The 56,768-nt window shown below is 69.3% G+C and carries 55 protein-coding genes and 2 tRNA genes (1 of these 57 running past the window's edge); 32 read left to right on the top strand and 25 right to left on the bottom strand.

The window, feature by feature from the left end; translation table 11 throughout:
* Positions 1-247, top strand: the 3' portion of a protein-coding gene (locus tag AB0H54_RS28810) for a thioesterase family protein (protein WP_355283519.1). 146 nt of this gene lie to the left of the window's left edge; 247 of the gene's 393 nt are visible here — the last part of the coding sequence; its start codon lies beyond the left edge, outside the window; its stop codon occupies positions 245-247.
* A gap of 6 nt (positions 248-253) precedes the next feature.
* Here the strand turns inward: AB0H54_RS28810 and AB0H54_RS28805 are convergent, their stop codons facing one another.
* The 7 genes from AB0H54_RS28805 to pdhA form a co-directional block, all read right to left on the bottom strand.
* The gene (locus tag AB0H54_RS28805; protein WP_355283449.1) at positions 254-472 is read right to left on the bottom strand and encodes a hypothetical protein; all 219 of its coding nucleotides are present in this window, start codon (positions 470-472) and stop codon (positions 254-256) included.
* Between the two features lie 124 nt (positions 473-596).
* Positions 597-1,400 carry an SDR family oxidoreductase gene (locus AB0H54_RS28800; RefSeq protein ID WP_357349541.1) on the bottom strand — a complete coding sequence of 268 codons (804 nt, stop codon included), beginning with the start codon at positions 1,398-1,400 and terminating at the stop codon, positions 597-599.
* Positions 1,401-1,423: 23 nt separating this feature from the next.
* Entirely contained in the window at positions 1,424-1,990 is a 567-nt protein-coding gene (locus AB0H54_RS28795) for an antibiotic biosynthesis monooxygenase (protein WP_357349539.1), read from the bottom strand.
* A gap of 84 nt (positions 1,991-2,074) precedes the next feature.
* Positions 2,075-3,439, bottom strand: a complete 1,365-nt coding sequence (locus AB0H54_RS28790; RefSeq protein ID WP_357349537.1) for a nucleobase:cation symporter-2 family protein — start codon at positions 3,437-3,439, stop codon at positions 2,075-2,077.
* Between the two features lie 76 nt (positions 3,440-3,515).
* Positions 3,516-4,847, bottom strand: a complete 1,332-nt coding sequence (locus tag AB0H54_RS28785; protein ID WP_357349536.1) for a dihydrolipoamide acetyltransferase family protein — start codon at positions 4,845-4,847, stop codon at positions 3,516-3,518.
* A gap of 15 nt (positions 4,848-4,862) precedes the next feature.
* Positions 4,863-5,837 (bottom strand): alpha-ketoacid dehydrogenase subunit beta, encoded by a 975-nt coding sequence (locus AB0H54_RS28780; protein WP_357349534.1) that lies wholly within the window; start codon positions 5,835-5,837, stop codon positions 4,863-4,865.
* Entirely contained in the window at positions 5,834-6,916 is a 1,083-nt protein-coding gene (pdhA, locus tag AB0H54_RS28775) for a pyruvate dehydrogenase (acetyl-transferring) E1 component subunit alpha (RefSeq protein ID WP_357349532.1), read from the bottom strand. The genes AB0H54_RS28780 and pdhA overlap by 4 nt, the downstream gene beginning before the upstream one ends.
* Positions 6,917-7,086: 170 nt before the next feature.
* Here pdhA and AB0H54_RS28770 point away from each other — a divergent pair, with 170 nt between their 5' ends.
* Positions 7,087-7,581 carry an Lrp/AsnC family transcriptional regulator gene (locus tag AB0H54_RS28770; RefSeq protein ID WP_357349531.1) on the top strand — a complete coding sequence of 165 codons (495 nt, stop codon included), beginning with the start codon at positions 7,087-7,089 and terminating at the stop codon, positions 7,579-7,581.
* Positions 7,582-7,665: 84 nt separating this feature from the next.
* Positions 7,666-7,959, top strand: coding sequence for a HigA family addiction module antitoxin (locus AB0H54_RS28765; RefSeq protein WP_357349529.1), 294 nt, complete (start codon positions 7,666-7,668; stop codon positions 7,957-7,959).
* Here the strand turns inward: AB0H54_RS28765 and AB0H54_RS28760 are convergent, their stop codons facing one another.
* Positions 7,960-9,165 carry a benzoate/H(+) symporter BenE family transporter gene (locus AB0H54_RS28760; protein WP_357349527.1) on the bottom strand — a complete coding sequence of 402 codons (1,206 nt, stop codon included), beginning with the start codon at positions 9,163-9,165 and terminating at the stop codon, positions 7,960-7,962.
* Positions 9,166-9,505: 340 nt separating this feature from the next.
* Between AB0H54_RS28760 and AB0H54_RS28755 the strand changes: the two genes are divergently transcribed.
* On the top strand, positions 9,506-10,312 hold the full coding sequence (locus AB0H54_RS28755; protein WP_357349734.1) for a sulfurtransferase: 807 nt from the start codon (positions 9,506-9,508) through the stop codon (positions 10,310-10,312).
* Positions 10,313-10,448: 136 nt separating this feature from the next.
* Here AB0H54_RS28755 and AB0H54_RS28750 read toward each other — a convergent pair whose 3' ends face one another.
* From AB0H54_RS28750 to AB0H54_RS28735, 4 genes are all read right to left on the bottom strand, one after another.
* On the bottom strand, positions 10,449-11,135 hold the full coding sequence (locus AB0H54_RS28750; RefSeq protein ID WP_357349525.1) for an HNH endonuclease family protein: 687 nt from the start codon (positions 11,133-11,135) through the stop codon (positions 10,449-10,451).
* 296 nt (positions 11,136-11,431) lie between these two features.
* Positions 11,432-11,797: a hypothetical protein gene (locus AB0H54_RS28745; protein ID WP_357349522.1), complete on the bottom strand. Its 366-nt coding sequence runs from the start codon at positions 11,795-11,797 to the stop codon at positions 11,432-11,434.
* Positions 11,790-12,140 (bottom strand): hypothetical protein, encoded by a 351-nt coding sequence (locus AB0H54_RS28740; RefSeq protein ID WP_357349520.1) that lies wholly within the window; start codon positions 12,138-12,140, stop codon positions 11,790-11,792. The genes AB0H54_RS28745 and AB0H54_RS28740 overlap by 8 nt, the downstream gene beginning before the upstream one ends.
* A 342-nt stretch (positions 12,141-12,482) precedes the next feature.
* Positions 12,483-12,845, bottom strand: coding sequence for a hypothetical protein (locus AB0H54_RS28735; protein WP_355283490.1), 363 nt, complete (start codon positions 12,843-12,845; stop codon positions 12,483-12,485).
* Positions 12,846-13,046: 201 nt separating this feature from the next.
* Here AB0H54_RS28735 and AB0H54_RS28730 point away from each other — a divergent pair, with 201 nt between their 5' ends.
* Positions 13,047-15,860, top strand: a complete 2,814-nt coding sequence (locus AB0H54_RS28730) for a DEAD/DEAH box helicase (RefSeq protein ID WP_357349518.1) — start codon at positions 13,047-13,049, stop codon at positions 15,858-15,860.
* Positions 15,860-16,609: an SWIM zinc finger family protein gene (locus AB0H54_RS28725; protein ID WP_357349517.1), complete on the top strand. Its 750-nt coding sequence runs from the start codon at positions 15,860-15,862 to the stop codon at positions 16,607-16,609. Before AB0H54_RS28730 ends, AB0H54_RS28725 begins: the two co-directional genes overlap by 1 nt.
* Position 16,610: 1 nt before the next feature.
* Here the strand turns inward: AB0H54_RS28725 and AB0H54_RS28720 are convergent, their stop codons facing one another.
* The 3 genes from AB0H54_RS28720 to icmF all read right to left on the bottom strand — a co-directional run bounded on the left by AB0H54_RS28720 (position 16,611) and on the right by icmF (position 21,443).
* Complete coding sequence (locus AB0H54_RS28720) at positions 16,611-17,018, bottom strand: DUF3224 domain-containing protein (RefSeq protein WP_357349515.1); 408 nt, start codon at positions 17,016-17,018, stop codon at positions 16,611-16,613.
* Positions 17,019-17,052: 34 nt separating this feature from the next.
* Positions 17,053-18,141, bottom strand: coding sequence for an amidohydrolase family protein (locus AB0H54_RS28715; protein ID WP_357349513.1), 1,089 nt, complete (start codon positions 18,139-18,141; stop codon positions 17,053-17,055).
* Between the two features lie 80 nt (positions 18,142-18,221).
* A complete protein-coding gene (gene icmF, locus AB0H54_RS28710) occupies positions 18,222-21,443 on the bottom strand; it encodes a fused isobutyryl-CoA mutase/GTPase IcmF (RefSeq protein ID WP_357349511.1) in 3,222 nt (1,073 codons plus the stop codon).
* A 135-nt stretch (positions 21,444-21,578) separates the two neighbouring features.
* Between icmF and AB0H54_RS28705 the strand changes: the two genes are divergently transcribed.
* A complete protein-coding gene (locus AB0H54_RS28705) occupies positions 21,579-22,535 on the top strand; it encodes a DUF2157 domain-containing protein (RefSeq protein WP_357349509.1) in 957 nt (318 codons plus the stop codon).
* Here AB0H54_RS28705 and AB0H54_RS28700 read toward each other — a convergent pair whose 3' ends face one another.
* Positions 22,536-23,087, bottom strand: a complete 552-nt coding sequence (locus AB0H54_RS28700) for a hypothetical protein (protein WP_357349507.1) — start codon at positions 23,085-23,087, stop codon at positions 22,536-22,538. It abuts the gene before it with no gap.
* 140 nt (positions 23,088-23,227) lie between these two features.
* Between AB0H54_RS28700 and AB0H54_RS28695 the strand changes: the two genes are divergently transcribed.
* Entirely contained in the window at positions 23,228-24,022 is a 795-nt protein-coding gene (locus AB0H54_RS28695; RefSeq protein ID WP_355283512.1) for an enoyl-CoA hydratase, read from the top strand.
* Here AB0H54_RS28695 and AB0H54_RS28690 read toward each other — a convergent pair.
* Positions 24,019-25,083, bottom strand: a complete 1,065-nt coding sequence (locus AB0H54_RS28690; protein ID WP_357349505.1) for a hypothetical protein — start codon at positions 25,081-25,083, stop codon at positions 24,019-24,021. The two genes, AB0H54_RS28695 and AB0H54_RS28690, sit on opposite strands and share 4 nt — an antisense overlap.
* 25 nt (positions 25,084-25,108) lie before the next feature.
* Complete coding sequence (locus AB0H54_RS28685) at positions 25,109-25,696, bottom strand: MarR family transcriptional regulator (RefSeq protein ID WP_355284606.1); 588 nt, start codon at positions 25,694-25,696, stop codon at positions 25,109-25,111.
* Between the two features lie 117 nt (positions 25,697-25,813).
* Between AB0H54_RS28685 and AB0H54_RS28680 the strand changes: the two genes are divergently transcribed.
* Positions 25,814-25,885, top strand: a tRNA-Cys gene (locus AB0H54_RS28680).
* A 39-nt stretch (positions 25,886-25,924) separates the two neighbouring features.
* Here AB0H54_RS28680 and AB0H54_RS28675 read toward each other — a convergent pair.
* The 7 genes from AB0H54_RS28675 to AB0H54_RS28645 all read right to left on the bottom strand — a co-directional run bounded on the left by AB0H54_RS28675 (position 25,925) and on the right by AB0H54_RS28645 (position 32,260).
* On the bottom strand, positions 25,925-26,983 hold the full coding sequence (locus AB0H54_RS28675) for an ABC transporter ATP-binding protein (RefSeq protein ID WP_357349503.1): 1,059 nt from the start codon (positions 26,981-26,983) through the stop codon (positions 25,925-25,927).
* Between the two features lie 58 nt (positions 26,984-27,041).
* The gene (locus tag AB0H54_RS28670; protein WP_357349732.1) at positions 27,042-28,547 is read right to left on the bottom strand and encodes an iron ABC transporter permease; all 1,506 of its coding nucleotides are present in this window, start codon (positions 28,545-28,547) and stop codon (positions 27,042-27,044) included.
* Between the two features lie 51 nt (positions 28,548-28,598).
* Positions 28,599-29,621: an iron ABC transporter substrate-binding protein gene (locus AB0H54_RS28665; protein ID WP_357349501.1), complete on the bottom strand. Its 1,023-nt coding sequence runs from the start codon at positions 29,619-29,621 to the stop codon at positions 28,599-28,601.
* Between the two features lie 92 nt (positions 29,622-29,713).
* Positions 29,714-30,328, bottom strand: coding sequence for a hypothetical protein (locus AB0H54_RS28660; RefSeq protein ID WP_357349500.1), 615 nt, complete (start codon positions 30,326-30,328; stop codon positions 29,714-29,716).
* Positions 30,329-30,438: 110 nt separating this feature from the next.
* Positions 30,439-30,511 (bottom strand) — tRNA-Arg (locus AB0H54_RS28655).
* A 112-nt stretch (positions 30,512-30,623) separates the two neighbouring features.
* Positions 30,624-31,361 (bottom strand): DUF305 domain-containing protein, encoded by a 738-nt coding sequence (locus AB0H54_RS28650; RefSeq protein WP_357349498.1) that lies wholly within the window; start codon positions 31,359-31,361, stop codon positions 30,624-30,626.
* Entirely contained in the window at positions 31,361-32,260 is a 900-nt protein-coding gene (locus AB0H54_RS28645; RefSeq protein ID WP_357349496.1) for a DUF3105 domain-containing protein, read from the bottom strand. The genes AB0H54_RS28650 and AB0H54_RS28645 overlap by 1 nt, the downstream gene beginning before the upstream one ends.
* Positions 32,261-32,349: 89 nt before the next feature.
* Here AB0H54_RS28645 and argS point away from each other — a divergent pair, with 89 nt between their 5' ends.
* From argS to murA, 23 genes are all read left to right on the top strand, one after another.
* Positions 32,350-34,011, top strand: coding sequence for an arginine--tRNA ligase (gene argS, locus AB0H54_RS28640; RefSeq protein ID WP_357349494.1), 1,662 nt, complete (start codon positions 32,350-32,352; stop codon positions 34,009-34,011).
* Between the two features lie 34 nt (positions 34,012-34,045).
* Entirely contained in the window at positions 34,046-35,467 is a 1,422-nt protein-coding gene (gene lysA, locus AB0H54_RS28635) for a diaminopimelate decarboxylase (RefSeq protein ID WP_355284627.1), read from the top strand.
* Positions 35,464-36,819: a homoserine dehydrogenase gene (locus AB0H54_RS28630; RefSeq protein ID WP_357349492.1), complete on the top strand. Its 1,356-nt coding sequence runs from the start codon at positions 35,464-35,466 to the stop codon at positions 36,817-36,819. Before lysA ends, AB0H54_RS28630 begins: the two co-directional genes overlap by 4 nt.
* Positions 36,816-37,910 (top strand): threonine synthase, encoded by a 1,095-nt coding sequence (thrC, locus tag AB0H54_RS28625; protein ID WP_357349490.1) that lies wholly within the window; start codon positions 36,816-36,818, stop codon positions 37,908-37,910. The genes AB0H54_RS28630 and thrC overlap by 4 nt, the downstream gene beginning before the upstream one ends.
* Positions 37,911-37,935: 25 nt before the next feature.
* Positions 37,936-38,862, top strand: a complete 927-nt coding sequence (gene thrB / locus AB0H54_RS28620) for a homoserine kinase (RefSeq protein WP_357349731.1) — start codon at positions 37,936-37,938, stop codon at positions 38,860-38,862.
* A 340-nt stretch (positions 38,863-39,202) separates the two neighbouring features.
* Positions 39,203-41,254 carry a transcription termination factor Rho gene (gene rho / locus AB0H54_RS28615; RefSeq protein WP_357349488.1) on the top strand — a complete coding sequence of 684 codons (2,052 nt, stop codon included), beginning with the start codon at positions 39,203-39,205 and terminating at the stop codon, positions 41,252-41,254.
* A 215-nt stretch (positions 41,255-41,469) separates the two neighbouring features.
* A complete protein-coding gene (gene rpmE, locus AB0H54_RS28610; protein WP_022567395.1) occupies positions 41,470-41,700 on the top strand; it encodes a 50S ribosomal protein L31 in 231 nt (76 codons plus the stop codon).
* A gap of 97 nt (positions 41,701-41,797) precedes the next feature.
* Positions 41,798-42,868, top strand: coding sequence for a peptide chain release factor 1 (prfA, locus tag AB0H54_RS28605; RefSeq protein ID WP_357349486.1), 1,071 nt, complete (start codon positions 41,798-41,800; stop codon positions 42,866-42,868).
* A gap of 61 nt (positions 42,869-42,929) precedes the next feature.
* A complete protein-coding gene (prmC, locus tag AB0H54_RS28600) occupies positions 42,930-43,826 on the top strand; it encodes a peptide chain release factor N(5)-glutamine methyltransferase (protein ID WP_357349484.1) in 897 nt (298 codons plus the stop codon).
* Positions 43,827-44,129: 303 nt separating this feature from the next.
* Positions 44,130-44,795 carry an L-threonylcarbamoyladenylate synthase gene (locus AB0H54_RS28595; protein ID WP_355284646.1) on the top strand — a complete coding sequence of 222 codons (666 nt, stop codon included), beginning with the start codon at positions 44,130-44,132 and terminating at the stop codon, positions 44,793-44,795.
* A 13-nt stretch (positions 44,796-44,808) separates the two neighbouring features.
* Entirely contained in the window at positions 44,809-45,939 is a 1,131-nt protein-coding gene (locus AB0H54_RS28590) for an MraY family glycosyltransferase (protein WP_355284649.1), read from the top strand.
* Positions 45,940-45,966: 27 nt separating this feature from the next.
* Positions 45,967-46,425, top strand: coding sequence for a hypothetical protein (locus AB0H54_RS28585; RefSeq protein ID WP_355284651.1), 459 nt, complete (start codon positions 45,967-45,969; stop codon positions 46,423-46,425).
* Positions 46,426-46,733: 308 nt separating this feature from the next.
* On the top strand, positions 46,734-47,567 hold the full coding sequence (gene atpB / locus AB0H54_RS28580) for a F0F1 ATP synthase subunit A (protein ID WP_218721212.1): 834 nt from the start codon (positions 46,734-46,736) through the stop codon (positions 47,565-47,567).
* A 78-nt stretch (positions 47,568-47,645) separates the two neighbouring features.
* The gene (locus tag AB0H54_RS28575) at positions 47,646-47,894 is read left to right on the top strand and encodes an ATP synthase F0 subunit C (RefSeq protein ID WP_019045404.1); all 249 of its coding nucleotides are present in this window, start codon (positions 47,646-47,648) and stop codon (positions 47,892-47,894) included.
* 5 nt (positions 47,895-47,899) lie between these two features.
* Positions 47,900-48,457, top strand: coding sequence for a F0F1 ATP synthase subunit B (locus AB0H54_RS28570; RefSeq protein WP_355284656.1), 558 nt, complete (start codon positions 47,900-47,902; stop codon positions 48,455-48,457).
* Positions 48,458-48,476: 19 nt separating this feature from the next.
* Positions 48,477-49,289 carry a F0F1 ATP synthase subunit delta gene (locus AB0H54_RS28565; RefSeq protein WP_355284659.1) on the top strand — a complete coding sequence of 271 codons (813 nt, stop codon included), beginning with the start codon at positions 48,477-48,479 and terminating at the stop codon, positions 49,287-49,289.
* A 67-nt stretch (positions 49,290-49,356) separates the two neighbouring features.
* Positions 49,357-50,997: a F0F1 ATP synthase subunit alpha gene (gene atpA / locus AB0H54_RS28560; RefSeq protein ID WP_110041744.1), complete on the top strand. Its 1,641-nt coding sequence runs from the start codon at positions 49,357-49,359 to the stop codon at positions 50,995-50,997.
* A gap of 61 nt (positions 50,998-51,058) precedes the next feature.
* Positions 51,059-52,030, top strand: a complete 972-nt coding sequence (locus tag AB0H54_RS28555) for a F0F1 ATP synthase subunit gamma (protein WP_355284662.1) — start codon at positions 51,059-51,061, stop codon at positions 52,028-52,030.
* A 24-nt stretch (positions 52,031-52,054) separates the two neighbouring features.
* Positions 52,055-53,503 (top strand): F0F1 ATP synthase subunit beta, encoded by a 1,449-nt coding sequence (atpD, locus tag AB0H54_RS28550; RefSeq protein ID WP_355284665.1) that lies wholly within the window; start codon positions 52,055-52,057, stop codon positions 53,501-53,503.
* 6 nt (positions 53,504-53,509) lie between these two features.
* On the top strand, positions 53,510-53,887 hold the full coding sequence (locus tag AB0H54_RS28545; protein ID WP_218721182.1) for a F0F1 ATP synthase subunit epsilon: 378 nt from the start codon (positions 53,510-53,512) through the stop codon (positions 53,885-53,887).
* Positions 53,888-54,060: 173 nt separating this feature from the next.
* Positions 54,061-54,489 carry a DUF2550 domain-containing protein gene (locus tag AB0H54_RS28540; RefSeq protein WP_355284668.1) on the top strand — a complete coding sequence of 143 codons (429 nt, stop codon included), beginning with the start codon at positions 54,061-54,063 and terminating at the stop codon, positions 54,487-54,489.
* Entirely contained in the window at positions 54,486-55,064 is a 579-nt protein-coding gene (locus AB0H54_RS28535) for a cob(I)yrinic acid a,c-diamide adenosyltransferase (protein WP_355284671.1), read from the top strand. Before AB0H54_RS28540 ends, AB0H54_RS28535 begins: the two co-directional genes overlap by 4 nt.
* Before the next feature lie 79 nt (positions 55,065-55,143).
* Entirely contained in the window at positions 55,144-56,424 is a 1,281-nt protein-coding gene (gene murA / locus AB0H54_RS28530; RefSeq protein WP_355284674.1) for a UDP-N-acetylglucosamine 1-carboxyvinyltransferase, read from the top strand.
* Positions 56,425-56,768 lie beyond the last annotated feature (344 nt).

Genomic DNA, 56,768 nt, shown 5'->3' with positions numbered 1-56,768 from the left:
CCAGACCGGATGCCGGTTCCACGGCTCGGTGAGCTTTCCCGACCAGCTCAAGGTCGGGCTGCGCATCGCCCGCCTCGGCACCTCGAGCATCACCTACGACCTGGCGATCTTCAAGGAGACCGAGGCCGGGCTCGAGCTCGCCGCGACGGGCGATTTCGTGCACGTCTACGTCGACGCCGACACCCGCAAACCGGTGGCGATCCCCGAGGTCGTGCGGACCGCCGCGGCCGAACTCGTCACCGAGTAGCGGCGCTCAGGAGGCGATGACGCCGACTTCGGGCCATTCGCTGGCCCGGCGGGCGCGCAGGATGATCTGGCCCGCCGGACTGTAGCCGGGCGGGCCGGGTAGCGCCGAGAAGGTGGTCTTATCGATCACGAGCGAGGAATCGAGCTGGTCGCGGCTGGGGCCGAAATGGTACTCGACCTGCGTGGTTTCGTCGCGAACCTTCTTGAAGTACACCAGTGTTGCCATCGCCGGATCTCCGCGTAGATCTGCGCCGGTCAACGGATCGTGACCGGCGGCTACCGACCATCGTGGCAGGGATCGAGCGATCGCGCGGCTACCTCGGGTGAATTGTTCCGACCGATCTCGGAACTCACCCGCGCAGCATCGCCTGGAACCGGCGCATGCCGGAAATCCACCGGTCGTAGTCGGAGCCCTTGTTGCGGTACATCTGCAGCACCTCCTGGTGCGGCAGGATCAGGAAGTGCTCGGCGGCCATCGCCTCGACGACGGTCTCGGCGACCTCCTCGGTCGAGAGCACCGCGCCCGCCATCGTCACGGCCTTGATCGCCAGCGCGGCCGCCTCCGGCGCGTCGGGGATCAGGTCGCCGCTGAGCAGCCGGGTGTCCACGCCCATCGGGCACAGGCAGCTCACCCGGACACCCTGGTCGCCGTAGGTGACCGAGAGCCATTCCGCGAAGCCGACGGCCGCGTGCTTGGTCACCGAGTAGGGCGCCGAGCCGATCTGGGTGAGCAGCCCGGCCGCCGACGCGGTGGAGACGAAGTACCCGCCGCCGCGTTCGACCCAGCCGGGGACCAGCAGCCGCGCGGCGCGCACATGCGCCAGCACGTTCACCTCCAGCGCCGCGGCCCACTGCTCCTCGGTGCTCTCCAGGCCGGGTCCGCCGCCGATGCCCGCGTTCGCGAAGTAGAGATCGACCGGGCCGAACGCGCGTTCCGCGGTCGCGATGAGCTCGGCGATCACCTGCTCGTCGGCCACGTCACCGCCGACCGCTACCGCGTTCGCGCCCAGCTCACCCGCGACCTTCGCCGCGGTATCCGCGTCGATGTCGGCGACGACGACCCGCGCGCCACCCGCGACGAGCCGATGCGCGAGCGCGGCGCCGATGCCGCCGCCCGCGCCGGTGACGATGCCGACCTTGCCTGCGATCTCCATGTCCGCACCCTAGCGGGCGCCCGTCACCGTCCGGCGGGAAATTCCGCCACCACGGTGTACAGCGCGGGATGGGCGACGGCGTAGCCGGGCGCGGTCGACAACCGCTGCTGGAACTCGGGGTTCGCGCCCGCGGCGTGCCAGGCCTGCTCGCCGTCCCAGTGCGCGATATTGATCAATGGGAAGCGGACATCGGGGTCGATGGCCCGGTGCAGGCGGTTGTCCCGGAATCCGGGCGCGCGCGACATCAGCCCGGCGCGGGTGTGCCAGTGCCCGATGAACTCGTCGATCCGGGCCACGGGCAGGTCGAAGGCGTTGACGAAGACGATGCCCGGATCGGTCGCCTCCGTCTCGGCGGTGTACTGGGCGGCCACCCCGTAGCTGCCGGTCGCGGCCGTGACCGGCGCCGTGAACAGGGGAGTGGTGTTGTCCACGCCGACGACGCCGACCGAGACGAGCTGATACGCGGTCCCCTTCGCGATCGCCCGCAGCAGCACGGCCGTGGCGACGCCAGGCACCAGATCGGGCCGCCACGCGGGGCGCAGCGCATCGGCTCGCGCGGCCGAGGTCTCGACGATGCTGATCTCGATCATGGTGCCCACCTGACGAATTCGGCCCGTTCCCGACGCGATGCCGCTGCGTCGAGAATAGGCCGAGTCGTGGTGTCGCGCCCGGTGTCAGCCGGTGACCACGGCAGGCTGCGGTGGCACCGGTGCGGCCGGGGCGATCGCAGCGCGGGCCATGGTGCCCAGGCGGGTGTGATTGAAGATCAGGTTCAGCAGGAACGCGGCACCCGCGCCCAGCGTGACCCCGCTGTCGAGCAGGATCTGCGCCGAGGTCGGGAACTTGGTGAACATGCCGCTGGTCAGCTCGGGCAGCAGGCCGATGCCGATCGCGGTGGCGGCGATGGTCGCGTTCACCCGGTCGAGCAGATCGGCCTGACGCAGCGTATTGACCCCGACCACCGCGACCGTCGCGAACAGCACCAGCCCGACCCCGCCGACCACCGGCTTCGGGATCGCCGCGACGACCTCACCGATCCGCGGCACCAGCCCGAGCACCACCAGGATCGCGCCGCTCACCGCGGTCACGTACCGGCTGTAGATCCGCGTCGCCGCCACCGCGCCGACGTTCTGGTTGAAGATCGTGTCGACGAACGCGGTGAAGACGCCGCCGAGCACGCCCGAGAGGCCGTCGCCGACCAGGCCGCGGGCCAGATCGCCCTTGCTGATCGGCTTGCCGGTGATCTCGCTGATCGCGAGCATGCTGGCGGTGGACTCGGCGAACACCACGGCCATCACGATGCTCATCGCCACCACGGCGGTCACCGGGAACTGCGGCGCGCCGAAGTGGAACGGCTGCGGGATGCCGATCCAGTCGGCGGTACCGATACCCTTCGTCGTCACCAGGCCCATCGGGATCGCGATCGCGATCCCGGCGACCAGCGCGATGAGCACGCCGAGCTGCGACCACACCCCGCGCCCGAGGCAGACGAAGCCGACCGCGATCAGCACGACGACCGCGGCCAGCCCGATGTTCAAGGGCGCGGCGAAACTCGGCGACTTCGGGTCGGTGCCGATGATCAGGCCCCCGGCGACCCCGATCAGCGACACGCCGACCACCGTCAGCACGGTCCCGGTGACCAGCGGCGGGAAGAACCGCACCACCCGGGCGAACGGCCAGGCCAGCGCGACGCCGACGACACCACCGATCAGCATCGACCCGTACACGGCCTCGAGGCCGTACTCCTTGGCGATGAGGATCATCGGGTTCAGGCCGACGAAGGTCGCGCCGCACACGATCGGCAGGCGCGCGCCCGCCAGCTTGCCGACACCGAGGCTCTGCACCAGCGTGATGATCCCGGCGACCAGCAGGTCGGCGCTGATCAGCAGTCCGATGGTCGACCGGTCGAGGCCCGCCGCCGCGCCGAACACCAGCGGCACGGTGATACATCCCGTGTACATGATCAAGACGTGCTGGATGCCGAACACCAGCTGCCGCGCGAACGGCAGCCGGGTGTCGACGGGATGTAACTCGCTCATGCCCCCGTTTGTAGCCCGCCATTTTTACCGCCGATGGGCGTCGTGTTTCGGCGGTGTGACGGGTCGGATATATCGCTCAGACGCGGCTGAGCAGCGTCAACGGGTCCTCGAGGAAGCCGGCGGTGGTCGCGAGGAAGCGGGCGCCGAGCTCGCCGTCGACCATCCGGTGATCGAAGCTCAGGCCCAGTGTGGTGACCCAGCGCACGGCCAGTTCGTCGCGGAACACCCACGGCCGCTTGCGGATCGAACCGAGGCACAGGATCGCGGCCTCACCCGGATTCACCAGCGGCACGCCGCTGTCGACACCGAACACCCCGACATTGGTGATGGTGAAGGTGCCGCCGCGCAGATCGGCGGGCGTGGCGTTGCCCGACCTGGCGGTCTCGGCCGACCAGCCGATCTCCCGGCACAGCTCGCGCAGGCTCAGCGACTGCGCCTCCTTGAGATTGGGCACCAGCAGGCCGCGCTCGGCCGCCACCGCGATGCCCAGGTTCACGTAGTGCTTGGTGACGATCTCCTGGTTCTGCTCGTCCCAGGCGGCGTTGATCCCCGGATATTCCGCGATCGCCGCCAGCACCGCCTTGGCCACCAGGGCCAGCGGGGTGAGGGTGAGGCCCTCGAAGGATTTGGTCGTGCGCAGGTGGTCGAGCAGTTCCATCGAGGCGGTGCAGTCGACGGTGACGAAGGTGCTGGCCTGCGGGATGGTGCGGGAGCTGGCCTGCATCGCGGCGGCGGTGCGCTTGCGGACGCCGGTGATCGGGGTGCGCTCCTCGCGCGCGGTCGGCGCGATCAGCCCGCCGTCGGCGTCGCCGGAGTGTCCGTCGAGCGGCGCCGGCGTTGCCGCGCCGACGCGCGCGGGGGTGCGCGGCGCCGTCACCGGAACGGCCGAGCGCACGTCCTCCACGGTGACCGCGCCCTCCGGCCCCGAGCCCGCGACGAACCACAGATCGATGCCGAGTTCCTTGGCCAGCTTGCGGGCCGCGGGCGTGGCCGCCGCGCGGTGGGTGCTCGGCGTGCTCGCCGCCATCGCCGCCGCCGGGGTGGCGGCGCGTCTGCGCGAGGTGGCTTCGGCCTCGGGGCCGTAGCCGACCAGGACGTCGTTGCGGGTGACCTGCTCCGCCGTCGGCGGCGCGGCGACCTCGAGGTCGTTGCGCACCCGGATCAGCGGCGCGCCGACCGGCACGGTGTCGCCCGGCTGCGCCAGCAGCTCCACCACCACCCCGGAGAACGGCGACGGCAGTGCGACGACCGCCTTGGCCGTCTCCACCTCCGCGATGGTCTGGTTCAGTTCCACCGTGTCGCCGACGGCGACGGCCCACGACACCAGGTCACCGTCGGCGAGACCCTCGCCCAGATCGGGGAGGCGGAATTCGAGAACATGACCGTCGTCGGCGGCTTGTTCGGGCACTCCAGGCACCTTTCATCACGCGGCTAGACAGCGATCGACCGCCGCCAGAATGCGGTCGGGGTCGGGCAGGTGGTGCTTTTCGAGCTTAGCCGGGGGGTAGGGGATGTCGTAGCCTCCGACGCGCAGCACCGGCGCCTCGAGGTGATAGAAGCAGCGCTCGGTGATCCTGGCCGCGATCTCGGCGCCGAGCCCGGCGAAGACCGGCGCCTCGTGCACGATGACCAGCCTGCCGGTCTTCTCGACCGATTCGGCGATCGTGTCGACGTCGATCGGTGAAAGGCTGCGCAGATCGATCACCTCCAGCGAATGTCCTTCCTCGGCCGCGATCTTCGCCGCCGTCAGCGCGGTGGCGACGGTGCCGCCGTAGGCGACGACGGTCGCGTCCGCGCCCCGCGTGCACACCCTGGCCCGGTGCAGCGGCAGATCCGGTTCGCCGTCGAAATCTACGTCGGATTTGTCCCAATAGCGACGCTTCGGTTCGAAGAACACCACCGGATCGTCCAGCGCGATGGCCTGGCGGATCATCGAATACGCGTCGGCCGGGGTGCTCGGCGAGACCACCCGCAGACCCGCCGTGTGCGCGAAATACACCTCCGGCGATTCCGAATGATGCTCCACCGCGCCGATGCCGCCGCCGAAGGGAATGCGAATCGTCAACGGCGCCTTCACCTTGCCGCCGGTGCGGTAGTGGATCTTGGCGACCTGGGAGACGATCTGGTCGAAGGCGGGATAGACGAAGCCGTCGAACTGGATCTCCACCACCGGCCGGTAGCCGCGCAGCGCCATCCCGAAAGCCGTTCCGACGATGCCGGATTCGGCCAGCGGGGTATCGATGACGCGGTTGTCGCCGAAGTCCTTCTGCAAGGTGTCGGTCACCCGGAACACGCCGCCGAGCCTGCCGATGTCCTCGCCGAGCAGCACCACCTTGGCGTCGTCCTCCATGGCGCGGCGCAGGCCGGTGTTCAGGGCGGCGGCGAAGGTGGTGATCATGACTGCGCTCCTTCGGCGAGGTAGGCCGAGAACTGCTGTGCCTCTTCGGTGATCAGGGGGTGCTCGGTCGCGTAGACGTTGTCGAACATGCGTGCCGGGTCGGGGTCGGGCATGGCCAGCGTCGCGGTGCGCACGCGGCGGGCGACGTCGTCGGCGGTGTCGGCGACCCGGCGCTCGAACTCCGGGTCGAGCCGGCCCTCGCGGTCGAGCAGCAGGCGGATGCGCTCGATCGGGTCGCGGTGTTCCCAGTACTCGGTGTCGGCGGCGGTGCGGTAGCGCGACGGGTCGTCGGCGGTGGTGTGCGGGCCCATCCGGTAGGTCATCGCCTCGATGAAGGTCGGGCCGCCGCCGGTGCGGGCCCGCTCCACCGCCTGGCGGGTGACGGCCAGCACGGCCAGCACGTCGTTGCCGTCGACCTGCACGCCCGGGATGCCGTAGCCGTCGGCCCGGCGCACCAGCGGCACATGGCTCTGCACCGCGACCGGTTCGCTGATCGCCCACTGGTTGTTCTGGCAGAAGAAGACCACCGGCGCGCTCCAGGTGGCGGCGAAGCCGAGCGCTTCGGCGATGTCGCCCTGGCTGGTCGCGCCGTCGCCGAAATAGGTGATGGTGGCGATGTCGGCGCCGTCGAGATGGGCGGCGTAGGCGTAGCCGGTGGCGTGCAGGCCCTGCGAGCCGACGACGATGTTGGCGTTGGTCATGTTGACCGCGTCGGGGTCCCAGCAGTGGTGGGCGGCGCCCCGCCACAGGGTGGTCAGCTGCTCGGGCGGGACGCCGCGGACGTAGGCCACCGCGGTCTCGCGGTAGGAGCAGAACACGTAGTCGTCGGGGTGCAGGGCGTGTGCCGAGCCCACCTGGGCGGCCTCCTGGCCGAGCAGCGGTGGCCACAGGCCGAGCTGTCCCTGCCGTTGCAGGGCGGTGGCCTCGACGTCGATCCGGCGGGTCACGACCAGGTCCTGATAGAGCTGTCGCAACCGCTCGGCATCGATGTCGGCGACCAGTGCGGCGTGTTCGCGATCGAACACCCGTCTGCCGTCCGGCTGTACCAACTGGACCGGGTAGGTCTGTTTCTCCGACATCGAGATCGCCTCCTCACCATCGCGCCTTGTGGGCCGATGCAAGTACGACAATCGCTGAGTGCGATGTGTATCACTCAGCATCCACGATAAAGCCGACTGCGCAAGCGACCGACACGGCAGTGCGCAGAATGCACGGTCTGGGCCCGTCGCGCGCTGTCATACTGCGTTGTATGACCAGTCGCGAACCCGACGCTGTGACTCTCGACGCCACCGACGCCCGGCTGCTGCGCGAGCTGGTCGCCAATCCCCGGGCCACCGGCGTCGAACTGGCCGCCCGCCTCGGCCTGTCCCGCAACACCGTCCAGGCGCGGCTGGCCCGCTGGGACAGCGGCGGCGTCCTCGGCAGCTTCGAACGGCGCGTCGAACCCCGCGCCCTCGGCTACCCGCTGGCGGCCTTCGTCGCGGTGGTCGTCGACCAGCACCAGCTCGACGCCGTCGTCGACGAATTGGCCGACGTCCCCGAGGTCACCGAGGTCTGCGGCATGACCGGCTCCACCGACCTCACCGTCCGCATCGTCGCCCGCGACGCCGACGACCTCTACCGCATCGCGGGCCAGATCCTCAAGATCCCCGGCGTGGAACGCACCAACATGGCCCTCGTCATGCGCGAACTCGTCGGCCCCCGCACCATCCCCCTCCTCGACCGCCTCGCCGGCCCGAACTGATCACGCCGCGTGCACTGGGAGGAAGATAACGCATGTCGTTATTAACGCCATGCGTTATGGGCTACCACTGAAGGAGGTGACGAGATGGGCAAGCTGGCGCCGGTACATCCGGGCGAGGTCCTGATGGAGGACTTCATCGAGCCGCTCGGAATCACCCAGCACCGGGTCGCTGTGGCGATCGGTGTGCCGCCGCGCAGGATCAACGAGATCGTGCACGGGAAACGACGGATCACGGCCGACACCGCTCTGCGACTCGGCCGGTACTTCGGCACGAGCGATATCTTCTGGTTGAACCTGCAGAATCGCCACGACCTCGAGATCGAGCGCGATGCGATCGGCGAGGCATTGGCGGCGATTCAGCCGTTGCGGGTCGCGTAGCTACTTGCCGGCCGGGAGGAAGCGGCGGATGAGGAGGCCGGCTAGGAGGGCCCAGAAGGCGCCGCCGATGCCGAATAGGGTGGTGCCGGAGGCGGCTACCAGGAAGGTGACCAGGCCGGGCATGCGGTGGTCGGGGTCGGACAGTGCGCCGGTGAGGGCGGCGGCGAGGGTGGCCAGCAGGGCCAGGCCCGCGACGGTTTCGAGGGTGCCCGCCGGGGCGGCGGCGATCAGGGTGACCAGGGCGGCCGAGGCGAGGCCGAGGATCAGGTAGGACCCACCCGCGGTGGCGGCGGCGATCCAGCGTCGTTTCGGGTCGGGGCTCGCGCTGGGGGCGGCCGACAGGGCGGCGCTGATGGCGGCGAGGTTGATCGCGTGCCCGCCCGCCGCGGCGCCGGCGATGGTGCCGATCCCGGTGACGAGCATCGACGCGCGCCACGGCACCTGGTAGTCGAACGAACGCATCACCGCGACGCCGGGAATGTTCTGCGAGGCCATCGTGACGATGTAGAGCGGCACCGCGATGCCGACGATCGCCTGCCAATGCCAGTGCGGCGCCGTCCATTCCAGCGTCGGCACCATGGCGGCGAGGTCGAGCTGACGGTCGCGGACCGCGATGTCGATCCCGGTGCCGACCGCCGCGGTGACGAAGGCGACCAGCACCGCCCACTTCGGCGCGTACCGCTGCAGCACCAGCCACACCAGGATGACCGGGACCACGACCGCGGGGGAGGTGCGCAACGCCTGCACCGGCGCCAGGCACAGCGGGACGAGCACACCGGCGAGCATCGCCTGCGCGATCGGCACCGGGATCGCCGCCACCAGCGACCCGAGCCGCTGCCACAACCCGGTGATGACGACGAGCACACCGGTCACCGCGAACGCCGCCACCGCGCCGGGCCAGCCGCCCGCCACCAGCCCGGTGCTCGCCAGCAGCGCCGCACCCGGTGTCGACCAGGCCAGCGTGATCGGGATCCGGTACCGGAAACTGAGCAGCAGGATGCCGATGCCCTGCGTGAAACACAGGATCATCAGCCCGGATGCCGCCTGCGCCGGACTCGCCCCGACCGCCCGCAAGCCACTGAGCACCACCGCGAACGAACTGGTGAACCCGACCAGCGCGGTGATCGCGCCCGCGCCGAGCGGCTGCGCGATCCCCGCTCTCGGCTCGCTGAGCTCGTCCGGCGTGGTGGTGGTGACCTGCGACATTGTGCCGATATTGCCTGTCCGGGCCGCCGCTGTCGCCTGCCAGTACCGGGAAAGTGGCCTGATCGGCAGGTCGGCCGCGTCGGTCCAGTTCGCGATCCGGTGGTCGGCAGATGTGGCCGACGGACCTGGCCGTCGCCGCCGGTGCCTCGCCGAACCGGCTGGGCACGCCGACGGCCTCGTCGACCGACCGGCGAGAAGGCAGGCGCCGACGCGAGACCCATCGGCGCCAAGCCGAGGTCGCGGGCAGGTTCGGCACCGGTGCACCGCCACACTGCGTAGGGTGGCGACTGCGGGGGCTTCAGCGGGTACGACGTGGTGAGGAGTGGCAGTGGGCGCGGTATTGATCTCCCCGGAAGAACTCCGGGAAGAACTGGCGGACAAGAAGATCCACCTGCTCGATGTGCGGTGGGCGCTCGGTGATCCGAACGGCCCGCAGCACTATCTCGACGGGCACATCCCGGGCGCGGTCTTCGTCGACCTGGAGACCGAGCTCGCCGCCGCGCCCGCGCCCGCGCGCGGCCGCCATCCGCTCCCCGATCCGGGCACCTTCGAGAAGTGCGCGCGCAGTTGGGGACTGGGCGAGGGCGAACCGGTGGTGGTCTACGACGCGACCGGCGGGATGGCCGCGGCCAGGGCCTGGTGGCTGTTGCGCTGGGCCGGCGTCGCGGACGTCCGCATCCTGGACGGCGGCCTGCCCGCCTGGACCGCCGCGGACGGCGCGCTCGCCACCGGCGCGGAGCCGGACCCCGAGACCGGTGACCTGGTGGTCCGCCCCGGCGGCCTGCCGGTGATCGACGCCGACGCCGCGGCGGGCTGGTCCGGCGTGCTCCTGGACGCCCGCGCGGGCGAACGCTATCGCGGCGAGGTGGAGCCGGTCGACCCGCAGGCCGGGCACATCCCCGGCGCGGTGAGCGCCCCGACCGCCGAGAACCTGGACGCCACCGGACGTTTCCACACCGCCGACGCCCTGCGCGCCCGCTTCGCCGCCTTCGGCGAGGGCCCGGTCGCGGTGTACTGCGGCTCCGGCGTCACCGCCGCCCACCAGGTCGCGGCCCTCGCCGTCGCGGGCATCCCGGCCACCCTGTACCCGGGCTCCTGGTCGCAGTGGTCCAACGACCCGAAGCGGCCGGTCGCCACGGGCGCCTGAGCCGGCGCTGACTGAGCCGGCGCTGACCCGGTACGCAGCGCTGACCCGGCGGGGCGATCGAACCGGGCGTCGCGGTCGGTGACGGCGTGCCGACTCGGCAGCGGATGCCGACTCGTCCGGCGCCGACCACTCGGTCCTAAGGGCACCCACGGGCGATGTCGTGGAGGGCGGCGTTGTCGGCGGCGGTGATCGGGAGGTCGTAATCGACGGCAACCGTGAGGTACTTGGCGGCGTAGAAGCAGTGGTTGGCGCGGGCCGGGGGCAGCCAGTCGGCCGGGGTGTCGTCACCCTTGGACTGGTTGGTGGCGGCGCCGGTGGCCAGCAGGTTCACCGACAGATCGTTGGCGAAGCGCAGGCGCCGCGCGGGCGGCCAGGCGGCGGCGCCCATGTCCCAGGCGGCGGCCAAGGGGTAGACGTGGTCGATCTGGACGCGCCCGCCGTCGGACTTGCGGAAGGCGATATCGGTGCCGGTGTAGGGATCACTGAGGACGCCCTCGACGACGACACAGCGACCGCGCAGCACCACCTCCCGCAGCTGGGCGGCGAGGACGTTATTGCGCGTATCGCAGCCGTCGTGGCCGCCGGGGGCCTCGGTGTCATCGGACCAAGCGGTGCCGAACACACACGCCTGACCCGCCTTGCAACCACGTTCGTAGCCGCCGGGCCGCGGGCGGGCCGCGATCACTCGCACCTGGTCGAGCAGGGCGGTCACCTCGGCACGCGTCGGACTGCCGGGTGCCGGGGTGACCGGTTCATCCGGGGCGAGAACGCCACAGCCCGCGACCGCGAGCACCATTACCAGCAGCCACACCCGAGTCCGCATACCTGCAGGTTGTAGTCGGAGGCACCGACAACAAACCCGCGCGGGGTCTGGTCCGGGCGGTGCCGCCCATCGGCTCGTACTGTAACGGCGTTCTCCTGAGGCGATGTCGTAGTTGTAGTGTTGTGTTGAAATATATTGTGGCCGAGTTGGATTCGTTGGTTACCGGGATTGGTTCTGCCGATCCAGAAGCTGCAAACCACACTGTCCGGCGACCATCAGAAGGACACCAGCGCCCTCAGCACGCTGGGTTCGGGTCTGGGGACCGCGGCCACTCTGACCCGGCTACTCCGGTCAGGTCAGTCGGGCGCGAATCCGTTGATCTCGAAAGAAATCACGACAGCGGCGACCGCGGCAGCGCCGAGGACGATCGTCACCGTGGCTGCCAGTGCGAAGACCCGGACGCGCCGCCACCGGGACAATGCCCACCCGGCGGGAATCGCAATGAGTACCGGTACCAGCCATGTCACCCAATACCACGGCGAAATCGGTTCCGTGTCGCCTCGGTATTTCTTGGGAGTCGCCGTGAGCTCGGGGACGTCGAAGGCATTCTGCAGCAGCGCGACCAGGGGGAAATAGGCGATCACCGCCAGCATGCCGCCGGCGATGACGCCGAAGGTTGCCGGCACCAGCGCATCATTCGTCCCGCTGTTCTTGTCAGTCATATCCCCACCTATTCGAACCCGACCAGGAGTGCACCGCGCCGGAACCGTAGACCAGGAACGACTTGGCAAGGCCGAGTTCCTCGCTCGGCGCCATGGTGTTCACGGCGGCCTGGGCCATGTTGCCGTAGTCGGCGGCGGTATGGAAATTGTAGATATCGCAGATAGGGGACTGCTGCTTCAGCTCGATCTGGTGTGATCCGGCCGCACCTGGCTGGTCGACCACCACGGTGGTCGAGGCGAGGCTGTACCGGCCGAGCGATTGGACATGATCGTTCGAGATTCCGGCGACGATGACCCAGTCGGTGGACAGGATGACCTTGACGGGATTCTGGGTCTTGTCCACTTCGGTGATCGCCCGGCTCGACTACCGGGAAATTTGGATGAATAGAAGTGTCGCAACTCTTGATCGGCGGCGCTTGTCCATTCTCGCCTTCTTGAATTTCCCCGTACATTGCATTCCCCCACTCGCAGGTATTCGATATTCCTGCGCGGTCCGATGTCGGTCGGGCAACTCGGACTCTTGCGGGCCGTCACCTCGGCACGCGTTGGACTGCCGGGTGCCGGAGTGGCCGGTTCATCCGGGGTGAGAACGGCACAGCCCGCGACCGCGGGCACCAGCAGCCAGGCCCGAGTCCGCATACCTGCAGGTTGTAGTCGGAGGCACCGACAACAACCCGCGCGGGGTCTAGAGCCAGGCGCGGGCGAGGATGTCGTCGGCGGCCACTTCGCTGGAATTCGGTGGGAACCGCGTCGCCGCGATCGAGGACACGTGCGTGCCGTCGTGGCCGACCAGCCAGGACCCGCCACGGTCCTCGCATTCGGCGATCTTGGCGAACACGGTCAACAGGAAGGTGATCGACTCGCGCGGATCGACCGTGTGCGCCAGACGCTGGGATTCGCCGGGTCTGGACAGGTCGAGCCACACACCGGATTGGCCGTCCAGGCGCATGCCGACGATCTTTCCGGTGTCGATGAAAGTGAATTTGCGCCGTTCCCACGGGGTTGTCGGGGTATAGCTCTGCTCGAGAACCTGGAGCAGAATCGTCATCACTGCCCTCCACACGCATTACAGGGGGTTCATCGGCCGAGCCGGAGCGAGCCCGGTTCGCCTGGGTCGTTATGCAGTTGTCGCCGGTGGATGGTCCGGCCCGTGACCAGGGGATATCCAAGTATGTTCCGGGATCGGCGAGAAATCCAGGGGGAGGAGGCGCCGCGCCGGTTGTCGGTGCCGACTGCTTGGATGGAGCCCATGCTGCACGGTCTGTGGTCCCCCGGGTCGGGCCTGCTGCTGTGGCACGACGGGGAGCCGGTGGCGGTCGGCTCGGTGCTGGGCGACATCCTCGAACGCGCCAGGTTCCGGCATCGCGCCGAGGTGCTCGTCGTCGATGCCGCGGGGCAGTCCGGTACCGCCGAGGTGCGCGCGCACGCGCTCGCGCCGCCGACGGCGGCCGTCGTGCTGCGCAGCAGGCTCGGGCGCGAGCACATCGCCGGCGATCTGCGCTTCCTCGGGCATGTCGCCCGCGGTGTCGAGCGGTGGGTGCGGGCGGGCCGGGTGGTGCCGCAGGTCGAGCGGGCCGACGGCCAGTGGTGGGTGCGCTGGCGGCTGGTCGGCGGGCAGCGGCAGCGGGCGTGGCTGGCCGAGCTGGCCGCCGCGATGCCCGCCGCGTTGCGCGTGGCGGGGTCGCCGTCGGCGGTGCTGGAGGACCTGGTCACCGAGCTCACCGACCCGATCGCGCGCGAATACCTCGCCCACCGCACGCTCACGCACCCGCTGCTGCAGGCCCTGGTCGGTGACACCCCGCTCGAGACGGGCTCCTACCGGCTGGCGGAGACGCTGGACCAGTGGCGGGCGGGCTACGCCGCCGACGAACCGGAACTGGTCCTGCGCCTGTGCGAACCCGACGGCGAGTTCGGCGCCGTCGACGAATCGGTGGCGCTGTGGCGGTTGCAGGTCTGCCTGCGCCCGGTCGACGACGCGCCCAAACCCGTTGTCCTCGATGATGATCCGGTTCTCGTCCGGACCGCGGCGGAGAAACTCGGCCACGCCCGCAAGGCGTATCCACGCCTGCGCGACCTGCCCACCGACCCGCGCGGGCTCGACCTGCTGCTGCCCACCGCCGTCGTCGCCGACCTGGTCGCGCACGGCGCGCACGCCCTGCAGGAGGCCGGTATCCGCCTGCTGCTGCCGCGCGCCTGGAACATCGCCGAACCGAGCATGCGGCTGCGGGTGAGCAGTCCGGCCGCCGCCGAGACCACCGTCGGCCTGAGCGGATTGCTGTCCTACCGTTGGGAACTGGCGCTCGGCGACCTTGTGCTCACCAAGGCCGAGATGGAACGGCTGATCCGCAGCAAGTCCGACCTCGTGCAGCTGCGCGGGGAGTGGGTGCAGGCCGACCACCGGGTGCTCGCCGCGGCCGCCCGCTACGTCGCGCTGCACGCCGACGACACACCGATCACGCTGGCCGACATGATCGGCGAACTGGCCGCCGAACGCGTCGACGATGTGCCGGTCACCGAGATCACCGCCGTCGGCTGGGCGGCCGAGTTGTTCGCCAGGGAGGGCGAACCCGAGCCGGTGCCGGTGCCGGTCGGTCTGAAAGCCGAGCTGCGGCCCTATCAGGAACGCGGCCTGAGCTGGCTGGCCACGATGAGCAGGCTCAGCTGCGGTGCGATCCTGGCCGACGACATGGGCCTGGGCAAGACGGTGCAGGTACTGGCATTGCTCGCGCACGAACGCGAGACGAGCACGGTCGACGCCGGTCCCGCTGCAGTCGGCCCCACCCTGCTGGTCTGCCCGATGTCGGTGGTCGGCAACTGGCAGCGCGAGGCCCAGCGATTCACCCCCGACCTGCGGGTGCTCGTCCACCACGGACCGGGCAGGCTCACCGGCACGGCCTTCGCCTCAGCGGTGGCCGACGCGGACCTGGTGGTGACGACCTACGCCCTGCTGGCCCGCGACGCGACCCTGCTCAGCGAGCAGCGGTGGGAGCGGATCGTGCTCGACGAGGCCCAGCACATCAAGAACGCCGCCACCCGCCAGTCGCGCGCGGCGCGCGCACTGCCGGCGCGACACCGGCTGGCGCTCACCGGAACGCCCGTGGAGAACCGCCTGGAGGAACTGCGCGCGCTGTTCGACTTCGCCATGCCGAAACTGCTCGGGAGCCCGCAGTCGTTCCGGGCCAAGTTCGCCGTGCCGATCGAACGCGAACGCGATCAGCAGGCCGTCGACCGGTTGCGGCTGATCACCGACCCGTTCGTGCTGCGCAGGCTCAAGACCGATCCGGCCGTCATCAGCGATCTGCCGGAGAAGCTGGAGATGACGGTGCGGGCCAACCTCACCGTCGAGCAGGCCGCGCTCTACCAGGCCGTCGTCGACGACATGCTGGCCAAACTGAAGGACGCGAAGGGCATGGCGCGCAAGGGCGCGGTGCTCGGCGCGCTGACCCGGCTCAAACAGGTCTGCAATCACCCCGCGCACTTCCTCGGCGACGGCTCGCCGATCCTGCGCCGCGGCAGCCACCGCTCCGGCAAGCTCGCCCTGGTCGAGGACGTGCTCGACGCCGTCGTCGCCGACGGCGAGAAGGCCCTGCTGTTCACCCAGTTCCGCGAGTTCGGCGACCTGGTGCTGCCGTTCCTCACCGAGCGCTTCGGCACCCCCATCCCGTTCCTGCACGGCGGGGTGTCCAAGAAGGGTCGCGATGAGATGGTGACCGGGTTCCAGACCGAGCACGGCCCGCCGCTGATGCTGCTCTCGCTCAAGGCGGGCGGCACCGGGCTCAACCTCACCGCCGCCAATCACGTGATCCACCTGGACCGCTGGTGGAATCCGGCGGTGGAGAACCAGGCCACCGACCGGGCGTTCCGGATCGGCCAGCAGCGCGCGGTGCAAGTCCGCAAGCTGGTCTGCGTGGACACCATCGAGGAGCGGATCGACGAGATGATCAGCGGGAAGAAGCAATTGGCCGAGCTCGCCGTCGGCGCGGGCGAGAACTGGATCACCGAACTGAGCACCGACGAACTGCGCGAACTGTTCACCCTCGGCGCCGAGGCGGTGGGCGACTAGTGGCCGATTTCAGTCAGTTCGGGCCGCGCAGGCCGGTCACCGGTGGTGCCGCGGCGCGCGGCGGCTTCGGCCGGACCTGGTGGGGCCGCTCCCTGTTGGACGCGGTGGAGCAGGTGGCCGACGCGGGCAGGCTCTCGCGCGGGCGCACCTACGCCAGGGTCGGCCAGGTGGTGAACTACCGGATCGAACGCGGTGCCGTCACCGCCGAGGTGCAGGGCAGCCAGCCGAGCCCGTTCACCTCGGTCCTGGCGATGCGGCCGCTGCGCGCGGAGGAGATCGACCTGCTGCTCGCCGAGATCAGGGCGGCGCCCGGCATGCTCGCCGAGATCGCCTCCGGCGCACTGCCGCCCGCGCTCGGCCCGCACCTGCTGCCCACCACGGCGTCCGAGCTCGACTTCTCCTGTAGCTGCCCGGACATGGGCTGGCCGTGCAAGCACGTCGCCGCGGTCTGCTACCTGCTCGCCGAGCGCCTCGACGAGCAACCCGGCGAGATCCTCACCCTGCGCGGCCTCGACCTCGACACCCTCATCGGCGGCGTCGAGAAGTCCGCCCGCACCGACGAATCCGACGACCCCTACGGCGACGATCTGCACCTCCCCGAACTGCCCCGCGTCGAATTCCACGCCGTCATCGAGGATCTCGACCCGATCCCGCTGCGGCGCGCCCTGCGCATGTCCACCGAGGACGAACAGACCGCGGCGACCGGCCTGCGCGAATTGCGTTCGCTGTACCAGGAATTCGACAGCTGAGTCAGGGCAGCTCGTAGTCGAACCAGATGTGGTGGCCGCCGGTGGCGTCGACGTAGAGGGCGCCGGTGCCGGTGATGCCGGCGAGGTCGCCGGTGCCGCTGGCGGGGACGATGTGGAAGAACTCGTCGGTGCGATCGGTGCCGCCGGTGGTGGCGGAGTGGACGAAGTTGAACGCGCCGGACCTGCCTGCCAGAGCACCCTCGAAGGACTCCATGGCGATGTAGGTGCCCGCGCCGGTAGACATGTCGAACGCCGCGGTGAACAGCGTCGCCGAGGTGCCGGTGATCTCGCCGGCGTAGACCTTCGTCATCAGGGTGACGCCGACCGGCAGCCCGGTGTCGATGGGCGGCTGCGGCCGCAGGTCGGTGGGGTCGAACGCGGTGACTTCGAACGTGCCGGTTGCCTTCATGCGGCGATGCTAAACCGGGCCACCGACACGGCCGTCACTCCGTCGCCGCCGTGTCGATGCGGTAGATCCGGACCGCATTGCCGCCGAACACCTTCCGCAGGTCCTCGGCGCCCACCCCGGCCTCGGTGAGTACGCCCGCGACGGTCTCGACCGCGCCGGTGAGGCTGGTGATCGGCTTGTCGACCGGGAAGTTCGAGCCCCAGATCAGCCGGTTCGCGCCGAACACCGTCAGCGCGTGGGTGAGCATCGGGCGAACCCGGTCGATCAGGGTGGGCACCGGCGTCGGGACGCCGCGCGGAGGCACCGGGTGTCCGAGGACCGGCATCATCAGGCCACTGATCTTGGTCACCACATTGGGCTGGGCGGCCAGATCGGTGAGGTCGTCGCGCCAGCGGTCGAACAGCGCGGCGCGCTGGGCGGCGGTATGCCCGGTGTCCTTGCCGACCGGGCCGAAGATGCCCGCGGGCGTCCCCAGGTGGTCGAGCACGATCGTGACCTCGGGGAAGCGCTCGGCCAGCGCGGTCACCTCGGCCAGCTGCCCGGAGTACACCCAGGCGTCGAAGGACAGGCCGCGCTCGGCGAGCAGGCCGAAGCCGTTCAGGAAGCCGGGGGAGGTCAGGTGACCGTCGGTCGGCGCGAACGACTTCACGCCCGGATCGGGGTGGTGGGCGACCATGGACCTGATCCCGCGCAGCAGCGGCGAGGCCGACTGGTGCGCGTCGAGCACCGCGCCGAAGTCCGCGGCGGCGGGATCGGCCGCCCCGATGATGGCGGTCAGGGACGGGGTGTCGACGCCGAACGGCAGGCTCGCCACCCAGCGGGTCTCGTCGGGCTTCCAGCCGGTCCATTCCACTTCGCAGTGCCCGATGCCGCGGACCGCTGTTTTCCCCAGGTCGTCGCGATAGTCGGCGGGCAGATACGGGCCGGTGTAGGCGGTGGGATCGCCGACGAATTCGCGGTCGCGCCGCGGCGCCAGCTTCGCCGCGATATCGATCGGCAGCGGCAGGTAGCGCAGCAGGGTGGCGAGCTTGCTGAATTCGCGCGGCGTCGCTCTCGGATCCCATTGATGGATGTGCGCATCGATGATGTCGAGGTCGGTCAGGTCCATTGCTGTACGTCCCATCGCCGCCGCTGGCTGGTGCTGGCGGCAATTGTCACACGCGCGCGCCGGGTGTGTACGGATTCGTGCTCGCGGCGATCGCTTCAGACGGTCCGTCGATACTGACCACCGACAGCGAAGAAAGCATCGGTGACTTGCTGTAGGGTGCACACCCGCGCCGCGTCCATCAGTACCTCGAAGATATTGCCGTCGGTATGGGCGACCTCGGCCAACCTGGCCAGCGCGCGATGGGATCGTTCGGCGTTCTCGTCGACGAATGTGTGCAGCCGGTCCAGCTGGGAACGGCGCTCCTGCTCGGTGCCGCGGGCCAGTTCCAGCGGCCCGTGCGCGGCCTCGTCGTCGTGCCCACGGAAGGTGTTCACCCCGACGATCGGCAGGGACCCGTCGTGTTTGCGCTGTTCGTAGCGCATCGACTCGTCCTGGATGCGACCGCGCTGGTACCCGGTCTCCATCGCGCCGAGCACCCCGCCGCGTTCACTGATCCGCTCGAATTCCAGCAGCACCGCCTCCTCGACCAGATCGGTGAGCTCGTCGACGACGAAACTGCCCTGGAGCGGATTCTCGTTGACCGCCAGCCCCCATTCCTTGGCGATGATGAGCTGGATGGCCAGCGCGCGCCGCACCGAATCCTCGGTGGGAGTCGTCACCGCCTCGTCGAAGGCATTGGTGTGCAGGCTGTTGCAATTGTCGTAGACCGCGATCAGCGCCTGCAGCGTGGTCCGGATGTCGTTGAACTGCATTTCCTGCGCGTGCAGCGAACGCCCCGAGGTCTGCACGTGATACTTCAGTTTCTGCGCGCGTTCGCCCGCGCCGTACCGGTCGCGCATCGCGACCGCCCAGATCCGCCGGGCGACCCGGCCGATCACGGTGTATTCGGGGTCCATGCCGTTGGAGAAGAAGAACGACAGATTCGGCGCGAAGTCGTCGATCGCCAGCCCGCGCGCGAGGTAGGTCTCCACATAGGTGAAGCCGTTGGCCAGCGTGAAGGCGAGCTGGCTGATCGGGTTCGCCCCGGCCTCGGCGATGTGATATCCGGAGATCGACACCGAATAGAAATTGCGCACATCGTTGCGCACGAACCATTCCTGCACGTCGGTCATCATCCGCAGGCTGAACTCGGTGGAGAACAGGCAGGTGTTCTGCCCCTGGTCCTCCTTGAGGATGTCGGCCTGCACGGTGCCGCGCACGGTCGCGAGCGTGCGCGCCCTGACCTCGGCCGCCTCGTCCGGGGTCGGCGCGCGCCCCTCGGCCTCGGTGAACCGGTCCAGCGCCTGGTCGATCGCGGTGTTGAGGAAGAACGCGAGGATGGTCGGGGCCGGTCCGTTGATGGTCATCGACACCGAGGTCGTCGGCGCGCACAGGTCGAAACCGTCGAACAGCGTGCGCATGTCCTCGATGGTGGCCACCGAGACACCCGAGGTGCCGACCTTGCCGTAGATGTCGGGACGCTCGGCCGGATCGTGGCCGTAGAGGGTGACCGAGTCGAACGCGGTGGACAGCCTGGTCGCCTCGGCGTGCGCGCTGAGCACCTTGAACCGCCGGTTGGTCCGCGCCGGATCGCCCTCCCCGGCGAACATCCTGGCCGGGTCCTCGTTGTCCCGCTTGAACGGGAAGACCCCGGCGGTGAACGGGAACCGGCCCGGCAGGTTCTCCGCGCGCAGGAAGCGCAGCAGTTCGCCGTCGTCGGTGTAGCGCGGCAGGGCGACGCGCGGAATGCTGGAGCCGGACAGGGATTCCCGCCGCAGCGGGGTGCGGATCTCGCGATCGCGGACCCGCACGATCTGTTCCGCACCCGCGTAACTCGCGGTGACGGTGGGCCATTCGGCCAGCAGCGCGGTCGACGCGGGGGAGAGGGTGTCGCGCGCGGCGGTCAGCAGGTCGGCGACGGCGGCGTCGCCGGGCAGTTCCTCGTGCACCAGCCGCAGCCGCTGAACACGCTGGGCCGCAGCGACTTCCGCGGCGGTGTCGGCGTGGTAGGAGCGCACGGTCTCGGCGATCTCGGCCAGGTAGCGGACCCGGGACGGGGGCACCAGCTGGGCGAACCGGGTCGAGACCAAGGTGTCGACCCGGGGGAGCGCGCCCTGTTCGAGCGGTAGCCCGCGCGCGCCGAGGAGCCCGGTCAGGTGCTGGTAGAGGGCGGTGACGCCGTCGTCGTCGAAGGTGGCCGCGCTGGTGCCGTAGACCGGCATGTCGGCCGGCTGCGCGCCGAATTCGCCACGGTTGCGGATCAATTGGCGCGCGACATCGCGGACCGCGTCCGCCGCGCCACGGCGCTCGTACTTGTTGACCGCGACCACGTCGGCGTAGTCGAGCATGTCGATCTTCTCGAGCTGGGAGGCCGCGCCGAACTCCGGCGTCATCACGTACAGCGCCACGTCGACGTGGTCGACGATGCCCGCGTCGCCCTGGCCGATGCCGGGGGTCTCCAGGATCACCAGGTCGTGGCCCGCGGCGCGGCAGGCGGCGATCATGGTGTCGATGTCGTCGGGCAGTTCGTGATTGCCCCGGGTGGCCAGCGACCGGAAGTACACGTGGTCGCCGTCGAGCGCGTTCATCCGGATGCGGTCGCCGAGCAGCGCGCCGCCCGCCCGGCGCCGGGTCGGGTCCACCGCGAGGACCGCGATGCGCAGCTTGTCCTGCTGATCGGTGCGCAGCCTGCGCACCAATTCGTCGGTGAGCGAGGACTTTCCGGAGCCGCCGGTGCCGGTGATGCCGAGCACCGGTACCCGGCGCTTGGCCGCCGCGGCCAGGATCGCGGTCCGGTCAGCGGCGGGCAGCGCGCCCTGCTGGAGGCAGGTGATGGTGCGCGCCAGGGCGTTCCGGTCGCCGGTGTAGAGGACGTCGAGGTCGGGCGGGGTGGCGGCCAGGTCGACGTCGCACTCCCGGACGAGTTCGTTGATCATGCCGGGCAGGCCGAGGCGCTGGCCGTCCTCGGGAGAGAAGATCCGCACCCCGGCGCGCGCCAGTCGCTCGATCTCCTCGGCGACGATCACGCCGCCGCCACCGCCGAAGATCCGCACGTCGCCCGCGCCCGCTTCGCGCAGCGCCGTGGCCAGGTACTCGAAGAATTCGATGTGCCCGCCCTGATAGGAGCTGACCGCGACGCCCTGCACGTCCTCCTCGAGCACCGCGTCGACGATCTCGCGCACCGACCGGTTGTGGCCGAGATGGATCACCTCGGCGCCTTGGGCCTGCAGGATGCGCCGCATGATGTTGATCGCGGCGTCGTGCCCGTCGAACAGGGCCGCCGAGGTCACGAATCGCACGGGATGGACCGGCACATGCAGGGCGCTGGACTCGCTCATGACTGCCTCCGCAGCAGATAGTACGACCAATACTAGGACGTCCAACTAATTGTAGTATGAACTGCGTCACTCCGGCGCGAAACGCGGCGCGCGGGATTCGGCCGAATCGCATACCCCGGTCGACATACTCGACGGATGGTTCGCGAACACAGGGTGGGTGTGGCGCTGGAGCGGCTGGTGGCGGCGGGCGTGATCAGCGGCGACCAGCGCGGTGCGGTGCTGCGGGCGGTTGATGCCGAGGACCGGGCGGGCCGGGCGAGCGCGGGCCGGATGATCGCCGAGATCGTCGCGTATCTGGGCGCGGGCCTGGTGGCGGCCGGGGTGGTGCTGTTCCTCGGGCGGGCGTGGTCGGACGTGGCGCAGACCGGACGGGTGGTGTTGCTGCTGGTCGTGGCCGGGTGTGCGATTACCGGTGCGGTCCTGCTGGCCGGTGGGTGCGACGGGATCTTCCGGCGGGTGCCGATCGCGTCGGCGGGGCGCAGCCGACTCGCGGCGGTACTGCTGGTGCTGGCCGCCGGCATGGTCTGCGGTGCGGTGGTCACGGCCTTCGGCGACGAGGCCGAGATCGCGGCCGCGGTCGCGGGGTTACTCGTCGCGGTGCTCGGGTATCTGCTGGTGCCGACCGTGCTCGGGATGGTCGCGATGGGCGGATTCGGCGTCGCGAGCGCGGTGACCACCACCTCGGCGGTGTTCGACTACCGGTCCGCGTGGCCGGGCGTGCTGCTGATGCTGTTCGGCGCGCTGTGGATCGGGTTGGCCTGGACGCGGCTGTTCGTCGCCGACTGGGCCGGGTACCTGATCGGCGGACTGATCATGGTGGGCGGGGCGCAATCGGTGACACCCGGCGAATCGCTGTGGCGGCCCGCGCTGACCGCCCTGGTCGGGGTGGCTTTTCTGGTGCTGTACGCGGCGCGGCGAGAACCGGTCCTGGTGCTCGGCGGGGCGGCGGCGGTGGCGATCGCGGTGGGACAGACGGTGGCCGAGCGGACCGACGGCGGTCCGGTCGTCGCCAGTGTGGTGCTGGCGATCGGCGCGGTCGTGCTCACCGTCGGCTTGATCGTGCTGCTCGCCGGGCCGGGGCAGCCGGACTGATCAGCGGATCAGCGTGGTCTCCTGCGCGCGGATCGTGCGGAAGAACCGCGGGCCCACGTCGGCGCCGTTGTGGTTGTAGCTGTCGATGATCTCGGCCAGCTCGTCGGCGAGGCGGCGCAGATCCGCGGTCGCGGTGGTGCGGTCGAACTCGTCGGACTCCCAGCCCCACGCGGGCGGGATATCGGCGATGGTGACGACGATCTGATCGGCGAACGGCGTGCTCACCGCCACCGTGAGCTCGGCGGGCGCGGCCGCGAGCGGGCTGTGCACCGTCAGCTCGCCCGGCCCGCCGACCACGGCGAAGGTCCGGGCGAAGGCGATGTCGTCGCGGACCGACTCGACGATCGAGGCGGTGCTCGCGTGCCTGCCCGGCCGGTGGTGCCTGGCGCCGTACACGCGATCCGGCGCCGCGGCGGCGACGGTGTCGCCGTGGGACTTCCGCAGAATCCGGTCGAGCATGCGCTGGGCCGTCGCCCGCTCGTCCACGCCGGTGTTCTCGTGCTCGATCAGCGCGCGCAGCCGGGTGATCCGCGCGAATTGGTCGGTGGCCATGCCCCGATTGTGCCTCAGCGGCTCGGGCACACCGGGCATTCCGCCACGCCTACTAGCCGGTTTGCCCGCGTGGCCGAGGGGCGGCCGGGCTCGGTATCGTCTGCACCATCCGTGACCACTGAAGAACAAGAGGGTGCCTGGTGACCGATTTCGAGACGATTCTGCTGGAGCGCAAGGGCGGCGGCGAGGGCAAGGGCGCGGTCGGCTGGATCACGCTGAACCGGCCCAAGGCGCTCAACGCTCTCAACGCGCAGGTCCTCGAGGACGTCATCGCCGCGCTCGACGAGCTGGAGAACGACGACTCCATCGGCGCGGTTGTCATCACCGGCTCGGAGAAGGCCTTCGCGGCGGGCGCCGACATCAAGGAGATGGCCGACAAGTCCTACATGGACATGTTCTCCGCCAACGCCTTCGCGGGCTGGGATCGACTGGCGAACTTCCGCAAGCCGACCATCGCGGCGGTCGCGGGCTTCGCCCTCGGCGGCGGCTGTGAGCTGGCGATGCTGTGCGACATCCTGATCGCCGCCGACACCGCCAAGTTCGGTCAGCCCGAGATCAAGCTCGGCGTGATCCCCGGCATCGGCGGCTCGCAGCGGCTGACCCGCGCGGTCGGCAAGGCCAAGGCCATGGATCTCATCCTGACCGGCCGCACCCTCGGCGTCGAGGAAGCCGAGCGCGCCGGGCTGGTGTCCCGGATCGTGCCCGCCGACCAGCTGCTCGACGCCGCGCTCGAGACCGCCCAGACCATCGCCTCGATGTCGCTGCCGGTCGCGATGATCGCCAAGGAGGCCGTCAACCGGGCCTTCGAGACCACCCTGACCGAGGGTGTGCTGTTCGAGCGCCGGGTGTTCCACTCGCTGTTCGCCACCGACGATCAGAAGGAAGGCATGGCCGCCTTCGTCGAGAAGCGCGCGCCGAACTTCACCAACAGCTAGTTCTGTTTCAGCCGCAGCGAATCGTCGGTGAGCTGGGCAGTCGTCGGCGCGGTTCCCGGTTCGGGGGACCGCGCCGACGGGTCGTCGGTGCCGAGCAGGCCGGCGACCGTGCCGCCGAGCGTGGCCGTCACCGCCATCGCGGCGATGAGTTTTCGCCTGCCCGGCCGGGGGCGGGTCTCGCGCGTGACCACCGCGCTGCCCGCCCGCAGGCGCGGCATGCGCAGGCGAGCCGGTGGGCGCTGCGCGGCCAGCAGGACCGCACCGCGCGCGGAGACATAGTCCGGCTCGGGGTCGTAGACGATCGGCAGCCCGATCCGCTGGGCCAGATCGGCGCGCAGCGAGGGATTGCGGGTGCACCCGCCGAGCAGCACCAGCGCGCCCGGCCGCACGCCCGTCTCCTCGACCAGCTGACGCACGAACGACGCCGAATGATGCAGCCCCGCCTCGCACAGCTCGGCCAGGTCGCTGCGGGTCACCACGGCGCGACCGCCGGTGTCCGCGTCGGTCGCCGTCACCACCCTGGCCCGGCTCAGCGACTCGCGATGCGCCCTGGTGGTGCGCGCGTCGGCCAGCACGCCGCCGCGGGCGAGCTGCCAGCGCAACAGCGCGTCGTAACCGTCGCCGCTGAGGACCGTGCTGCGCCTGCTCGCCAGGATCGTGTCGGTGCGGCAATCGGCATGGGTGACAGTGAGACCCGAGCAGCCCAGGTCGTAGAGGATCACCGAATCGCAGTCGGGCAGCATCCCGGTGAAGCGCAGATAGCGCAGCTGCGCCAGCGGTTCGTCGACGATGCCGACCTCGGACCTACCGATCGCCGCCCGGATCGCGTCGGCGTGCGACTCGCTGCGGCAGGTGACCGCCGTCGCGGTGACACACTCGTCGCGCGCCAGTGCCGCGATCCGCATCCGGCGGATCACCGACAACACCGCCTCGTCGACCGAGCCGCCCGCCCTGCGCGGTAGCCGGAGCCGGTCCACCGGGGGCAGATGCGGCTGATCGGAGTGGGTCAGCACGGCGCGGGCACCACCCGCACCCGCCGATACCCCCAGGACCAGCACCATGGGCTACATCGTGGACCAATTTCCGCTAGCTGCCAAGCGGGTCGGCCGGTGATTCGCCGGTCGGTTGCCAGGTCGCGTGGAATGCGAGGTTTTCTGTGTCGGGAACCTCGTAGTCGCCCGCCTCGTGCCGGAACTCGGCGAGCAGGGTCAGCAGGGCGCGGATCCGGTCCGGCGGCAGGCCGGGCTCGGCGAACACCTGGGCGTTGAGGGCCGCGGTCGCCTCGGCCACCGATGTCCTTCCCGCGTCGGTGATTTCGATCAGCGTCGCGCGCCGGTCGCTCGGATGCGGCACCCGGACCACCAGGCCGGCCGCCTCGAGCCGGTCCACGGTATTGGTCACGCTGGTCGGATGCACCTGCAGACGCGCGCTGGCCTTGGCCATGGGCAGCGCGCCGGTCTTGCTGAAACTGAGCAGTTGCAGCAGTTCGTAGCGGGAGAAGGTCAGGCCCGAGGGTTTCAGCGCCTCGTCGACCCTGGCCATGACGATCTGCTGCGCCCGCACCAGCGATGTCACCGCGGCCATTCCGTCGGCCACCGCGCCCCAGCCGTGCCCGGTCCATTGCCGGTGCGCTTCGGCGATCGGGTCATGCGGAAGCGGTCGTGGCCGAGACATGGCATTGATCATCGCATAGGGCCAGGTCGCTGCCGCCCAGTCGGCGCGACGGCATTTCGCTCACGGCGAGCGTAACTCTGGGCAACATCGGTCGAACCGGGCACTCTCTAGGACGAGGCGGGCGTGGCTGAGTGGTTGAGGCAACGGTCTGCAAAGCCGTTTACGCGGGTTCAATTCCCGCCGCTCGCTCTGATCGGAACAGGCGCTCCACCCACCCGGGTGGGGCGCCTATTTCGCGTAGGCCGTCCCGGTGCCCCGCACGGTCAGGCGGACGCGATCACCGCGCGCCGGTGCCGCGATGCCGGTGCGACGGACCGTGACGGTGCCCGCGCCCTCGACGAGGTCGATGGTCAGCAGGACATCGGGCCCGCGGAAGTCGACCTCGGCCACCGTCCCGCTGTGCTCGGCGGTGACGACCTCCGCGGTGAGCTGCTCGGGCCGCAGCATCATGGTGGTCTCGCCGGTGGGGGCGTCGCGCTGGACCGGAACCGGGCCGAGCGCGGATTTGGCGACATCGGCCTCGCAGAGCGCGTCGAGCAGAATGCAGTCGCCGAGGAAGCGGGCGGTGAACAGGTCGGCCGGGTGGTGATAGACCTGCTCGGGCGGGCCCACCTGGGTGAACCGGCCCTCGCGCATGACCGCCACCTGCGCGGCGAAGCTGAGGGCTTCCTCCTGATCGTGGGTGACCAGGATGCTGGTCATGCCCGCGGCGCGCAGGGTGTCGGCGACCGTCTGCCGGGTGGTGGCGCGCAGGCCGGTGTCGAGGGCGCTGAAGGGCTCGTCGAGCAGCATCAGATCGGGCTTGCGGGCCAGCGCCCTGGCCAGCGCCACCCGCTGCTGCTGACCGCCGGAGAGCTGATGCGGTGTGCGATCGGCGTAACCGGGGTCCAGCGACACCATCGCCAGCAGCTCGGCCACGCGGTCGCGGTCGCGGTGGCGGCGCAGTCGCTCGCCCAGGCCGCGCCAGCCGGTGTGCAGGCCGTAGGCGATGTTGTCGGCGACGCTCAGATGCGGGAACAGCGCACCGTCCTGCGCGACGTAGCCGATCCGCCTGCGCTGCGGTGGCAGGAAAACATCCTGGCGCACAACGGTTTCCGTGCCGAGTCGCACGGTGCCGGTATCGGGTGCCTCGAAGCCCGCGATCACCCGGAGCAGGGTCGTCTTGCCGCAGCCCGACGCGCCGACGACCGCCGCGGCGGTGCCGTCGGGGACGTCGAGATCGATGTGGTCGAGCACCCGGGTCGGCCCGAACGTCTTCGACACCGCCTGCACGAGAAGCCGACTCATGCTGTGTCCTTTCGGTCTGCGCGGGCGCCCTCCGTGGTCACGCACGCTGCCGCCTCGCTCATACCCCGGCCGCCTTTCTGGACTGGGTGAACAGCACATAGGTCACCGGGATCGCCGCGACGATCATGATCAGCGCGTACGGTGCGGCGGCTGCGTAGTCGAGTTCGCCCGACAGGCCCCAGAACTGCATGGCCAGCGTGCGAGTCCCGTTGGGCGCCAGCAAGAGTGTCGCGGTGAGCTCGGTGGACACGGCGACGAACACCAGTGCCGCGGCCGAGGCGGCGGCGGGCGCGGTCATCCGCAGGGTCACCCGGAAGAACGTGGCCGAGGCCGACTCGCCCAGCGAGCGCGACACCTCCTCCAGCCCGACCGGCACCTGCGCCAGCCCGGCCCGCACGCTCACCAGTGCGCGGGGCAGGAACATCAGCGCGTAGGCGATGACCACCAGCGTCACCGTCTGATAGAGCGGCGGGGCCCAGCGGATGGTGACCGTCACCAGCGCGAGCGCGATCACGATCCCGGGCAGCGAGCTGGTTATGTAGTTCGCGCCCTCGATCACCCGGGCGAACCGGCTGGTCGAACGCACCGCGATCCACGCGACGGGAAACGCGCACAGCGTGGTGATCAGCGCGGCGGCCGCGGCCAGGCCGATGGTCTGGCCCAGCGCCCGCCCGATCACCTCGGTATCCCACACCGCCGCGCCGCCAAGCCACAGCCAGCGCCCGATCGTCCACAGCGGCACGCCCAGCGCGCCGACGACCACCGCGACCAGCGCGCCGAACAGCGGAATCCGCCACCAGCCCAACATGATCGGGCGCGCCGCGCGCTGGGCGCCGCCGCCGAGCCGGGCGTAGCGCGCGTTGCCACGCAGCAGCGCCTCGCCGCCGAGCAGGGCCAGACAGCACAGGACGAGCACACCGGCCAGCATGCTGCCCGCCGGTCCGGCGAAACTGCTCTGGTACTGCTCGAAGATCGCGGTGGTGAACGTGTCGTACCGCAGCATCACGAACGCGCCGTACTCGGCGAGCAGATGCAGGCCGATCAGGAGCGCGCCGCCCAGGATCGCCAACCGCAACTGCGGGACGACGATGCGCCAGAACACCTCCACCGGACCGGATCCGAGCGCGCGCGCCGACTCCTCGATCGCCGGATCGAGCCTGCGCAGCGTGGCCGCCACGGGCAGGTACACCAGCGGGAAGTACGACATCGTGGCGACGACGACCGCCGCCGACAGTCCGTACATCGACGGGAACACACTCACCCAGCCGTAGCTGTTGACGAACGCGGGCACCGCCAGCGGCGCGACCAGCACCGGACCCCACCACGCCCGGCCCGGTACATCGGTGCGCTCGACCAGCCAGGCCAGCCCGACCCCGAGCGCCACACACACCGGCACCGTCCACACCACCAAAGCGATGGTGTTGGTGAGCAATTCGCCGACCCGGGGCCGGAACACCAGCTCGGCGGCCGCGCGCAGGCCGGTGTCGAACAGCACCGAGACGATGTAGCCCAGCGGGATGAACGTCGCCGCCGTCAGCGCCAGCGCGACGAGCGTGACGAACACCCCGGGCCTGCCGACCCGGGGTGTTGTCGTCGATGCGGTCCGCAGGGCCACCTACAGCAGTCCCGCCTCGGTCATCAGCTGGGTGACCTTCTTCGAATCGAGCTTGCTCGGATCGATCGCGGGCGCCTGCAGGTCGGCCAGCGGCGGCAGCGCGGGGTTGGCGGCGACATCGCTCGCCACCGGGTACTCCATCGAGGTGCCGTCGCGCAGGATCTCCTGGCCCCGCTTGCCGGTGATGTAGGCCAGGAACTTCTGCGCGGCCTCCTGCTTCTCGCTCGACTTCAGCACGCCGCCGCCGGACACGCTGACGAAGGCGCCGGGATCCTGGTTCTTGAAGTAGTGCAGCGCGGTATCGGCGCTGCCCTCCTTGGTGTTGGCCTGGTCGCGGTACCAGTAGTAGTGGTAGATCACGCCGCCCTCGGGGTTGCCCGAGTTCACCGCCTTCATGGTCGCGACATTGTTCTGCAGCGAGGTCGCGTTGGCCTTCATGCCCTGCAGCCAGGAGCGGGTGACGTCCTCGCCCTTCAGTGCGAGCAGGCCCGCGACGATCGCCTGGAAATCGGCGCCCGAGGTGCCCGCGCCCCAGCGGCCCTTCCACTGCGGCTGCGCCAGGTCGAGCAGCGAGGCGGGCAGGCCCGCGGTGGGCAGCTTGTCCTTGTTGTAGACGAACACCGTGGCGCGGGCCGCGACGCCGGTCCACTTGCCCGTCGACGGGCGATACCGGTCAGGCACCTGGTCCAGCGTGGCCTTGTCGACGTCGGCGAACAGGCCCGCGTTCTCGACGAGTGCCATGGCCGGGGAGTTCTCGGTGAGGAAGGCGTCGGCGGGGGAGTTGGCGCCCTCGGCGACCAGCTGGTTGCCGAGGGCGGTGTCGCCACCCTGCCGCAGGACGACCTTGATCCCGGTCTCCGCGGTGAACGCCGCGGCCCACTCCTTGGTGAGGGACTCGTGCTGGGCGTTGTAGACGGTGATCTCGTCGGCGTCGCCCGAGGAGGACGAGCACGCGCTGACACCGAGCGCCGCCACCGCGATCGCCATCAGCCCGGCCAGGGGTTTCCAACTTCGCGACGTCATCGGCGTCCTTCCACACAGGATCCCCATCCTGTGATGAGGCTTACCTAAGGAAGATACCCCGCCTGACGTGCGCGGATCGGGTTACCGTTCGGTCAGTGTTTGGTGGCGGGCGCCGAGCAGATCTTCCAGGTGCCGTCTTCCTTCTTCAGGTGCTCCTCGGTGCTGTCCTCGGTGTTGGGCTCCTCGCCCGCGACCGAGAGCGTCAGCTTGCCGACCACCGTCGCCTTGGCGGTATCGCCGGTGATGACGATGTCCTCGACCTTGTCGATGGTCACCGAGACCGTCGCTGAATCGAACTGCTGGCGCTGCTCGGGGGACAGGTTGTCGATCTCGGACCGATCGGCCGCGCAGGCCAGCGCCGCGGCCGCGATGAAACCGTCCGAGTCGAGGGTGTCGTAGAAATCGCGGATCGCGACCTCGATCTTCTTCTCGTCCGAGGCCAGCGGTGTGCGCCCCTGCACCGTCAGCACCACCCCGGTGATCAGCGCGCCGATCACGACCAGCGCGACCACGCCGAGCGCGATGAACAACCCGGTCCGGCTCTTCTTCGGCGGCTGCTGCTGCGGGAACACATCCGGCGATCCCGGCGGCGGTGGTGGTGTCTGTCCCGGCCCGAACCCGGCGTGCGGGTATCCGGGCGGCCCCGAGGGCATTCCGGGCGGCTGCTGCCCGAACGGTGGTTGCTGTCCTTCTGGCGGATTCGTCAAGCCTCGCTCCTGATGTCATCGGGGCGAGGCCCCGAAACCTGTGGAACCGTGCGTGAACAACCTGATTCAAACGAACGAGGCCCCGACCGAACGGACGGGGCCTCGAAATGTGCCCTCGGCAGGATTCGAACCTGCGGCCTTCTGCTCCGGAGGCAGACGCTCTATCCCCTGAGCTACGAGGGCGGGATAGATGCCGGTCGCGGTGAGGCGATCGGGCAGCGACAGCGTATCGCATCGAGTGCGGTGCGCCAAAAACGGTGCCGGACCGGGCGGTTGACCCGGTCCGGCACGCGGGTCAGCTCAGCGGGAGCGGGCTGGCGCCGCGGGCGGCCAGCATGCTCTCCATCAGCTGGGACTCACCCGCCTGGGTCTTCGACATCTGGGCCGCCAGGGTGCGCACCTCGGTGGTGTCGGCGTGCTCGGCCGCGTAGTCGAGCATCGGCACGCCGCCCTGGTGGTGGCGCAGCATGAGCTGCAGGAACAGGGTGTCCATGGCGGCGCCGGTGGACTGCCGCAGCGTGGTCATCTCCTCCTGGCTGGCCATGCCGGGCATCGACGTCATCGGGCCCGACATCGCGTGCTCGGTGGCGGTCGCGCCGCCGTGGCCGTGCGCGCCCGCGCCGTGCCCGGTCATCCAGCCCATGTAGCCGTCCACGTTCTGGTTCGGCTGGCCCCACAGCTGCAACCAGCCCTGCATGCGGCCGATCTGGTTCTGCTGGGTGGTGAGGATGTCGTAGGCGAGCCTGCGCACGTCGTTGTCGGTCGAGCCGATCAGCGCCGCGCCCGCCATGTCGACGGCCTGCGCGTGATGGGCCGACATGTCCTGGCTGAACCCCACGTCGACAGGGCCCGGCGCCGGAGTATCGGCCTCGTTCAGCGGCATCCGCAACAGCACGCCCGCCACGGCGCCGAGCAGCAGCAGGCCGATCGCGCCGAGCACGAGGATCGCCCCGGCCGGGCGGCGGGTGCCCGGTGCGGTGTCCTCCGGCTCGGTGGCGGTGTCGTCGGGGTCGACCGCGCTGTCGGTACCCACTACTGGCCCGCGGGCTGGGTGCCCGGCATCGGGAAGCCCTCGGGCAGACCCGGCAGACCGGCGCCGCCGGGCAGGCCGGCGCCCGCGCCCAGCTCGGACTGGTCCTGGGTCAGGCCCTTGCCGTCCATCGGCACGGCCTCGGGGCCGTACGGCGCCGGATCGAACGGCGGCGGGTTGTTGGCGTCGAAGATCGGGTTCGAGCAGCTCGCGCCGACCTCGGGGTAGGCGTACGGGTTCTCGCGCAGCGCGGAGATGAACTGCTTGATCCGCGCGTCGTCGGCGGAGTCGAGCTTGAGCTGGTGGCCCCACGACTGCAGCGAGATCGGCGCGTCGAGGCCGGGGTACGGCGACATCAGCGAGTACTGCCGGCCCTTGACGAAGTTCGACAGCTTCTCCACGCCCGCCGCGTCGACCTTGTCCGGGTTGTAGGCGATCCAGACCGCGCCGTGCTCGAGCGAGTGGACCGCGTTCTCCATCCGGATCGGCTTGGCGTAGACGGTGCCGGTGCAGTTGGCCCACGCGCCGTCGTGCGGGCCGCCGTAGGCGGGCGCCTTGTCATAGGCGACGCGCTGGGCGGCGGTCACGTGCAGACCGGCCGGGTACTCCTGCTTGACGACGCCGCTGATCTTCGCCGACGGGTCCTGGTTCTCCTTGGTGGGCACCCATTCCTTGAGATCAGTCTGGGCTTCCCGGATCGCGGCCTGGTCGAGGTACTTGGGCACCAGGCTGTAGGCCAGCAGACCGATCAGCGCGACGATCGCGACACCGGCGCCCAGCAGGGCCCATGGCACGTCGCGCTTCTTGTGCGGAAGGTTGCCCTTGCCGGGTTTGCGGGACGGAGACGACTTCCCCGCGGCCCGGACGGCCTTGGCTGATGTGGCGCTGGTCCTGCTCGGCATCGCTCGTTGTGCTCTTTCGACGTGTGGATCGGGACGTTCGTACCGGGCGGTCGTGGTTGCGAGGCGCCCAGCCAATAGGATAGAGACTCGTGACTCCAGCTGACCTTGCAGATCTCCTTCGCACCACCGCCGCGAAGGTGCTTGTCGAACGCGGACTGGACTCGTCGGTCCTGCCCGAGCAGGTCACAGTGGAGCGTCCGCGCAACCCCGAACACGGCGACTATGCCACGAATGTGGCCATGCAGGTGGCCAAGCGGGTGGGAACCAATCCGCGCGAACTCGCGGGCTGGCTGGCCGAGGCGCTCTCGGCGACCGACAGCATCGATGTGGCCGACGTCGCAGGTCCCGGCTTCCTGAACATCCGCCTCGCCGCCTCGGCGCAGGGCGCGATCGTCGCGCAGATCCTGGCCGCGGGCGCGACGTTCGGCACCGGCTCCGCGCTGTCCGGCACCAAGATCAACCTCGAGTTCGTCTCCGCCAACCCGACCGGCCCCGTGCACCTCGGTGGCACCCGCTGGGCCTCGGTCGGTGACGCGCTGGGCCGCATCCTGGCCGCCGAGGGCGCCGACGTGACCAGGGAGTACTACTTCAACGACCACGGCGCGCAGATCGACCGCTTCGCGAAGTCGCTGGTCGCGGCCGCGCTCGGCGAGCCGACCCCCGAGGACGGGTACGCGGGCGAGTACATCTCCGAGATCAGCGCGAGCATCGTCGCCGCGCACCCCGAGGCGCTCACCCTGCCCGCCGACGAGCGGCACGAGCTGTTCCGGCGCGAGGGTGTGCAGCAGATGTTCGCCCAGATCAAGCAGGATCTGCACGACTTCGGCACCGACTTCGACGTGTACTTCAACGAGAGCGAGCTGTTCGCCTCCGGTGCCGTCGAGTCCGCCGTCGAGCAGCTCAAGAACTCGGGCAACCTGTACGAGAAGGACGGCGCCTGGTGGATCGCGTCCACCGAGTACGGCGACGACAAGGACCGCGTCGTCCTCAAGAGCGACGGCAACGCCGCCTACATCGCCGGTGACATCGCCTACTTCCAGAACAAGCGCGCGCGTGGCTTCGACCTGGCCATCTACATGCTCGGCGCCGACCACCACGGCTACATCGGCCGGTTGAAGGCCGCCGCGGCCGCGTTCGGCGACAACCCCGACACCGTCGAGGTGCTGATCGGGCAGATGGTGAACCTGGTCAGGGACGGCCAGGCCGTGAAGATGAGCAAGCGGGCGGGCACCGTGGTGACGCTCAACGACCTGGTCGAGCAGATCGGCGTCGACGCCGCCCGCTACTCGCTGGTGCGCTCCTCGGTGAACTCGAGCATCGACATCGACCTCGACCTGTGGACCAAGGCCAGCAGCGAGAACCCGGTCTACTACGTGCAGTACGCGCACTCGCGGACCAACAGCATTCTCGGCAACGCCGCGAAGTACCCCGAGTTCGCCACCATCGCACCGGATTTCGCGCTGATGACCTCGGCTCGCGAGGGCGATCTGATCCGCACCCTCGGTGATTTCCCGCGCGTGGTCGCCACCGCGGCGGAGACCCGCGAACCGCACCGCGTCGCCCGCTACCTCGAGGAACTGGCCGGGGTCTACCACCCGTTCCAGTCCGACGACGACATGCGCGTGCTGCCCAAGGGCGACGACGCCGTCACCCCCCTCAATGCCGCCCGGCTCGAACTGGTCAAGGCCACCCGTCAGGTGCTGGCCAACGGCCTGGCCCTGCTCGGCGTCAGCGCACCGGAGCGCATGTGACCACCGGCAAGCTTTTCAGGAAGGACGCACCCCGATGAGTGCACACCCGGCCGGTCCCCGGCACGCAGAGATCCCGCACGCCCCGAGCCTGGCCGAGCGCCCGACCGACCCGAGCGAGATGATCGACCTCCCCGCCAACGTGTGGCCGCGCAACGCCACCAGGGGTGAGGACGGCGTCGTCCGCGTCGCCGGCGTGCCGGTCACCGAGCTGGCCCAGCAGTACGGCACCCCGCTGTTCGTCGTCGACGAGGACGACTTCCGCTCCCGCTGCCGCGACATGGTGCGCGCCTTCGGGCCCAACGCCCGCGTGCACTACGCCTCCAAGGCGTTCCTGTGCGGTGAGATCGCGCGCTGGATCCGCGACGAGGGCCTGTCGCTGGACGTCTGCTCCGGTGGCGAGCTGGCCATCGCGCTGCACGCCGGTTTCCCGGCCGAGCGCATCGCGCTGCACGGCAACAACAAGTCGGTGCCCGAGCTGGAGACCGCGGTCGCCGCGGGCGTCGGCCACGTGGTCGTCGACTCGCTCTACGAGATCGAGCGGCTCGAGGCGGTCGCCGGTGCGGCGGGCGTGGTCCAGGACGTGCTGGTCCGGGTCACCGTCGGCGTCGAGGCGCACACCCACGAGTACATCTCCACCGCGCACGAGGACCAGAAGTTCGGCTTCTCGATCGCCGGCGGTGACGCCATGGAGGCGCTGGCCCGGGTCTTCGAGGCCGACAACCTGCGCCTGGTCGGCCTGCACAGCCACATCGGCTCGCAGATCTTCGAGCTCGACGGCTTCGAGATCGCCGCGCGCCGGATGCTCGGCCTGCTCCGCGAGGCCATCGACAAATTCGGTATCGAGCGCACCGCGCAGATCTCCACCCTGGATCTGGGCGGTGGCCTCGGTATCTCGTACCTGCCGAGCGACAACCCGCCGCCGCTGGACGAGTTCGCCGCCAACCTGCGCGGCCTGGTCGCCGCCGAGGCCGCCCGCGCCGGGCTGCCCGAGCCGACCATCGCCGTCGAGCCGGGTCGCGCCATCGCGGGCCCGGGTACCGTCACGCTGTACGAGGTCGGCACCATCAAGGACGTCGAGCTCGACGGCGGCGCGCGCCGCCGCTACGTCAGCGTCGACGGCGGCATGAGCGACAATATCCGTCCCGCGCTGTACCAGGCCGATTACGATTGCCGTCTGGTCTCGCGCTCGTCGGACGCGCACGCTGTCGTCGCGCGCGTGGTCGGAAAGCATTGCGAGAGTGGCGATATCGTCATTCGTGACACCTGGATGCCCGCCGACGCGGGCCCCGGTGACCTGGTTGCCGTCGCGGCGACCGGCGCGTACTGCTATTCGATGTCGAGCCGCTACAACCAGCTCACCCGGCCCGCCGTGGTCGCGGTGCGTGACGGTGTGGCGCGACTGATTCTGCGCCGGGAAACGGTGGCGGACCTGCTCAGCCTGGAGGTGGAAGGATGACCGTGGTGAACAACGGGACCAAGGATTCGGGGCGCCCGCTGGGTGTCGCCGTGCTCGGCATGGGCACCGTGGGTACCGAGGTCGTCCGCGTGCTGCGCGACCACGCCGAGGACCTGCGCTCGCGGGTCGGGGCGCCGCTGGTGCTGCGTGGCGTCGCCGTGCGCGACCTGGGCAAGGACCGCGGTCTGCCCGCCGAACTGCTCACCACCGACGCCGAGGCGCTGGTCGCCCGCGACGACGTCGACCTGGTGGTCGAGGTCATGGGCGGGATCGATCCGGCCCGCGCGCTGATCGGCGCCGCGCTGAGCGGGGGCAAGTCCGTCGTCACCGCCAACAAGGCGCTGCTGGCCGACTACACCGGTGAGCTGGCCGCGGCCGCCGAGCGCAGCCGCGCCGACCTGTACTTCGAGGCCGCCGTCGCCGGCGCGATCCCGGTGGTCCGGCCGCTGATCCAGTCGCTGTCGGGCGACCGGGTGAACCGCGTGGTCGGCATCGTCAACGGCACCACCAACTTCATCCTCTCCGCGATGGACGAGACCGGCGCCGCCTACGACGACGTGCTCGCCGAGGCCACCGACCTGGGCTACGCCGAGGCCGACCCCACCGCCGACGTCGAGGGCTTCGACGCCGCCGCCAAGGCGGCCATCCTGGCCTCGCTGGCCTTCCACACCCGGGTGACCGCGGCCGATGTGTACCGCGAGGGCATCTCCAAGATCACCGCCGAGGACCTGGAGACCGCCTCGGCCGTCGGCTGCACCGTGAAGCTGCTCGCCATCTGCGAGCGGGTCGCGGCGGGTCCGGGCGAGCCCACCTCCGCCGAGGGCGGCAAGGACCGCGTCTCGGTGCGCGTGTACCCGGCGCTCATCCCGCGCAAGCACCCGCTGGCCTCGGTCAACGGCGCGTTCAACGCCGTCGTCGTCGAGGCCGACAACGCCGGTAGGCTGATGTTCTACGGTCAGGGCGCCGGTGGCGCGCCGACCGCCTCGGCCGTGCTCGGCGACCTGGTGATGGCCGCGCGCAACAAGTTCTACGGTGGCCGCGCTCCCGGCGAGTCGGTCTATGCTGAGCTGCCGATCGCGCCGATCGGGGACACCCCCACCCGCTACCACGTGAACCTGCAGGTGGCGGATCGTCCCGGCGTGCTCGCCGCGGTGGCCGACACCTTCGCCAAGCACGGGGTGAGCATCTCCACCGTGCGTCAGCAGGGTCACGGCGACGGCGCCCGGCTCGTGGTCGTCACCCACCATGCGGTGGAGTCCTCGCTGGCCGATACTGTCGCGGCATTGGCGGACATGGATTCCGTCACCTCCGTGACCAGCGTTCTCAGACTGGAAGGCACCGAAGAATCATGAGCACCACTGGCATCGCCCCCCAGCTCGGCGTGCACTCGCGCTGGCCGGGTCTGATCGCGGCTTACCGCGACCGGCTGGCCGGTGCGGCCGATTGGGAGCCGGTCACCCTGTTCGAGGGCGGGACCCCGCTGGTCCCCGCGACGCACCTGTCGGAGCTGACCGGGTGCGAGGTGTACCTCAAGGTCGAGGGTGCCAACCCGACCGGTTCGTTCAAGGACCGCGGTATGACGATGGCGATGACCGACGCGAAGTACCGCGGCCAGAAGGCCGTGTTGTGCGCGTCGACGGGCAATACCTCGGCTTCGGCCGCCGCCTACGCGACCCGCGCGGGTATGGAGTGCGCGGTGCTGATCCCGCAGGGCAAGATCGCGATGGGCAAGCTGGCCCAGGCGGTGATGCTGGGTGCGAAGATCATCCAGGTCGAGGGCAATTTCGACGATTGTCTGGAGCTGGCCCGCAAGGTCACCTCGGATTTCCCCGAGGTCGGTCTGGTGAACTCGGTGAACCCGGCGCGGATCGAGGGCCAGAAGACCGCGTCGTTCGAGATCTGCGATGTGCTGGGCAAGGCGCCCGATGTGCATGTGCTGCCGGTGGGTAACGCGGGCAATATCACCGCTTACTGGCGTGGATACCGGGAGTACCACGCCGATGGTGTCACTTCGGTGCTGCCGCGGATGTTGGGTGTGCAGGCCGCGGGTGCGGCGCCGTTGGTCACCGGCGCGCCGGTGAAGGACCCGGAGACGGTGGCCACCGCGATCCGGATCGGTGCTCCGGCGTCGTGGAACGGGGCGATGGAGGCCAAGGAGCAGTCCGGTGGCGCGTTCCGCGCGGCCACCGATGAGGAGATCTTGGCCGCGTACCGCTTGGTCGCGGCGACCGAGGGTGTCTTCGTCGAGCCGGCGTCGGCGGCGAGTGTGGCGGGTCTGCTGGCCGCTCGTGCGGAGGGCTGGCTGGATTCGGGTCTGACCGTGGTTTGCACGGTGACCGGTAACGGTCTGAAGGACCCCGATAACGCGCTGGCCGGGATGCCCGAGGTCAAGCCGGTCGCTGTCGACCCGGTGGCGATCGCCCACGAACTCGAGCTGGCCTGAGTTGAGCGCACGCGAGAGCAGGCTGATGACGGCCACCCTGCCCGCCGGTCTCGAGGTGACCGTGCGCGTGCCCGCGTCCACGGCCAACCTCGGTCCCGGATTCGATTGCCTGGGAATGGCATTGGGCCTCTACGACGAGATCGTGGTGCGAACCACCGAATCGGGTCTCGAGATCCGGGTCGAGGGTGAGGGCGCCGACGACGTGCCGTGGGGCCCAACGCATCTGGTGGTGCGGGCGATCGAGCGCGGGCTGGAATCGCTCGGCGTCTGGGCCGACGGTCTCGACGTGGTGTGCCGCAACGTGATTCCGCACTCGCGCGGCCTCGGCTCCAGCGCCTCGGCCGTGGTCGGCGGCCTGGCCGCCGGCGCCGGGCTGGCGGCCAAGTTCGATCCGGACCTGCGCCTCGGCGCCGATCAGCTGGTGCAGCTGGCCTCGGAGTTCGAGGGTCATCCCGACAACGCCGCCGCCAGCGTGCTCGGCGGAATCGTCGTGTCGTGGACCGAATCCGATGCCGAGCAGAATCGCGCCTACCGGGCCGTGCGGCTGACCCCGGCCGCGACGCTGCGCCCGGTGGTGCTGATCCCGCAGGAACGCTCGTCCACCGCGCACACCCGCGGGCTGCTGCCCGAGCAGGTGCCGCACGGCGACGCCGCGTTCAATGTGAGCCGGGCGGCGCTGGCCGTCGTCGCGCTCACCGAGCGCCCCGATCTGCTGATGCCCGCCACCGCGGACCGGCTGCATCAGACCCAGCGTGCTCCCGCGCTACCGCTGTCCACCGCCTGGATCGAGCGACTGCGGGCCGCGGGTATTCCGGCCACCGTTTCCGGCGCAGGCCCGACGATCTTGGCGCTCGCGACCGGTGATTTCCCCGCTGACCTGCGCAAACAGGCGGAATCAGACGGCCTGCGGGTGGTCGAACCTGGCATTGCCGACGGCGTCGCGATCGACTGACGGCGTGCCTGCCTTGCCGTTGTTCGCAATTGGCAGCTATTCTGTGCAAGTCCGTACATCGTGCGCATCAGACGCCGGTGCTTCATCAGGGCAATCGCTCCAGCAGGCTCCAGGCTCGAGCCTCCACACCATGGAGGTGCTGCGACGCCGAGAAGCCGCTCAACTGGAATGATCTCTCCTCACCACTGTCTTCTGGTGGCGAAGCCTCCGGTCCGGCGGGGCGGGTAGTACGGCACAGGCGTCCGGTCGGACGCATAATCCGAGCTCGGCACAGGGTGCCGGGTCTACGGAACGAACCCTCGATTCAGCACACGGCATTCGAGGGAAGGAAAGGATTTCCGTGACAGATACGGACCTGCTCGCGACACCCGGGGTGGAATCCAACCCTACGAACTCGGGCGGCCGCGAAAGTGAATCCGGACAGATTTCGAAAATGAGCGAACACACCGACGTCGCACGATCGGGGCTGACTGGAATGCTGTTGCCGCAGTTGCGCGCATTGGCGGGGGAGCTCGGTATCCGAGGCACCTCCGGTATGCGCAAGGGCGATCTCATCGCCGCTATCAAGGAGAATCAGGCCGGAGCGCCTGCGAAGGCGGGTAAGCCCGCCGAGGCCGCCGCCGTGACGGCCGACGCGCCCGCCGCCAAGAGCGAGGCGCCCGCCAAGGCCGAAGCGCCCAAGACCGAGGCGCCCGCGAAGGCCGACAAGCCGGCCAAGGCCGACAAGGCCGAGCCCGCCGAGAAGCAGGCCGCCGCCGTCGTGACCGAGCAGGCCCCGGCCGAGCAGGGGACGGCCGAGTCCAAGACCGCCGAGTCGACCGAGGATTCCGGTCGCGAGGGCGGTCAGCGTGGCCGTGGCAGGCAGCGTCGTGGCCGTGACCAGGCCCGTTCCGGTGGTGGCGAGAACGCCCAGGCCGAGAACCGCGCCGAGGAGACCAAGCAGGCCGACAAGGCCGAGGGCGGCGAGCAGGGCGAGCGCAGGCGTGAGCGTGGCGAGCGCAACGGCGGCGACCGGGGCGAACGCGCCGGTGGCGACCGTGGTGAGCGCAACCAGAACGAGCGCAACCAGAACCAGAACGGCAACGCCGGTAATCGCGGTCCCCGCGACGACCGCGGTGGCGACGACGAGGAAGGCGGCCGCGGTCGCCGGGGTCGCCGGTTCCGTGAGCGTCGTCGTGGTCGTGACCGCGACGGTGGCACCGGTGGTGGCGGCGGCGAGGCCCGCGATTTCGAGATCCGCGAGGACGACGTCCTGCAGCCGGTCGCCGGCATCCTGGACGTCCTCGACAACTACGCGTTCGTGCGGACCTCCGGCTACCTGGCCGGCCCGAACGACGTGTACGTCTCGATGAACCTCGTGCGCAAGAACGGCCTGCGCCGCGGTGACGCGATCACCGGCGCGGTGCGCGCCCCGCGTGACGGCGAGCAGAGCAACCAGCGCCAGAAGTTCGACCCGCTGGTCCGCCTGGACACCGTCAACGGCGGTGAGGTGGAGGCGGCCAAGCGCCGTCCCGACTTCCAGAAGCTCACCCCGCTGTACCCGAATCAGCGGCTGCGCCTGGAGACCACCCAGAACAAGCTGACCACGCGTGTGATCGACCTGATCATGCCGATCGGCAAGGGCCAGCGCGCGCTGATCGTGTCCCCGCCCAAGGCGGGTAAGACCACGATCATGCAGGACATCGCCAACGCGATCTCGGTCAACAACCCCGAGTGCTACCTCATGGTCGTGCTGGTCGACGAGCGTCCCGAAGAGGTCACCGACATGCAGCGTTCGGTGAAGGGTGAGGTCATCGCCTCCACCTTCGACCGGCCGCCGGCCGACCACACCTCGGTCGCCGAGCTCGCCATCGAGCGGGCCAAGCGCCTGGTGGAGATGGGCAAAGACGTTGTGGTGCTGCTCGACTCGATCACCCGATTGGGCCGTGCGTACAACAACTCCTCGCCCGCCTCGGGCCGCATCCTCTCCGGTGGTGTCGACTCGACCGCGCTGTACCCGCCCAAGCGGTTCCTCGGCGCGGCGCGCAACATCGAGAACGGTGGCTCGCTCACCATCATCGCCACGGCGATGGTCGAGACCGGCTCCACCGGTGACACGGTGATCTTCGAGGAGTTCAAGGGCACCGGCAACGCCGAGCTCAAGCTCGATCGCAAGATCGCCGAGCGGCGCGTGTTCCCCGCGGTGGACATCAACCCGTCCAGCACCCGCCACGACGAGCTGCTGATGTCGCCCGACGAGATGGCCGTGGTGCACAAGCTGCGCCGGGTGCTCTCGGGCCTGGACTCGCACCAGGCGATCGATCTGCTGATGGATCGGCTGCGCAAGTCCAAGAACAACCTCGAGTTCCTGATGACGGTCTCCAAGACCGCACCGGGCGCGCTCGACGAGTGACGCGACGGGGGCCCCGCTTCGGCGGGGCCCCCGCTGCGTTTCCCGGCCAGGAACAAACCGGGGGCCGGGGGTGTTTTCGGAGGGTGCGGCCAGGTCTGGCATACTGGATCGCTGTGTGTCTGCGAGTTCGCAGACATCCCGCCTAGTCGGTTCCGGTTCACGTATCCCGCGCTCCAGCGGTGTACGACCCGGCGACCATTATCGAGAGGACGCCCATGAAGGCAGGAATCCACCCCACGTATGTCGACACCACCGTCGTGTGTGGTTGCGGCAACACCTTCCAGACTCGCTCCACCAAGGAGTCCGGCCAGATCACCGTCGAGGTCTGCTCGCAGTGCCACCCGTTCTACACCGGCAAGCAGAAGATCCTCGACACCGGCGGCCGCGTCGCTCGCTTCGAGGCTCGCTACGGCAAGCGCGCGGGCAAGAAGGCCGACGCCAGCTAGTTGCCTCACCCGACGCCCGGTTCTGCTTTCGCAGGCCGGGCGTCGGTGGTTTCTCGCCCGACCCGATCCCGCCCGCACCGCACATAAGGAAGCACACGTGACGCAGCCGTCCGCCATCGACGACATTCTGGCCGAGTACGCAGGCCTGGAGACGCAGCTGGCCGATCCGTCGTTGCACAACGACGCGGGCGCGGCCCGGCGGGTGGGTAAGCGGTTCGCCGAGCTGGCGCCGGTGATGTCGACCTACCGCAAGCTCGAGTCGGTGCGCGACGATCTCGAGGCCGCCCGTGAGCTGGCCGCCGACGACGCCGCGTTCGCCGCCGAGGTGCCCGGCCTGGAGACCCAGCTGGTGGAGCTCGAGCAGGCGCTGGCCGATCTGCTCGCCCCGCGCGACCCGCACGACGGCGACGACGTGGTGCTCGAGGTGAAGTCCGGCGAGGGCGGCGAGGAATCGGCGCTGTTCGCCGCCGACCTGGCCCGCATGTACATCCGCTACGCCGAGCGGCACGGCTGGAAGGTGGAGACGCTCGACGTCACCTATTCCGACCTGGGCGGCTACAAGGACGCGACGCTGTCGATCAAGAGCAAGGACGCGGCCCGCGACGGCGTGTGGTCGCGCTTCAAGTTCGAGGGCGGCGTGCACCGGGTGCAGCGGGTGCCGGTGACCGAATCGCAGGGCCGCATCCACACCTCCGCCGCCGGCGTGCTGATCTACCCCGAGCCCGACGAGGTCGAGCAGGTGCAGATCGACGAGACCGACCTGCGCATCGACGTCTACCGGTCCTCCGGCAAGGGCGGCCAGGGCGTCAACACCACCGACTCCGCGGTCCGCATCACCCACCTGCCCTCCGGCATCGTGGTGACCTGCCAGAACGAGCGCTCGCAGCTGCAGAACAAGGCGCGTGCGATGCAGGTGCTCGCCGCCCGCCTGCAGGCGCTGGCCGAGGAACAGGCCGAGCAGGAGGCCGCGGCCGGTCGGGCCAGCCAGATCCGCACGGTCGACCGCTCCGAGCGCATCCGCACCTACAACTTCCCGGAGAACCGGATCGCCGATCACCGCATCGGCTTCAAGGCGCACAACCTCGACGCCGTCCTCGACGGTGACATGGACGCGCTGCTCGACGCGCTCGGCAAGGCCGACCGCGACGCCCGCATGGCCGCCGAATAACCGGCATGAGCGCTCAGCGCCCGGCTCGGGCAACCCGCGTCACCACGGAGGACGCTCGCGCATGCCGGACCACGCGGTGACCGAACGGGTCCGGCTGCGTCCGCTGATCGTCGAGGCCGCCGGGCGGCTGGCCGCGGCGGGCGTGGCCTCGCCCCTGCCGGATGCGGAGCACCTGGCCGCGCACGTGCTCGGGGTCGACCGGATGCGGCTGGCGCTGCACCCGATGATCGAGCCCGCCGAAGCCGCCCGCTTCGCCGAGCTGGTCGACCGGCGGGCCGCGCGAATCCCGCTGCAGCACTTGACCGGAACGGCCGCGATGGGCGAGATCGACCTCGCCGTCGGGCCCGGCGTCTTCGTGCCACGCCCGGAGACCGAGCTGCTGTTCGCCTGGGCGCTGGCCCGGCTGGAGACGCTGCCGCACGACCACGCGCCGATCGTCGTCGACCTGTGCACCGGGTCGGGCGCGCTGGCCCTGGCCATCGCGCACGCCCGTCCCGACGCGCAGGTGCACGCCGTCGAACTCGATCCCGACGCGCTGACCTGGGCCCGCCGCAATGCCGACGATCGCATGGCCGACGGCGACACCCCGATCACCCTGCACGCCGACGACGTCACCGACCCGGCGCTGCTCACCGACCTGTCCGGTCGCGTCGACCTGGTGGTGTCGAACCCGCCCTACATTCCCGAGGCCGCGGTCCTCGACCCCGAGGTCGCCGACCACGATCCGCACCGCGCACTCTTCGGTGGCCCGGACGGCCTCGACGTCATCCGCGCGATGGTCCCCACCATCGCCCGCCTGCTGCGTCCCGGCGGCGGCACCGCGATCGAACACGACGACACCAACGGCGGGGGCGTCGCGGCCGCGCTGTCGGCGGCCGGTCTGGTCGACGTCGTCGAGCATCCGGACCTCGCGGGCAAGCCCCGCTTCGTCGTCGCTGCGGCGCCCAGCAAACCCTGACGCGCCGGCATACGGTCGCGCCCCCGCCTCGCGCTCCGCGACCCGGCGGTACCAGCACATTCTCAGCATTCCGCGAACGCGCTGGTCGCGCGGCCGTGCCGAGTCACCCGCCGGACCCTCGGAAAGTCCCCGCGCAGGTGAACGGTGACGCGGGAGCTAGACTCTTGCCGCACACCGAAGACCGGCGAGAATCGTGGGACCCCGACACCTTGCCGCACCCCGATGACGGCGAGACCCGGGGCAGCGGCGGAAACATTGTCGCCCACCCGAAGACCGGCAGAATCGCGGAGAGGCGAATGTAGCGTGAGTACCGTCTACGACTGTGCTGAATCGGCGTCTCGGGCCGCGGGCCTCACCGCCGCCACCAGCGCGCTGAAATCCGGTCGGCTGGTCGTGATGCCCACCGATACGCTGTACGGCCTCGCGGCCGACGCGTTCGATTCCGACGCGGTGGGCTCGCTGCTGGCGGCCAAGCGCCGCGGTCGCGACATGCCCGTCCCGGTGCTCGTCGGGTCGTGGCACACCATCGATGGACTGGTGTTCTCGGTGCGCCCGCAGGCGCGCGAGCTGATCCGGGCGTTCTGGCCGGGTGCGCTGAGCCTGGTCGTGCAGGCCGCGCCCTCGCTGGCCTGGGACCTGGGCGATACCCGCGGCACGGTGATGCTGCGGATGCCCCTGCATCCGGTGGCGCTGGAACTGCTGCGTGAGGTCGGCCCGCTGGCCGTGTCGAGCGCCAATGTGTCGGGGCAGCCCCCGGCCAGCACCGTCGAGCAGGCGCGCGAGCAGCTGGGTTCGCTGGCGAGTGTGTATCTCGACGGTGGCCCGGCCGAGCACGCGCTGGCCTCCACGATCGTCGATCTGACCGCGGATCAGCCGCGGGTGTTGCGGGAAGGTGCGGTGGCGGTGGCCGATATCGCGGAGGTCCTCGGCATGGCGCCGGATGCCCTGAGCAGCCCCGCGCAGCGGTGATCGCACGCATCCGATGAGCACGGTCGTTCCCCTGCGCGAGCTGGTGCTCGTGCTGCTCGTCTCCGCCACGGTGACCTTCCTGGCCACCGGCGGCATCCGGGTGCTCGCCATCGCGTTCGGCGCGGTCGCGATTCCGCGTGAGCGCGATGTGCACGTGACGCCGATTCCGCGGATGGGCGGTGTCGGCATGTATGTCGGCGTGGTCGCCGCGGTCTTGTTCGCACACCAATTGCCCGCGCTGCGGCGCGGTTTCGATTACGCGCCCGATATTCCGGCGGTGCTGGTCGCGGCGACCATCATCGTGCTGGTCGGCATCGTCGACGACCGCTGGGGCCTGGACGCGCTCACCAAATTCGCCGGGCAGGTGACCGCCGCCGGCGTGATGGCCGTGATGGGCCTGAGCTGGTACGTGATCTACGACCCGTTCAACGACACCACCGTCGTCCTCGACGCGCTGCAGGGCGGCCTGGTGACGGTGGGCATCACCGTCACCCTGGTGAACGCGATGAACTTCGTCGACGGCCTGGACGGCCTCGCCGCCGGCCTCGGTTTGATCTGCGCGGGCGCCGTTTTCGTGTTCTCCGTCGGTTTGCTCTACGACCAGGGCGGTTCGGTCGACACCTATCCGCCCGCGTTGCTGGCCGCCGCGCTGGCCGGCGCGTGCCTCGGATTTCTGCCGCACAATTTCTCGCCGGCCCGAATCTTCATGGGCGATTCCGGCTCGATGATGATCGGATTGATGCTGGCCGCGGTTTCCACCGGCGCCTCCGGCCGAATTCCGCTGCAGGGCTACGGCCCGCGCGACATTGTGGGTTTGCTCTCGCCGCTGTTGCTGGTGGGCGCGGTGATGTTCATTCCGGTGCTCGATCTGTTGCTGGCGATCGTGCGCCGCGTGCGCGCCGGGGTGAGTTTCTCCACACCGGACAAAATGCATCTTCATCACCGATTGCTACAGATCGGACATTCTCAGCGACGCGTTGTGCTGTTGATCTATTTGTGGGTCGGCGTGCTCGCCTTCGGCGCGGTGGGTACCTCGCTGATGGATCGGCGGCTGGTGGTGCTGCTGGTGGCGGGTGGATTGGTGTTCGCCCTGGTAGTGACCGCGATCCCATCGATGCGCCGGGTGGAGTCGGCCAACCACTGAGAAGTGGCCGAAGGTAAAGTACCGGCCGTGAGCTTTACTCCGAACCCCGTGCCAGGCCCCGACGCCCCCCTGCGCACCGCGCTGCGCTACGGCCTGATCGGGCTCGGTGTCCTCGTGGTCGTCTCGGTGGCGATCGGCACCGCGGTGGCCGGGATGCCGGGCCTGTGGGGCGCGCTGCTCGGCGCGGCCATCGGTGGCGGGTTCATCCTCACCACCGTGGTGGCCGTGCTGCTCGGCGCCAAGCTGCCGCCGAGCACGGCGGGCCTGGTCATGCTGGTCAGCTGGGTCGGCAAGCTGCTGATCGCACTGGTGATCGTCGGTGTGCTCAACCAGTTCGACTTCTACAGCAGGCCCACGCTGTTCTTCACCGTGGTCGGCGCCCTGCTGATCGTGCTCGGCGCCGAGACGTACGGCGTTGTGAGCGTGAAGGTTCCGTATGTCACGACACGCGCGGGAGACGACGAAACGGCTTCCGAGCAGGAATAATCCCACCCAGCTACACACTGTCGTAGATAGCTTGGTAAAGTGTTGGTAAGCAAGCACCCAAGCTGGAGGCGCTGCCCAGGATGACTCGGGGCAATGCCTCGGGTTACCAGGGGGGATCGCCAAGATCCTGCCCGGTGCCGCTATGCTTACTGCCGATCCGGGTGGAATGTGCCCGGTTGAAGCATGTCGACGATGTCGCCGACGCCCGAACAGAAGCCGATACGCGTTACACCGTACGAGCAACTGTCGAATTTCGAGCCGACCAGAGTCGACCCCATTGATCGTCAATGTCCGATCGAACCGCGGGAATGACCGTCGTACCCGCGGCCCGAACACGGGAGAGAACGCTGAGCGTCATCACTTTGGCGGCGGGCGAGTTCCACGCGCCATCGCTGTCCGACTTCTTCCCTCCAGCAGTGCTGTTCGAGGGTACGCCGTTCGAACTCGACCGCCTGATGCTGATCCGGCTGCTGATGACCGCCGTTGTGGTGCTCGTCTTCGTGCTGGCTTTCCGCTCGCCGAAGATCGTGCCGCGCGGCCTGCAGAACGTGATGGAAACCGCGGTGGTTTTCGTCAAGGAGCAGATCGCCGACGAGGTACTCGGCAAGGAAACCGGTAAGCGGTTCCTCCCGCTGATCGCGACGATCTTCTTCACGGTTCTGTTCCTGAACTTCTCCAGCATTGTTCCGTTCCTGAACATCTCGTCGAATGCACGAGTCGGCATGCCGCTGGTGCTGGCGGCGATCGCCTACATCGCGTTCAACTACGTGGGTATCCGCAAGTACGGCTTCTTCAAGTACATGCGGTCGAGCATCGTCGTTCCCGATGTGCCGCCCGCGCTGCACGTGCTGCTGATCCCGATCGAGTTCGTCTCGACCTTCATCCTGCGGCCGTTCACGCTGACCGTCCGACTCATGGCCAACATGCTGGCGGGCCACATCATGCTGGTGCTGTTCTTCAGCGCCACCTGGTTCTTCCTCTTCGATGCCACCGCGTGGATGAAGGTCTTCACGCCCTTCTCGCTGCTGGCAGGCATCGGCTTCACGCTGTTCGAGCTGCTGGTCATCTTCCTGCAGGCGTATGTCTTCGCCCTGCTGACCGCGGTGTACATCAGCCTCGCGCAGCACGCCGCCGACCACTGACCTGAATCCACACCAGTACTGCCAAACCTGCTACACACGCCGACCGGCGGGTGAGCAACAGAAAGGGAAAGAAGACTCATGAGCCTCGCTTACCTGGCCCAGGAAGCCGCGACCACCGAGAGCACCTTCAAGGGCTTCGGCGCCATCGGCTACGGTCTCGCCGCGATCGGCCCCGGCATCGGCGTGGGTATCGTCGTCGGTAAGGCCATCGAGGGCTTCGCCCGTCAGCCCGAGCTGGCCGGCCAGATCCGGACCAACATGTTCCTCGGTATCGCGTTCACCGAGGCCCTGGCGCTGATCGGCCTCGTCGCCGGCTTCATCTTCTGATTCCGATGCGCGAACTCATCACGCTCGCTGCCGAAGGGGGAGAGGATGTGAATCCTCTCATTCCCGAAACGTACGACATCGTCTGGTCGATCGTCTGCGTCGCCATCATCGGCGTGCTCTTCTGGAAATACGTGATCCCGCGTGTGACCAAGACACTCGATGAGCGTGCCGACAAGATCGAAGGCGGTATCGCCAGGGCCGCAGCCGCTCAGGAAGAGGCACAGCAGACGCTGCAGCAGTACCAGCAGCAGCTTGCCGACGCCCGGCTCGAGGCCGCACGTATCCGCGAGGATGCGCGCACCCAGGGTCAGCAGATCCTCGCGCAGATGCGCGCGGACGCCCAGGCCGAAAGCGACCGTATCGTCGCCGCCGGTCACTCCCAGCTGGAAGCCCAGCGCCAGCAGATCCTGACCGAGCTGCGCTCCGAGGTCGGCCGCACGGCTGTCGACCTGGCCGAGAAGATCATCGGCCAGTCTGTCTCGGACGAGGCCAAGCAGGCGGCGTCGATCGACAAGTTCCTCAGCGAACTCGACGACACCACCGCCATCGGGGCCGGAAGGTAACGACGCGAAAGTGAGAAGCATGTACGCAGCGAGCCGCGAGGCCAGCTCCCGGTCTCGGGAGGCGCTTCGGGCCGCTCTGACCGGAAGCGAAACTGTTGCGGCCACAACGGGGTCGGAACTGTTCGCCGTTGTCGCCGTGCTGGACGACCAGCGTTCGCTGCGTGTGGCGCTCGCGGACGTGTCGGTGCCGGGTTCGGCGCGCGCTGAACTCAGTGAGCGGATCTTCGGCGGCAAGGTCAGCGCTGCCACGCAGGCAGTGCTGACCACCGCGGTGGCCCAGAACTGGTCGCGCACCCGCGATCTGGTCGACACCCTGGTGCTGCTCGGGCAGGAGGCTCTGCTGGAGTCCGCTGCCGACGGCGGCCGGCTGGAAGCGGTGGAGGACGAGCTGTTCCGGCTCGGTCGCATCATCGCCGACAACCCGGAGCTGGAGCAGGCACTGTCCGACCAGGGCAAGCCTGCCGCGGCGCGGCGGGTGCTGATCGAGCGGCTGCTGACCGGCAAGGCCGAGCCGATCACCCTGACGCTGGCCGAGCAGGCGGTGACCCGACTGCGGACCAACAACATCGGCGTCGCCTTCGGCGCCCTGTCCGATCTGGCGGCGGCCCGTCGTGACCAGATCGTCGCCCACGCGCATGCCGCGGTCGAACTGTCGGATCAGCAGAAGGAGAAGCTCTCGGCTTCCCTGCAGCGGATCTACGGCAAGGCGGTCACCGTGCACGTGCAGGTCGACCCGACGCTGCTGAGCGGCGTCGTCGTGCGCGTCGGAGACGACGTCATCGACGGCAGCGCCACCGGCCGACTGGAGAAGCTGCGCCGGGCGCTGTCCTGATCAGGAAGCCCCACCGCAGTCATCTCCAACCCCCGACATTCGAGACCACAGCGAGAGCAGGAACAACATGGCGGAGCTGACGATCTCCTCCGACGAGATCCGTAGCGCGATCGAGAGCTACACCCAGAGCTACACCCCGGAAACCTCCATCGAAGAAGTCGGCCTCGTGACCGACACCGGCGACGGCATCGCGCACGTCAGCGGTCTGCCTTCGGCGATGGCCAACGAGCTGCTCGAGTTCCCGGGCGGCGTCCTGGGCGTCGCGCTGAACCTCGAGGACACCGAGATCGGTGCCGTCATCCTCGGCGAGTACGCCTCGCTGGAAGAGGGCCAGCAGGTCCGCCGCACCGGCGACGTGCTGTCGGTTCCCGTCGGTGACAAGTTCCTCGGTCGCGTCGTCAACCCGCTCGGCCAGGCCATCGACGGCCTGGGCGAGATCGAGGCCGACGACCGCCGCGTGCTGGAGCTGCAGGCCGCGACCGTGCTGGAGCGTCAGCCGGTCGAGGAGCCGCTGGCCACCGGTATCACCGCGATCGACGCGCTGACCGCCATCGGCCGCGGCCAGCGTCAGCTGATCATCGGCGACCGTAAGACCGGCAAGACCGCCGTCGCCGTCGACGCGATCCTGAACCAGAAGGCGAACTGGGAGTCGGGCGACCCCAGCAAGCAGGTGCGCTGCATCTACGTCGCGATCGGTCAGAAGGGCTCCACCATCGCGGGCGTCAAGACCGCGCTCGAGGAGCACGGCGCGATGGAGTACACCACCATCGTCGCGGCCCCGGCCTCCGACTCCGCCGGCTTCAAGTGGCTGGCCCCCTACACCGGCTCGGCCATCGGCCAGCACTGGATGTACCAGGGCAAGCACGTCCTGATCGTGTTCGACGACCTGACCAAGCAGGCCGAGGCGTACCGCGCCATCTCGCTGCTGCTGCGTCGTCCGCCGGGCCGCGAGGCGTACCCCGGTGACGTCTTCTACCTGCACTCCCGTCTGCTGGAGCGTTGCGCGAAGCTGTCCGACGAGATGGGCGGCGGCTCGATGACCGGTCTGCCGATCATCGAGACCAAGGCCAACGACGTCTCGGCGTTCATCCCGACCAACGTCATCTCCATCACCGACGGCCAGGTCTTCCTCGAGTCCGACCTGTTCAACAAGGGCGTCCGCCCGGCGATCAACGTCGGTACCTCGGTCTCCCGTGTCGGTGGCGCCGCCCAGACCAAGGCCATGAAGAAGGTCGCCGGTTCGCTGCGTCTGGAAATGGCGCAGTACCGCGAGCTGGAGGCGTTCTCCGCCTTCGCCTCCGACCTGGATGCCGCCTCGCTGGCGCAGCTGGAGCGCGGTGCCCGCTGGGTGGAGCTGCTCAAGCAGAACCAGTACTCCCCGGTCGCCGTCGAGGATCAGGTCGTCTCGATCTACCTGGTCGACGCCGGCTACTACGACTCGGTGCCGGTCGGCGACGTGCGTCGCTTCACCGCCGAGCTGCTGGAGCACCTGCACAGCGCGACCCAGTCGTCCTTCGACGCGCTCGAGGGTGGCCGCAAGCCGCTCGACGGCGAGGCCGCCGACGCGATCAAGTCGGAGACCGACAAGTTCAAGGAGGGCTTCCTGGCCTCCGACGGCAGCCGTGTCGTGAACGAGGCCGCGGCCGGCGATCTGGACCACGAAGAGGTCGAGTCGCTGTCGGTCACCCGCAAGCACGTCGACAAGTAAGCCGGGCAGGACTGATGTCGGCAATTACCGATCTGGCGAATGAAGGGAGTGTGAACCGCTAGTGGCAAGTTTGCGCGAATTGCGCTCCCGCATTCGTGGTGTGAATTCGATCAAGAAGATCACCAAGGCTCAGGAACTGATCGCGACCTCGCGAATTTCCAAGGCCCAGGCCAGGGTCGCGGCGGCCAAGCCGTACGCCGAGGAGATCACCAAGGTCCTCGGCGAGCTCGCGAGCGCTTCGAAGAACCTGTCGCACCCGCTGCTGACCGAGCGTCCCAACGCTCGTCGGGCCGCTGTTCTGGTGATCACCAGCGACAGCGGTATGTGCGGTGGCTACAACTCGAACGTGCTCAAGCGCGCCGAGGAGCTCATGACCACCCTGCGTGGCGACGGCAAGGAGCCGGTGCTGTACGTGATGGGCAACAAGGGCCTCACGTACTACAAGTTCCGCAACCGTCCCTTCCAGGCGTCGTGGACCGGCTTCTCCCAGCAGCCGAAGTACACCGACGCGTCGGCCGCGTGCCAGCACCTGGTCGAGGCGTTCATGGCCGGCTCCGACAGCGAGGTGCCCTCGCTGGACGGCCAGGGCACCATCGCGGGCGTCGACGAACTGCACATCGTGTACACCAAGTTCGTCTCGATGCTGACCCAGAACCCGGAGGTGCGCCGCCTGGCGCCGATCCAGGTGAGCTTCGTGGACGAGAAGTTCGAGCTCGGCGAGGACATCGTCTCGGATTCGCCGAACGCGGTGGTCACGGCGCAGTACGAATTCGAGCCGGACGCCGATGTGCTGCTGGGCGCGCTGCTGCCCAAGTACGTCAACACGCGTATCTACGCATCGTTGCTCGAGGCAGCGGCATCCGAGTCCGCGGCTCGGCGCACCGCAATGAAGGCGGCGACCGATAACGCCAACGAGCTGGCCAGTGTGCTCCAGCGCGAGGCGAACTCGGTGCGTCAGGCCCAGATCACGCAGGAAATCAGCGAAATCGTCGGCGGCGTGAACGCGCTGGCGTCGAGCTCGGACCGCGACTAGAAGCGCAGGAAGAGAACCAATCTAATGACCGCAGCTGTCACTCAGGACAACGCGAGCAAGGCGGGCGCAACCGCCGGCCGCGTCGTCCGTGTCATCGGCCCCGTCGTGGACGTCGAGTTCCCGCGTGGCGCCATCCCCGAGCTGTTCAACGCTCTCAACGCCGACATCAAGCTCGCGTCGGTGGCCAAGACCCTGACCCTCGAGGTCGCCCAGCACCTCGGTGACAACATCGTGCGCACCATCTCGATGCAGCCCACCGACGGTCTGGTCCGTGGCGCCACCGTCACCGACTCGGGCAAGCCGATCTCGGTGCCCGTCGGCGACATCGTCAAGGGCCACGTGTTCAACGCCCTCGGCGACTGCCTCGACTCGCCCGGCCTCGGCCGCGACGGCGAGCAGTGGGGCATCCACCGCAAGCCCCCGAGCTTCGACCAGCTCGAGGGTAAGACCGAGATGCTGGAGACCGGCGTCAAGGTCATCGACCTGCTGACCCCGTACGTCAAGGGCGGCAAGATCGGTCTGTTCGGTGGTGCCGGTGTCGGCAAGACCGTTCTGATCCAGGAGATGATCACCCGTATCGCTCGCGAGTTCTCCGGCACCTCGGTGTTCGCGGGCGTCGGTGAGCGTACCCGTGAGGGCACCGACCTCCACCTGGAAATGGAAGAGATGGGCGTCCTCCAGGACACCGCCCTCGTCTTCGGCCAGATGGACGAGCCGCCGGGCACGCGTATGCGCGTGGCCCTGTCCGCGCTGACCATGGCGGAGTACTTCCGCGATGTCCAGCACCAGGACGTGCTGCTCTTCATCGACAACATCTTCCGTTTCACCCAGGCCGGTTCCGAGGTCTCGACCCTGCTGGGTCGTATGCCCTCCGCCGTGGGTTACCAGCCGACGCTGGCGGACGAGATGGGTGAGCTCCAGGAGCGCATCACCTCGACCCGTGGTCGCTCGATCACCTCGCTGCAGGCGATCTACGTCCCCGCCGACGACTACACCGACCCGGCGCCGGCGACCACCTTCGCCCACCTGGACGCGACGACCGAGCTCTCCCGCCCGATCTCGCAGAAGGGCATCTACCCGGCCGTCGACCCGCTGACCTCGACCTCTCGTATCCTCGAGGCTTCGATCGTCGGCGACCGTCACTTCCGGGTGGCCAACGAGGTCAAGCGGATCCTGCAGAAGTACAAGGAACTGCAGGACATCATCGCCATCCTCGGTATGGACGAGCTCTCCGAAGAGGACAAGGTCCTCGTCGGCCGCGCCCGTCGTCTGGAGAAGTTCCTCGGCCAGAACTTCATCGTGGCCGAGAAGTTCACCGGTCAGCCGGGCTCGGTCGTGCCGCTGGAGCAGACCATCGACGACTTCGATCGCGTCTGCAAGGGCGAGTTCGACCACTTCCCGGAGCAGGCGTTCAACTCCTGCGGTGGTCTCGACGACGTCGAGGCCGCTGCGAAGAAGATCGCCGGGAAGTAGTCCACCATGGCGGAAATGACAGTTGATCTCGTCGCCGTCGAACGCAAGCTCTGGTCCGGCCAGGCGACGTTCGTCAGCGCGCAGACCACCGAAGGTCAGATCGGCATCATGGCGGGCCACGAGCCGCTGCTGGGTCAGCTCGTCGAGGGCGGCACGGTGACCATCGTGTCGACCGACGGCGATCGGATCGTGGCCGCGGTGCACGGCGGCTTCTTCTCGGTCACCGCCGACACCGTGCGGGTGCTGGCCGAGTCCGCGGAACTCGCGGGTGAGGTCGACGTCGACGCGGCACGCAAGGTGCTGGCCGACGCGAGCGCCACCGAGGTGGAGCTGCGCGTGGCGCAGGGCCAGGTGCGCGCGGTCGAGGCGACCGTGACTGCCTGATCTGTTCCCCGAACACCACACTGTCGGCGACGAACTCCGGTTCGTCGCCGACAGTGCTGTTTCGGCGGTAATTCCGATCCCGCCGAAGTGGCCGACGACGGGCGTGATTGAATGGCGACGGGGGTGTCTTCGACACCAGCTGAGCGAAAGGGCGTACGGCATTGCAAACCGGGATGGTTCTGCTGATCATTCTGGTGCTGACGCTCGTGTTCGTAGCAGGTGCATCGACCTACCGGCTGGTGATGCTGCGCCGGGGCGGCACGGCCGCGCTGCTGCGGGTATTGCCCGCGCGCGGCGGCCAGGGCTGGCGGCACGGTCTCATCCGCTACGACGAGGATCGCCTCGTCTTCTTCAAATTGACCAGCCTCAAGTTCGGTCCGGACAGCACCGTGCACCGGCAGGGCCTCGAGATCGTCGAACGCCGCGCGCCCCAGGGCGACGAATTCGACATCATGAGCGAGGACATCGTGGTGGTAGCCGTCACCGATCCGCACAACAGCTTCGAGCTAGCGCTCGACCGCGGATCGATGGCGGCTTTTCTGTCCTGGATGGAGTCCCGTCCGTCCGATCGCGCGCGCCGCACCCGAGGAGGCCAGCCGTGAGCGTCCACCTCACCCGGATCTACACCCGCACCGGTGACGACGGCACCACCGGCCTGAGCGATTTCTCCCGGGTACCCAAGACCGATCCCCGCCTGGTCGCCTACGCCGACTGCGACGAGGCCAACGCGGCGCTCGGCGTGGCCGTCGCGCTCGGCGCGCCCGAACCCGAGGTGCTCGCGGTCTTGCGCCAGGTCCAGAACGATCTGTTCGACGCGGGCGCCGACCTGTCGACGCCGGTCGTCGCCGAGCCGAAGTACCCGCCGCTGCGCATCACCCAGCCCTACATCGATCGGCTGGAGAAGTGGTGTGACGAGTTCAACGAGGGTCTGGCACCGCTGAATTCGTTCATCCTGCCCGGCGGCACGCCGATTGCCGCACTGTTGCACACGGCACGCACCGTGGTGCGACGCGCCGAGCGGTCGGCGTGGGCCGCGGTCGAGGCACACCCCGACGACACCAGCGTGTTGCCGGCCAAATACCTCAATCGCCTGTCGGACCTGCTGTTCATCCTGAGCCGCGCGACCAATCCCGAGGGCGACGTGCTGTGGCAGCCGGGCGGCGGAGCCGAGCGCTGAAAGCGACTCGGTGGCGCCAGGATCGGTCGGTTTGGCGTCGGGGGGCGTGTCGCCGGGCAACGGTCGATAAGCTGGCGGGGTGAGCGAACGGTTTCTGGTCTCCGGCGGTAATCAGCTCGTCGGCGAGGTCGCGGTCGGCGGCGCGAAGAACAGCGTGCTGAAGCTGATGGCCGCCGCTTTGCTGGCCGAGGGTACGACCACCATCACCAACTGCCCGGACATCCTCGATGTCCCGCTGATGGCCGAGGTGCTGCGTGGCCTCGGCTGCGACGTGACGATCTCCGACGACGAGAGCGGGGACCGCTCGGTCTGCACGATCGTCACCCCGCCGGAGCCCAAGTACCACGCCGACTTCCCGGCGGTGACCCAGTTCCGCGCCTCGGTGTGTGTGCTCGGTCCGCTGATGGCGCGCTGTAAGCGCGCGGTCGTCGCGCTGCCCGGCGGTGACGCGATCGGCTCGCGTCCGCTGGACATGCACCAGCAGGGCCTGCGCCTGCTCGGCGCGACCAGCGAGATCGAGCACGGTTGCGTCGTGGCCCGTGCCGACGAGCTGCAGGGCGCGCGCATCCGCCTCGACTTCCCGTCCGTCGGCGCGACCGAGAACATCCTGATGGCCGCGGTGCTGGCCGAGGGGGAGACGGTCATCGACAACGCGGCGCGCGAGCCCGACATCGTCGACCTGTGCAACATGCTGGTGCAGATGGGCGCGCGGATCGAGGGCGCCGGTTCCTCGGTGCTCACCGTGCAGGGCGTGAAGAGCCTGTCGCCGACCACCCACCGCGTGATCGGTGACCGCATCGTCGCCGCCACCTGGGGTATCGCCGCGGCGATGACCACCGGCGATGTCCGGGTCACCGGGGTCAACCCGAAGCACCTGGCCCTGGTGCTGGACAAGCTGCGCTCGGCAGGCGCGCGGATCTCCTACGAGCCCAACGGTTTCCGCGTCGTACAGCCGGAGCGCCCGCGCGCGGTGAACTTCGCGACGCTGCCGTTCCCCGGTTTCCCGACCGACCTGCAGCCGATGGCCATCGGCCTGGCCGCCATCGCCGACGGCACGTCGATGATCACCGAGAACGTCTTCGAGGCGCGGTTCCGCTTCGTCGAGGAGATGATCCGGCTCGGCGCCGATGCCCGTACCGATGGTCATCACGCGGTGGTCCGCGGTATCCCGCGGCTGTCCAGCGCGCCGGTCTGGTCCTCCGACATCCGCGCCGGCGCCGGTCTCGTACTGGCCGGTCTGGTCGCCGACGGTGTCACCGAAGTGCACGATGTCTTCCACATCGACCGCGGCTACCCGAAGTTCGTCGAGCAGATGCAGGCGCTGGGTGGCCGGGTCGAGCGCGTCGATACGCCGAAATAGCCTGTCTGACCAGGCGATTTGACTTCGCGTTCGTCGGTGCGTAACTTTATTCGAGTCAGAGCGACGCGGTGACGCAGAGCGCCTGATTATCATCTAGCCAGACTCACTCCTTCCGAATTTGCTTCGGTTGGGTTGGCTGCGCTAGGTTGGAACAGTTGCCCTGCTGAAGCCCCTACGAAATGTTGTGGGTGGATGCTTGTGCGTGTGTTCTTTGAGAACTCAATAGTGTGTCGATGAATGTCAGTGCCGATATTATTATTGGTTCCGGCCTCTCATACCCCCCGGTTGACGAGGTCGGACATTTTGAATGTCAGCAAACTTTTGCTGGTGTTCGGCATTGCTAG

The organism is Nocardia sp. NPDC050718 (assembly GCF_040654235.1).
GTDB lineage: Bacteria > Actinomycetota > Actinomycetes > Mycobacteriales > Mycobacteriaceae > Nocardia.
The sequence above is the reverse complement of the archived record's forward strand: the minus strand, read 5'-3'. Positions and strand labels throughout refer to the sequence as shown.

Bases quoted from the DNA above. Each gene is read 5' to 3' on its own strand.
- AB0H54_RS28805 (WP_355283449.1), bottom strand. From the start codon at position 472: ATGGCAACACTGGTGTACTTCAAGAAGGTTCGCGACGAAACCACGCAG.
- AB0H54_RS28800 (WP_357349541.1), bottom strand. From the start codon at position 1,400: ATGGAGATCGCAGGCAAGGTCGGCATCGTCACCGGCGCGGGCGGCGGC.
- AB0H54_RS28795 (WP_357349539.1), bottom strand. From the start codon at position 1,990: ATGATCGAGATCAGCATCGTCGAGACCTCGGCCGCGCGAGCCGATGCG.
- AB0H54_RS28790 (WP_357349537.1), bottom strand. From the start codon at position 3,439: ATGAGCGAGTTACATCCCGTCGACACCCGGCTGCCGTTCGCGCGGCAG.
- AB0H54_RS28780 (WP_357349534.1), bottom strand. From the start codon at position 5,837: ATGATCACCACCTTCGCCGCCGCCCTGAACACCGGCCTGCGCCGCGCC.
- pdhA (WP_357349532.1), bottom strand. From the start codon at position 6,916: ATGTCGGAGAAACAGACCTACCCGGTCCAGTTGGTACAGCCGGACGGC.
- AB0H54_RS28770 (WP_357349531.1), top strand. From the start codon at position 7,087: ATGACCAGTCGCGAACCCGACGCTGTGACTCTCGACGCCACCGACGCC.
- AB0H54_RS28765 (WP_357349529.1), top strand. From the start codon at position 7,666: ATGGGCAAGCTGGCGCCGGTACATCCGGGCGAGGTCCTGATGGAGGAC.
- AB0H54_RS28760 (WP_357349527.1), bottom strand. From the start codon at position 9,165: ATGTCGCAGGTCACCACCACCACGCCGGACGAGCTCAGCGAGCCGAGA.
- AB0H54_RS28750 (WP_357349525.1), bottom strand. From the start codon at position 11,135: ATGCGGACTCGGGTGTGGCTGCTGGTAATGGTGCTCGCGGTCGCGGGC.
- AB0H54_RS28745 (WP_357349522.1), bottom strand. From the start codon at position 11,797: ATGACTGACAAGAACAGCGGGACGAATGATGCGCTGGTGCCGGCAACC.
- AB0H54_RS28735 (WP_355283490.1), bottom strand. From the start codon at position 12,845: ATGACGATTCTGCTCCAGGTTCTCGAGCAGAGCTATACCCCGACAACC.
- AB0H54_RS28730 (WP_357349518.1), top strand. From the start codon at position 13,047: ATGCTGCACGGTCTGTGGTCCCCCGGGTCGGGCCTGCTGCTGTGGCAC.
- AB0H54_RS28720 (WP_357349515.1), bottom strand. From the start codon at position 17,018: ATGAAGGCAACCGGCACGTTCGAAGTCACCGCGTTCGACCCCACCGAC.
- AB0H54_RS28715 (WP_357349513.1), bottom strand. From the start codon at position 18,141: ATGGGACGTACAGCAATGGACCTGACCGACCTCGACATCATCGATGCG.
- icmF (WP_357349511.1), bottom strand. From the start codon at position 21,443: ATGAGCGAGTCCAGCGCCCTGCATGTGCCGGTCCATCCCGTGCGATTC.
- AB0H54_RS28705 (WP_357349509.1), top strand. From the start codon at position 21,579: ATGGTTCGCGAACACAGGGTGGGTGTGGCGCTGGAGCGGCTGGTGGCG.
- AB0H54_RS28700 (WP_357349507.1), bottom strand. From the start codon at position 23,087: ATGGCCACCGACCAATTCGCGCGGATCACCCGGCTGCGCGCGCTGATC.
- AB0H54_RS28690 (WP_357349505.1), bottom strand. From the start codon at position 25,083: ATGGTGCTGGTCCTGGGGGTATCGGCGGGTGCGGGTGGTGCCCGCGCC.
- AB0H54_RS28685 (WP_355284606.1), bottom strand. From the start codon at position 25,696: ATGTCTCGGCCACGACCGCTTCCGCATGACCCGATCGCCGAAGCGCAC.
- AB0H54_RS28675 (WP_357349503.1), bottom strand. From the start codon at position 26,983: ATGAGTCGGCTTCTCGTGCAGGCGGTGTCGAAGACGTTCGGGCCGACC.
- AB0H54_RS28665 (WP_357349501.1), bottom strand. From the start codon at position 29,621: ATGACGTCGCGAAGTTGGAAACCCCTGGCCGGGCTGATGGCGATCGCG.
- AB0H54_RS28645 (WP_357349496.1), bottom strand. From the start codon at position 32,260: ATGCCGAGCAGGACCAGCGCCACATCAGCCAAGGCCGTCCGGGCCGCG.
- lysA (WP_355284627.1), top strand. From the start codon at position 34,046: ATGAGTGCACACCCGGCCGGTCCCCGGCACGCAGAGATCCCGCACGCC.
- AB0H54_RS28630 (WP_357349492.1), top strand. From the start codon at position 35,464: ATGACCGTGGTGAACAACGGGACCAAGGATTCGGGGCGCCCGCTGGGT.
- thrC (WP_357349490.1), top strand. From the start codon at position 36,816: ATGAGCACCACTGGCATCGCCCCCCAGCTCGGCGTGCACTCGCGCTGG.
- thrB (WP_357349731.1), top strand. From the start codon at position 37,936: ATGACGGCCACCCTGCCCGCCGGTCTCGAGGTGACCGTGCGCGTGCCC.
- rpmE (WP_022567395.1), top strand. From the start codon at position 41,470: ATGAAGGCAGGAATCCACCCCACGTATGTCGACACCACCGTCGTGTGT.
- prmC (WP_357349484.1), top strand. From the start codon at position 42,930: ATGCCGGACCACGCGGTGACCGAACGGGTCCGGCTGCGTCCGCTGATC.
- AB0H54_RS28590 (WP_355284649.1), top strand. From the start codon at position 44,809: ATGAGCACGGTCGTTCCCCTGCGCGAGCTGGTGCTCGTGCTGCTCGTC.
- atpB (WP_218721212.1), top strand. From the start codon at position 46,734: ATGACCGTCGTACCCGCGGCCCGAACACGGGAGAGAACGCTGAGCGTC.
- AB0H54_RS28575 (WP_019045404.1), top strand. From the start codon at position 47,646: ATGAGCCTCGCTTACCTGGCCCAGGAAGCCGCGACCACCGAGAGCACC.
- AB0H54_RS28570 (WP_355284656.1), top strand. From the start codon at position 47,900: ATGCGCGAACTCATCACGCTCGCTGCCGAAGGGGGAGAGGATGTGAAT.
- AB0H54_RS28565 (WP_355284659.1), top strand. From the start codon at position 48,477: ATGTACGCAGCGAGCCGCGAGGCCAGCTCCCGGTCTCGGGAGGCGCTT.
- atpA (WP_110041744.1), top strand. From the start codon at position 49,357: ATGGCGGAGCTGACGATCTCCTCCGACGAGATCCGTAGCGCGATCGAG.
- atpD (WP_355284665.1), top strand. From the start codon at position 52,055: ATGACCGCAGCTGTCACTCAGGACAACGCGAGCAAGGCGGGCGCAACC.
- AB0H54_RS28545 (WP_218721182.1), top strand. From the start codon at position 53,510: ATGGCGGAAATGACAGTTGATCTCGTCGCCGTCGAACGCAAGCTCTGG.
- AB0H54_RS28540 (WP_355284668.1), top strand. From the start codon at position 54,061: ATGGTTCTGCTGATCATTCTGGTGCTGACGCTCGTGTTCGTAGCAGGT.